At 52.9% G+C, this 57,101-nt stretch carries 55 protein-coding genes (2 of these 55 cut by a window edge); 31 read left to right on the forward strand and 24 right to left on the reverse strand.

Going from position 1 to position 57,101, the window contains the following annotated elements; translation table 11 throughout:
* On the reverse strand, nt 1-1,040 hold the 5' end (the start) of the coding sequence (putA, locus tag AC1RVX_RS02480) for a trifunctional transcriptional regulator/proline dehydrogenase/L-glutamate gamma-semialdehyde dehydrogenase (protein ID WP_493214983.1). It extends 2,605 nt beyond the left edge of the window; the window shows 1,040 of its 3,645 coding nt (coding positions 1-1,040); its start codon is at nt 1,038-1,040; the stop codon falls past the left edge of the window.
* A gap of 166 nt (nt 1,041-1,206) precedes the next feature.
* Here putA and AC1RVX_RS02485 point away from each other — a divergent pair, with 166 nt between their 5' ends.
* Nucleotides 1,207-1,665, forward strand: a complete 459-nt coding sequence (locus AC1RVX_RS02485) for an Lrp/AsnC ligand binding domain-containing protein (protein WP_110254407.1) — start codon at nt 1,207-1,209, stop codon at nt 1,663-1,665.
* 149 nt (nt 1,666-1,814) lie between these two features.
* Here AC1RVX_RS02485 and AC1RVX_RS02490 read toward each other — a convergent pair whose 3' ends face one another.
* Nucleotides 1,815-2,456 (reverse strand): LysE family translocator, encoded by a 642-nt coding sequence (locus AC1RVX_RS02490; RefSeq protein ID WP_493214984.1) that lies wholly within the window; start codon nt 2,454-2,456, stop codon nt 1,815-1,817.
* A 209-nt stretch (nt 2,457-2,665) separates the two neighbouring features.
* Between AC1RVX_RS02490 and AC1RVX_RS02495 the strand changes: the two genes are divergently transcribed.
* From AC1RVX_RS02495 to AC1RVX_RS02505, 3 genes are all read left to right on the forward strand, one after another.
* Entirely contained in the window at nt 2,666-3,610 is a 945-nt protein-coding gene (locus tag AC1RVX_RS02495; RefSeq protein WP_493214985.1) for a hypothetical protein, read from the forward strand.
* 100 nt (nt 3,611-3,710) lie between these two features.
* Nucleotides 3,711-3,962 (forward strand): hypothetical protein, encoded by a 252-nt coding sequence (locus AC1RVX_RS02500; RefSeq protein ID WP_493214986.1) that lies wholly within the window; start codon nt 3,711-3,713, stop codon nt 3,960-3,962.
* Between the two features lie 167 nt (nt 3,963-4,129).
* Nucleotides 4,130-5,959 carry an AMP-dependent synthetase/ligase gene (locus AC1RVX_RS02505; RefSeq protein ID WP_493214987.1) on the forward strand — a complete coding sequence of 610 codons (1,830 nt, stop codon included), beginning with the start codon at nt 4,130-4,132 and terminating at the stop codon, nt 5,957-5,959.
* 92 nt (nt 5,960-6,051) lie between these two features.
* On the opposite strand, the gene AC1RVX_RS02510 is transcribed toward AC1RVX_RS02505, so the two are convergent.
* The 5 genes from AC1RVX_RS02510 to AC1RVX_RS02530 all read right to left on the reverse strand — a co-directional run bounded on the left by AC1RVX_RS02510 (nt 6,052) and on the right by AC1RVX_RS02530 (nt 10,301).
* Complete coding sequence (locus tag AC1RVX_RS02510) at nt 6,052-7,305, reverse strand: DUF4214 domain-containing protein (protein ID WP_493214988.1); 1,254 nt, start codon at nt 7,303-7,305, stop codon at nt 6,052-6,054.
* Nucleotides 7,306-7,328: 23 nt separating this feature from the next.
* Complete coding sequence (locus tag AC1RVX_RS02515; protein WP_493214989.1) at nt 7,329-8,255, reverse strand: FAD:protein FMN transferase; 927 nt, start codon at nt 8,253-8,255, stop codon at nt 7,329-7,331.
* Between the two features lie 65 nt (nt 8,256-8,320).
* The gene (locus tag AC1RVX_RS02520) at nt 8,321-9,460 is read right to left on the reverse strand and encodes a DUF3570 domain-containing protein (RefSeq protein ID WP_493214990.1); all 1,140 of its coding nucleotides are present in this window, start codon (nt 9,458-9,460) and stop codon (nt 8,321-8,323) included.
* A 38-nt stretch (nt 9,461-9,498) separates the two neighbouring features.
* On the reverse strand, nt 9,499-9,750 hold the full coding sequence (locus tag AC1RVX_RS02525) for a DUF4266 domain-containing protein (protein WP_493214991.1): 252 nt from the start codon (nt 9,748-9,750) through the stop codon (nt 9,499-9,501).
* The gene (locus tag AC1RVX_RS02530) at nt 9,750-10,301 is read right to left on the reverse strand and encodes a TlpA family protein disulfide reductase (protein ID WP_493214992.1); all 552 of its coding nucleotides are present in this window, start codon (nt 10,299-10,301) and stop codon (nt 9,750-9,752) included. The genes AC1RVX_RS02525 and AC1RVX_RS02530 overlap by 1 nt, the downstream gene beginning before the upstream one ends.
* 375 nt (nt 10,302-10,676) lie before the next feature.
* Here AC1RVX_RS02530 and AC1RVX_RS02535 point away from each other — a divergent pair, with 375 nt between their 5' ends.
* Nucleotides 10,677-11,063: a carboxymuconolactone decarboxylase family protein gene (locus AC1RVX_RS02535; protein WP_493214993.1), complete on the forward strand. Its 387-nt coding sequence runs from the start codon at nt 10,677-10,679 to the stop codon at nt 11,061-11,063.
* A gap of 92 nt (nt 11,064-11,155) precedes the next feature.
* Here AC1RVX_RS02535 and AC1RVX_RS02540 read toward each other — a convergent pair whose 3' ends face one another.
* The 4 genes from AC1RVX_RS02540 to AC1RVX_RS02555 all read right to left on the reverse strand — a co-directional run bounded on the left by AC1RVX_RS02540 (nt 11,156) and on the right by AC1RVX_RS02555 (nt 15,045).
* Nucleotides 11,156-11,857 carry a helix-turn-helix transcriptional regulator gene (locus AC1RVX_RS02540; protein WP_493214994.1) on the reverse strand — a complete coding sequence of 234 codons (702 nt, stop codon included), beginning with the start codon at nt 11,855-11,857 and terminating at the stop codon, nt 11,156-11,158.
* A 2-nt stretch (nt 11,858-11,859) separates the two neighbouring features.
* On the reverse strand, nt 11,860-12,792 hold the full coding sequence (locus AC1RVX_RS02545; RefSeq protein WP_493214995.1) for an NAD(P)-dependent alcohol dehydrogenase: 933 nt from the start codon (nt 12,790-12,792) through the stop codon (nt 11,860-11,862).
* 332 nt (nt 12,793-13,124) lie between these two features.
* Nucleotides 13,125-13,862, reverse strand: a complete 738-nt coding sequence (locus tag AC1RVX_RS02550) for an SDR family oxidoreductase (protein WP_493214996.1) — start codon at nt 13,860-13,862, stop codon at nt 13,125-13,127.
* A 214-nt stretch (nt 13,863-14,076) separates the two neighbouring features.
* The gene (locus AC1RVX_RS02555) at nt 14,077-15,045 is read right to left on the reverse strand and encodes a LysR family transcriptional regulator (protein WP_493214997.1); all 969 of its coding nucleotides are present in this window, start codon (nt 15,043-15,045) and stop codon (nt 14,077-14,079) included.
* Between the two features lie 176 nt (nt 15,046-15,221).
* Here AC1RVX_RS02555 and AC1RVX_RS02560 point away from each other — a divergent pair, with 176 nt between their 5' ends.
* From AC1RVX_RS02560 to AC1RVX_RS02615, 12 genes are all read left to right on the forward strand, one after another.
* Complete coding sequence (locus tag AC1RVX_RS02560) at nt 15,222-15,791, forward strand: flavodoxin family protein (RefSeq protein WP_493214998.1); 570 nt, start codon at nt 15,222-15,224, stop codon at nt 15,789-15,791.
* 45 nt (nt 15,792-15,836) lie between these two features.
* A complete protein-coding gene (locus AC1RVX_RS02565) occupies nt 15,837-16,136 on the forward strand; it encodes a YciI family protein (RefSeq protein ID WP_493214999.1) in 300 nt (99 codons plus the stop codon).
* A gap of 84 nt (nt 16,137-16,220) precedes the next feature.
* The gene (locus AC1RVX_RS02570; protein ID WP_493215000.1) at nt 16,221-17,132 is read left to right on the forward strand and encodes an alpha/beta hydrolase; all 912 of its coding nucleotides are present in this window, start codon (nt 16,221-16,223) and stop codon (nt 17,130-17,132) included.
* Between the two features lie 45 nt (nt 17,133-17,177).
* Nucleotides 17,178-17,873: a type 1 glutamine amidotransferase domain-containing protein gene (locus tag AC1RVX_RS02575; protein ID WP_493215001.1), complete on the forward strand. Its 696-nt coding sequence runs from the start codon at nt 17,178-17,180 to the stop codon at nt 17,871-17,873.
* 45 nt (nt 17,874-17,918) lie between these two features.
* Complete coding sequence (locus AC1RVX_RS02580) at nt 17,919-18,950, forward strand: amidohydrolase family protein (RefSeq protein WP_493215002.1); 1,032 nt, start codon at nt 17,919-17,921, stop codon at nt 18,948-18,950.
* Between the two features lie 32 nt (nt 18,951-18,982).
* A complete protein-coding gene (locus AC1RVX_RS02585) occupies nt 18,983-19,723 on the forward strand; it encodes an SDR family oxidoreductase (RefSeq protein ID WP_493215003.1) in 741 nt (246 codons plus the stop codon).
* Nucleotides 19,724-19,734: 11 nt separating this feature from the next.
* Nucleotides 19,735-19,914: a hypothetical protein gene (locus AC1RVX_RS02590; RefSeq protein WP_493215004.1), complete on the forward strand. Its 180-nt coding sequence runs from the start codon at nt 19,735-19,737 to the stop codon at nt 19,912-19,914.
* Entirely contained in the window at nt 19,911-21,767 is a 1,857-nt protein-coding gene (locus AC1RVX_RS02595; protein ID WP_493215005.1) for a monovalent cation:proton antiporter-2 (CPA2) family protein, read from the forward strand. The genes AC1RVX_RS02590 and AC1RVX_RS02595 overlap by 4 nt, the downstream gene beginning before the upstream one ends.
* An 86-nt stretch (nt 21,768-21,853) precedes the next feature.
* The gene (locus tag AC1RVX_RS02600) at nt 21,854-22,627 is read left to right on the forward strand and encodes a putative quinol monooxygenase (RefSeq protein WP_493215006.1); all 774 of its coding nucleotides are present in this window, start codon (nt 21,854-21,856) and stop codon (nt 22,625-22,627) included.
* A gap of 181 nt (nt 22,628-22,808) precedes the next feature.
* Nucleotides 22,809-23,309, forward strand: coding sequence for a cupin domain-containing protein (locus tag AC1RVX_RS02605; protein WP_493215007.1), 501 nt, complete (start codon nt 22,809-22,811; stop codon nt 23,307-23,309).
* Between the two features lie 179 nt (nt 23,310-23,488).
* A complete protein-coding gene (locus AC1RVX_RS02610) occupies nt 23,489-24,553 on the forward strand; it encodes a sensor histidine kinase (protein WP_493215008.1) in 1,065 nt (354 codons plus the stop codon).
* A 33-nt stretch (nt 24,554-24,586) separates the two neighbouring features.
* Complete coding sequence (locus AC1RVX_RS02615; RefSeq protein WP_493215009.1) at nt 24,587-25,327, forward strand: LytR/AlgR family response regulator transcription factor; 741 nt, start codon at nt 24,587-24,589, stop codon at nt 25,325-25,327.
* A gap of 111 nt (nt 25,328-25,438) precedes the next feature.
* On the opposite strand, the gene AC1RVX_RS02620 is transcribed toward AC1RVX_RS02615, so the two are convergent.
* Nucleotides 25,439-25,801, reverse strand: a complete 363-nt coding sequence (locus AC1RVX_RS02620) for a YXWGXW repeat-containing protein (RefSeq protein WP_493215010.1) — start codon at nt 25,799-25,801, stop codon at nt 25,439-25,441.
* 280 nt (nt 25,802-26,081) lie between these two features.
* On the opposite strand from AC1RVX_RS02620, the gene AC1RVX_RS02625 reads away from it, so the two are divergent.
* Both AC1RVX_RS02625 and AC1RVX_RS02630 read left to right on the forward strand, forming a co-directional pair.
* On the forward strand, nt 26,082-27,128 hold the full coding sequence (locus AC1RVX_RS02625; RefSeq protein WP_493215011.1) for a serine hydrolase domain-containing protein: 1,047 nt from the start codon (nt 26,082-26,084) through the stop codon (nt 27,126-27,128).
* Nucleotides 27,125-27,589, forward strand: coding sequence for a GNAT family N-acetyltransferase (locus AC1RVX_RS02630; RefSeq protein WP_493215012.1), 465 nt, complete (start codon nt 27,125-27,127; stop codon nt 27,587-27,589). The genes AC1RVX_RS02625 and AC1RVX_RS02630 overlap by 4 nt, the downstream gene beginning before the upstream one ends.
* 23 nt (nt 27,590-27,612) lie before the next feature.
* On the opposite strand, the gene AC1RVX_RS02635 is transcribed toward AC1RVX_RS02630, so the two are convergent.
* The 6 genes from AC1RVX_RS02635 to AC1RVX_RS02660 form a co-directional block, all read right to left on the reverse strand.
* Nucleotides 27,613-27,954, reverse strand: a complete 342-nt coding sequence (locus AC1RVX_RS02635) for a hypothetical protein (protein WP_493215013.1) — start codon at nt 27,952-27,954, stop codon at nt 27,613-27,615.
* Between the two features lie 121 nt (nt 27,955-28,075).
* Nucleotides 28,076-30,481, reverse strand: coding sequence for a penicillin-binding protein 1C (gene pbpC, locus AC1RVX_RS02640; RefSeq protein ID WP_493215014.1), 2,406 nt, complete (start codon nt 30,479-30,481; stop codon nt 28,076-28,078).
* Nucleotides 30,482-30,538: 57 nt separating this feature from the next.
* Entirely contained in the window at nt 30,539-35,653 is a 5,115-nt protein-coding gene (locus AC1RVX_RS02645; RefSeq protein ID WP_493215015.1) for an alpha-2-macroglobulin family protein, read from the reverse strand.
* 306 nt (nt 35,654-35,959) lie between these two features.
* On the reverse strand, nt 35,960-36,505 hold the full coding sequence (locus tag AC1RVX_RS02650) for a protein tyrosine phosphatase family protein (RefSeq protein WP_493215016.1): 546 nt from the start codon (nt 36,503-36,505) through the stop codon (nt 35,960-35,962).
* A gap of 142 nt (nt 36,506-36,647) precedes the next feature.
* Nucleotides 36,648-37,355 (reverse strand): riboflavin synthase subunit alpha, encoded by a 708-nt coding sequence (locus AC1RVX_RS02655; protein WP_493215017.1) that lies wholly within the window; start codon nt 37,353-37,355, stop codon nt 36,648-36,650.
* A 74-nt stretch (nt 37,356-37,429) separates the two neighbouring features.
* Nucleotides 37,430-38,404, reverse strand: a complete 975-nt coding sequence (locus AC1RVX_RS02660; RefSeq protein ID WP_493215018.1) for a LysR family transcriptional regulator — start codon at nt 38,402-38,404, stop codon at nt 37,430-37,432.
* Between the two features lie 136 nt (nt 38,405-38,540).
* Here AC1RVX_RS02660 and AC1RVX_RS02665 point away from each other — a divergent pair, with 136 nt between their 5' ends.
* A complete protein-coding gene (locus AC1RVX_RS02665; RefSeq protein WP_493215019.1) occupies nt 38,541-38,858 on the forward strand; it encodes a hypothetical protein in 318 nt (105 codons plus the stop codon).
* Between the two features lie 39 nt (nt 38,859-38,897).
* Nucleotides 38,898-39,326: a DUF2798 domain-containing protein gene (locus AC1RVX_RS02670; protein WP_493215020.1), complete on the forward strand. Its 429-nt coding sequence runs from the start codon at nt 38,898-38,900 to the stop codon at nt 39,324-39,326.
* 165 nt (nt 39,327-39,491) lie between these two features.
* Here AC1RVX_RS02670 and AC1RVX_RS02675 read toward each other — a convergent pair whose 3' ends face one another.
* Nucleotides 39,492-41,342 (reverse strand): phosphoenolpyruvate carboxykinase (GTP), encoded by a 1,851-nt coding sequence (locus AC1RVX_RS02675; RefSeq protein ID WP_493215021.1) that lies wholly within the window; start codon nt 41,340-41,342, stop codon nt 39,492-39,494.
* 425 nt (nt 41,343-41,767) lie between these two features.
* Here AC1RVX_RS02675 and AC1RVX_RS02680 point away from each other — a divergent pair, with 425 nt between their 5' ends.
* From AC1RVX_RS02680 to AC1RVX_RS02690, 3 genes are all read left to right on the forward strand, one after another.
* Entirely contained in the window at nt 41,768-42,745 is a 978-nt protein-coding gene (locus tag AC1RVX_RS02680) for a D-2-hydroxyacid dehydrogenase family protein (protein ID WP_493215022.1), read from the forward strand.
* A 268-nt stretch (nt 42,746-43,013) separates the two neighbouring features.
* Complete coding sequence (locus tag AC1RVX_RS02685; protein ID WP_493215023.1) at nt 43,014-44,966, forward strand: putative bifunctional diguanylate cyclase/phosphodiesterase; 1,953 nt, start codon at nt 43,014-43,016, stop codon at nt 44,964-44,966.
* 121 nt (nt 44,967-45,087) lie between these two features.
* Nucleotides 45,088-45,672 carry a SanA/YdcF family protein gene (locus tag AC1RVX_RS02690; RefSeq protein WP_493215024.1) on the forward strand — a complete coding sequence of 195 codons (585 nt, stop codon included), beginning with the start codon at nt 45,088-45,090 and terminating at the stop codon, nt 45,670-45,672.
* Nucleotides 45,673-45,703: 31 nt separating this feature from the next.
* Here the strand turns inward: AC1RVX_RS02690 and AC1RVX_RS02695 are convergent, their stop codons facing one another.
* The gene (locus tag AC1RVX_RS02695) at nt 45,704-46,477 is read right to left on the reverse strand and encodes an L-asparaginase (RefSeq protein ID WP_493215025.1); all 774 of its coding nucleotides are present in this window, start codon (nt 46,475-46,477) and stop codon (nt 45,704-45,706) included.
* A 162-nt stretch (nt 46,478-46,639) separates the two neighbouring features.
* Here AC1RVX_RS02695 and AC1RVX_RS02700 point away from each other — a divergent pair, with 162 nt between their 5' ends.
* Nucleotides 46,640-47,125 carry an asparaginase domain-containing protein gene (locus AC1RVX_RS02700; RefSeq protein WP_493215026.1) on the forward strand — a complete coding sequence of 162 codons (486 nt, stop codon included), beginning with the start codon at nt 46,640-46,642 and terminating at the stop codon, nt 47,123-47,125.
* A 7-nt stretch (nt 47,126-47,132) separates the two neighbouring features.
* The gene (locus AC1RVX_RS02705) at nt 47,133-47,627 is read left to right on the forward strand and encodes a hypothetical protein (protein WP_493215027.1); all 495 of its coding nucleotides are present in this window, start codon (nt 47,133-47,135) and stop codon (nt 47,625-47,627) included.
* Between the two features lie 15 nt (nt 47,628-47,642).
* Here the strand turns inward: AC1RVX_RS02705 and hisC are convergent, their stop codons facing one another.
* Both hisC and AC1RVX_RS02715 read right to left on the reverse strand, forming a co-directional pair.
* A complete protein-coding gene (hisC, locus tag AC1RVX_RS02710; protein WP_493215028.1) occupies nt 47,643-48,704 on the reverse strand; it encodes a histidinol-phosphate transaminase in 1,062 nt (353 codons plus the stop codon).
* Between the two features lie 41 nt (nt 48,705-48,745).
* Nucleotides 48,746-49,162: a MarR family winged helix-turn-helix transcriptional regulator gene (locus tag AC1RVX_RS02715; RefSeq protein ID WP_493215029.1), complete on the reverse strand. Its 417-nt coding sequence runs from the start codon at nt 49,160-49,162 to the stop codon at nt 48,746-48,748.
* A 92-nt stretch (nt 49,163-49,254) separates the two neighbouring features.
* Here AC1RVX_RS02715 and AC1RVX_RS02720 point away from each other — a divergent pair, with 92 nt between their 5' ends.
* Nucleotides 49,255-49,992, forward strand: a complete 738-nt coding sequence (locus AC1RVX_RS02720; protein ID WP_493215030.1) for a siderophore-interacting protein — start codon at nt 49,255-49,257, stop codon at nt 49,990-49,992.
* A gap of 105 nt (nt 49,993-50,097) precedes the next feature.
* Here the strand turns inward: AC1RVX_RS02720 and alaC are convergent, their stop codons facing one another.
* Nucleotides 50,098-51,351 carry an alanine transaminase gene (gene alaC, locus AC1RVX_RS02725; protein WP_493215031.1) on the reverse strand — a complete coding sequence of 418 codons (1,254 nt, stop codon included), beginning with the start codon at nt 51,349-51,351 and terminating at the stop codon, nt 50,098-50,100.
* Between the two features lie 191 nt (nt 51,352-51,542).
* Here alaC and AC1RVX_RS02730 point away from each other — a divergent pair, with 191 nt between their 5' ends.
* Nucleotides 51,543-52,436, forward strand: coding sequence for a Dyp-type peroxidase (locus AC1RVX_RS02730; protein ID WP_493215032.1), 894 nt, complete (start codon nt 51,543-51,545; stop codon nt 52,434-52,436).
* Here AC1RVX_RS02730 and AC1RVX_RS02735 read toward each other — a convergent pair.
* Nucleotides 52,413-55,403 (reverse strand): bifunctional diguanylate cyclase/phosphodiesterase, encoded by a 2,991-nt coding sequence (locus tag AC1RVX_RS02735; protein WP_493215033.1) that lies wholly within the window; start codon nt 55,401-55,403, stop codon nt 52,413-52,415. The genes AC1RVX_RS02730 and AC1RVX_RS02735 overlap by 24 nt on opposite strands.
* 59 nt (nt 55,404-55,462) lie before the next feature.
* Here AC1RVX_RS02735 and AC1RVX_RS02740 point away from each other — a divergent pair, with 59 nt between their 5' ends.
* The 3 genes in view from AC1RVX_RS02740 to kdpA are tightly spaced (each overlapping or abutting the next) and all read left to right on the forward strand, a layout consistent with a single transcriptional unit that may run on beyond the window.
* Nucleotides 55,463-55,819 carry a hypothetical protein gene (locus tag AC1RVX_RS02740; RefSeq protein WP_493215034.1) on the forward strand — a complete coding sequence of 119 codons (357 nt, stop codon included), beginning with the start codon at nt 55,463-55,465 and terminating at the stop codon, nt 55,817-55,819.
* A complete protein-coding gene (gene kdpF, locus AC1RVX_RS02745) occupies nt 55,816-55,905 on the forward strand; it encodes a K(+)-transporting ATPase subunit F (RefSeq protein ID WP_186950609.1) in 90 nt (29 codons plus the stop codon). Before AC1RVX_RS02740 ends, kdpF begins: the two co-directional genes overlap by 4 nt.
* Nucleotides 55,905-57,101, forward strand: the 5' portion of a protein-coding gene (kdpA, locus tag AC1RVX_RS02750; RefSeq protein ID WP_493215035.1) for a potassium-transporting ATPase subunit KdpA. Its footprint extends 624 nt past the window's final position; the window shows 1,197 of its 1,821 coding nt (coding positions 1-1,197); the start codon lies at nt 55,905-55,907; the stop codon falls past the right edge of the window. Before kdpF ends, kdpA begins: the two co-directional genes overlap by 1 nt.

A 57,101-nucleotide genomic window follows, 5' to 3' on the forward strand; every position in this document is an offset into this window, starting at 1 on the left:
TCCACCAGGTAATCGATCACAAACGGGCAACGTTTTTGATAAGCCTGCACGACGAAACCTATGCCTTCAAAGCCTTTGAGATCGGCATCAAAAGCCAGTGCTTCCATCAGGTCCAGTGACAATTCCAGCCTGTCGGTTTCTTCGGCATCAATATTCAGGCCGATGTTGTATTGCTTGGCTAGCAACAGCAATTTTTTCAAGAGCGGCAACAATTCAGTCATCGTGCGTTCACGCTGGGCGCGTGAATAACGCGGGTGCAGGGCTGATAATTTGACTGAAATACCAGGGCCATTTTTTATGCCACGTCCATTAGAAGCCTTGCCTATGGCGTGAATGGCAGTCTCATAAGCCTGGTAATAAAAGCCCGCATCCTTGGCTGTCAACGCGGCTTCACCCAGCATGTCATAAGAATAGCGATAGCCGCGTTTCTCATTGTCCTGGCTGTTTTTCAGGGCTTCTTCTATAGTCTGGCCAGTGACAAACTGGTTGCCCAGCATGCGCATGGCCAAGTCCACACCCTTGCGTATCAAGGGTTCGCCACCCTTGGCGATCAGGCGTGTCAGGGCCGATCCCAGGCCTTGCTCGCTATTTGTGCCGACCAGTTTGCCAGTCACCAGCAAGCCCCAGGTGGCGGCATTGACGAACAGCGATGGTGATTCACCGAGGTGCTTGCGCCAGTCACCCTTGCTGATCTTGTCGGCAATCAGGCGGTCAGCTGTCTGGTGATCAGGGATGCGCAACAGGGCCTCGGCCAGGCACATCAATGCCACACCCTCTTCGGAAGACAAAGAAAATTCATGCATCAAGGCATCGACGCCGGAAGCACGGGTACGTTGTTGGCGCACATTGCTGACCAGGCGGTGTGCCAGTTCTGCAACACTCTTTTGCTGATCTACATGGGGATTGACCTGTCCCAGCAACCATTGCACTGCTTCTGTCTCAGATCGGCGGTATGCTTGTGTAACGGCAGTTCTCAAAGGCGTAGCAGAGCTAAGGAGTTCAGCCTGCAAGGCAGAAAAAGGAAGGTTGTTAGTTGGCACGATAGTTGCAATCCTGAAGAAATTATCAAAACAAAATTAGATTTCATTGTATAGATGCTCTTCGAGGATTAATTCTGGAAATCAGAACATATATCGAAATTTTCTATTTTGTGAGAAAATTATGCCGAATATTATTAACCACCACATTGACGATTTCTGACTTCTTATGCTCGACAAAATCAGTAAAAGAATTCTGGCCGAATTGCAAAACGACGGCCGTATCAGTAATGTAGAATTGGCAACAAGGGTCAACCTGTCCCCTGCTGCCTGCCTGGAGCGCGTGCGTAAGTTGCAAGAGTCCGGCTACATACTAGGATATACAGCCCAGCTTAATCCCCATCTACTGGATGTGGCCTTGCTGGTGTTCATTGAGGTTGTGCTTGACCGCACCACGCCTGATGTCTTTGATGCCTTCCGGCGTGGCGTACAAGCCATTCCTGAAGTGCTTGAATGCCATATGGTCGCCGGTGGTTTTGATTACCTCGTCAAGGCGCGCGTCAAGGACATGAATGCCTACCGTGATTTCCTTGGCAAATCGCTGCTGCAATTGAATGGCGTGCGTGAAACGCATACCTATGCAGTGATGGAAGAAGTCAAAAATACCAGCTGTTTGCCGATCAAATAAAAGCGAGTAATCGCTTATAGATGGCACAGGGACCTGGCACTGGCTTCAAGCCAGTGCCTTGCTTTTTGTCGGCTGTGGATAATTTGCCGGGCCTTGCAAGATTACTGGAACTACAAGGCAACTGGAGCGGTTTCGCGCAAGTCCTCTTCTTAATGCCTGTTGGCCAGCGCCAGCTTGATTCCAAAAGAAATAAACATTGCGCCGATAAAGCGATTCAGCCATAGCGTGACCGCCTGGTTGATGCGTACCCGCTGTCTGGCAAATGCAGTCGACACCGCCAGAAAATTGCACCACAGCATACCGTTGAAATTGAAGATGCAACCAAGGACGATCAGGGCCAGCGGTTTATTGCTGGCGTCAGCCGCAATGAACTGCGGCACAAAGGCCAGAAAAAATATTGCGACCTTGGGGTTCAATACATTCGTCAAAAATCCCTGAGCAAAAATTTTCCCATGGCTAAGCGCAGGCAAGGCAGGGCTTGGTTCTTTGCTGGTGTTACCCTTCGCCTTGCTCAGTAATAACGACACACCCACATATAACAAATAAGCCGCACCCGCCAGCTTGACGATGGTAAACGCCGTGGCAGATGTCGCCAGCAAGGCCGACAAACCCAGTGCCGCCGCCATGATATGCACCAGCGTGCCAGTACCTACCCCCAGCGCTGCCGCCGACCCGGCACGCCATCCCTGTGTCGCGCTACGCGTCATGATCAATAAGGAATCAGGACCGGGGGCGATATTCAGTAATATTCCGGCGATAATGAATTGGGCGAGATCTTGTGTGCCAAACATGGCGAGACTCCTGAGTTGAGAAATCGGGCGAACAAGGGTTTGATTATAATGGGCATTCGGGATACACGCCGACTCGTAGAGTGTGCTTCGCGCACCGGTTTCTGAAATAGGACTTACGCAAAACAGCCCAGCTGCGTTGCAGCTCCTTGTCGTACTAAAGTACTGCCTTCGTCGCTGTCGCCCTGCTGGGACAATTTTGCGTAAGTCCTATGAAAAAGGAAATTTTCCTGCAATTTGCCAATGCTGTATTCTGCAATCACTCTTCACACACCATCATTAAAAAACCGGCACCTATGCTCATCGACACCCTCTCCACTGCTGCCGGCACGAACAAAAACGAAGACCTGGTGACCAGCTTCAACCACCAGGATGGCACGCTGGACCTGCTGGTGTTTGACGGTGCCAGCTCGGTGTCGGATAAGTATTATTTGGATACCGGTCTCGGCGACCCAGCCTGGTTTGTCCGACAATTTGCCGCAACATTGAAACAAGTTGCCACACCGGCACTCAGCCAGGCCGGCAGCATGCAGTTCGCTTTGCAAGCCTTGCGTGAACAGCACGGTGCCCTCTTGCAAGCTGCTGCCATGCCCAGCTACGCCTGGCCCATAGCGGCGCTGACCTGGTTGCGGCTTGATGCCAATGGTGAAGAGGCCAGCATTTATGCTCTGGGGGATTGCAAAACTTTTTTGCTGGATGCCAGTGCCAAGGTCAGCGATCTTGATCCCTACGACAATCCGCAGGAAGGCATACTCAAATCCGCGATTGCAGCATTGCAGCAAGAAGGTCTGAATGAACAGGCACGCTGGACCAGGCTCTTGCCCATGTTGAGAGAGCGCCGTGTGTCGCAAAACATGAACCCAAAGCCGTCCATACTCTGCCTTTATCCACAGGGCCCTTTCGCTGCACGTGAACACAGCATCAAGCTTGCTCAATCAGACCGTGTGCTGATCATGACAGATGGTTTTTATCGGCTTGTTGATAACTACCACCTGTATGACACAACGGGCTTGATGCAAGCCTGTGCAACACGCGGGCTGCAAGCCATGATGCAGGAATTGCGTGAATATGAAGCGGGAAAATCAGGGGGAACGTCAGTGAAGAAGGCGGATGATGCGACAGTCGCGATGCTGGGATTTATAGCGATAGATGATTAATCTATTCAGCAGGCCTGTGCACATTTAAAACAAACGGTGCACATGGTGCACCCTACGGGCCAGTGGTAGTATGAAAGACACTGCTTATAAAAATACCGTAATGACCAGCAAACACCAAGCCATCACCTACGACTGGGTTTGCCATGCCTGTATGGCAGAAAACAGCAAACAGCTACGGCAATGTCGTGCGTGTGGATGTTCTGCTTTTGCTGATGTACATGAAATGGAAAGTCATGCCAATGCTGCGCGCAAGCCAGTATTCGGCCTGGCACGTGAACAGGCTATACGGGTTTTATTCTGGTCTGCGTTGACAGGCATTGCTGCATTCCTGAAATTCATAGCCAGAGCCTGATGCTGGCAGTTTGTCTTCACGCAATAGAGCCAGCTCTAATTTGTTGCATAATGATACTTTCAGCCTGTATTTTCTGGTAAGTATGAAAATCCCGCGACTTCTCTTCCTGCAAGACAAGGGTGTGAAGTTTGGCGACTGGCTATTGATCCTTTTTTTCCCGGCATTTCATGTCTACATCTGCGCATACAGCAACATCTCCTGACTTATCCACAGTCCAGACCCTGGCAGAATTATTTGCCTGGCGGGTAGCACAAACGCCTGATGCAGAAGCATATCGTCAATTTGATGAGGTGGCTGGGCTGTGGATATCTTATTCATGGCAACAGACGCAAGAGCGGGTCACAGGCTTTGTCAAAGCCCTTTCACCGCTGGCGCTGGAACATGGTTCACGTATCGCCATCCTGCTGCCAAACGGCTTGCACGCCGTGTGCATGGACCAGGCTACCCAGGCTTGCGGTTTTGTACCAGTACCTATGCATGCGCTGGATAATCCTGCCAGTATTGCCTACATCCTGTGCGACAGCGATGCCTCGTTTTTAATTGCAGCGACCGATCAGCAATGGAAAGAAATTGCTGATGTCGGCCTCAATTTGCCAGCCTTACGCCAGGTCGTTGTCCTGCAAAAAACACTGGATGCGGCAGCATTGCCAGCCAGTTGTCCGGTAGTGCAAATTGAAGACTGGCTGTCCAGCGCCGCCCATTTGCAGGCGCATGTAAAAGGGCCACAGGCAGACGATTTGGCAGCATTGGTGTATACCTCGGGCACTACTGGTAAGCCCAAGGGTGTCATGCTCACGCATACCAATGTGATGTCGAATGTGAAGGCCGTAGTGTCGCGCGTGTCGCCGGTGATCACGGATGTATTCCTGTCCTTCCTGCCGCTGTCACATACATTTGAGCGAACCGCCGGTTATTACCTGCCGATTGCTGCCGGTGCCTGCGTGGCGTTTTCGCGCTCGGTGAAGCAATTGCCACAAGATTTGCTGGAAGTGCGGCCAACCATTCTGATTTCCGTACCGCGTATTTATGAACGTGTGTACAGCGTGATACAGACCAAACTGTCTGCATCGGCATTCCAGGCGAGCTTGTTCAATCTCGCCATTGCTACAGGCTGGCGTCGGTTCAGCCGCAGCCAGGGTTTGCTGAAAGGGGATGGCCTGACAGCATTCATGGATAGCTTGCGCTGGCTGGTGTTGGAACCGCTGATTGCGGCTAAATTGAAAAACCAGTTTGGTGGCCGCCTGCGGGTGGCCGTCAGTGGTGGTGCTGCCTTGTCGCAGGCTATTTCCCAATGTTTCCTTGGCCTGGGTATTCCTATCGTCCAGGGTTATGGCATGACGGAAACGGCACCCGTGGTTTCCTTCAATGCACCCGATGATAATGACCCGGCCACCGTAGGCAGGGCAGTGGATGGGGTTGAGGTTCGTATCGGTGAAAATTCAGAATTACAGGTGCGCGGTCCGAATGTCATGCGCGGTTACTGGAAGCGTGATGAAGATACCGCCAAGACTTTTATCGATGGCTGGTTGCGTACTGGTGATCAGGCTTCAATTGTGGGGGGGCGTGTGCGTATTTTAGGGAGGGTGAAGGAAATTATTGTCACTTCGACCGGTGAAAAAATTGCCCCTGTCGACCTGGAACTGGCCATCTCCAATGACACCGCATTTGAACAGGTGTATGCCTTTGGTGAAAACTCACCCTTCATCGCCTGTGCGGTAGTGTTGAGCCGGGCTTACTGGCTGGAACTGGCAGGTTCGCTGGGTCTCAATCCAGATGACAAGGCCAGTTTGAAATCAGCGGAGGCGGTGGCCGCCGTGGTGAAACGCATACATGGGCTGACCAGCAATTTCCCTTACTATGCGCAGCCACGCGCCGCGATTTTGACGCTGGAAGCATGGACTGTGGAAAACACTTTGATTACACCAACTCTGAAGCTAAAGCGTAATAATCTGCTGGCATATTTTGCTGAGGATATGAAGGCAGTGTACAAACGTTGAAAACAAGCGTTAAAAACAAGCGTTGAAAATACGTGTTGATAAATTCCGACTTGTGCACATGCTGACATATCATCAGCATGTGCTTGCTGAATTTAACCAAACGGTATGAAGTCTATGCCATTCTGGATTTTGGCAATCACCTGCGCCTGGTTTTCTGTGCTTTCACTGAAGCCGGCCAGCGCGGTTGCCTGGGTATCTTTGCCACTTGACAGTTGCCCCAGCCAGTAATCCATGCCGGCCTGGTCTGGTGCCCGGTGCAAGACGTTTTGATAGTAGGCGGTAATCACTTGCTGATCGGTCGGGCTGGCACCATACAGAGTGTGAAATTCAGCTGAAGCGACGAAGCTCCTGGCGACATCACCCAGGGTCTGGCCTTTGTCCATCTGTCCTATCCAGTAACCTAGGCCAGCCAAATCCGGCGTACGGTTAAACGCCGCCTGGTAAATACGATAGGCAATGCCTGCAGTACCGTTGACATCCAGTGCCACCGACATGTCGGAAAACTGCAGACGTTCAACTTGAATGACCGTGTCCGTACCTTCTGCGCCAGTCTTATCCTGCACAGTAAAATTAGAGCCTGAGGCGGTAACCGTAAAGTCAGCGCGTTTACCGGCATATACCGCGGTATCCAGGCCCGCACCGCCATTGATGGTGTCATTCCCGGCCAGGCCTGTAAATACATCATTGCCGCCGGTGCCAACCAGATTGTCATTGCCTGTCGTACCGGTGATGCCACCTGTTTTGGCAACCGTGGTGAAGGAATAACTGCTGGTACCGGCGAAACTGTTCCCGGCGATGTCCTTGATGGCTCCTGACGGTATTGACAGTTTATATGTGGTGCCGTTGCTCAGGTCATTAGTCGGGTTGATGGTGACCGTACTGCCGGATATGGTGACATTGCTGCTTTTGCTGATGTCATAGCTGGCAACGGTGGTGCCATCGGCGCTCTGCAAATTGATGATGCCGGTACCGGCGGCCACAGCTTCGCTGAATGTCAGTACGATGTCACTGCCGGTGGCTACGCTGGTGGCCAGTGTTGCCGGGCTGAAGCTGACGACCGTTGGCGGTGTCGTGTCGCCAAAATAACTCAGCAGATCCAATGTATCCCTGCCATTGTTGAATACCAGTTTTTCCATATTCAACAGAGTGGCATGCAAGGCACCACTGGCGCTGGAAACACTATCAACATGGATGGAACCATCTGCGTCTTTGGTAATGAGGTAGTCTGAACGCAGTGAGGTACCCAGGTTCAGCGTATCTGTGCCGCCTTTCCCGTCCAGTGTGAAGGTCGAAGGGTTGACGACGGTCCAGGTATCATTGCCGTCGGTGCCGGATATAGTTGCCATGATGTGTTCTCCAGATAAATCACTTAATTCATTGTCTTGTGGATAGCGTCCACGACCCGCGGCGGTGCATGCATATGCATTTCACCCTGCTGGTCTATTGCCAGGTAAGCCACACCCGCTGCCTTCAGGTAAGCCAGGCCCTGTTCCTCTTTCAGCATGGCGATGGTGGTGCAACTGCCCGCCAGTGAAGCCAGTGGTGCGCGTACACTGATACTGCGCCAGTACTGCACCGGCATGCCGGTATGCGGGTTAAGGATATGGCAGTACCGCTGACCCGCTACTTCTATATATCTTTCATAATCGCCACTGGTGGCCAGTGCCCCTTCGGGTACCGGGATACTGGCGACGATTTTTTCCTGCTGCCTGGGGTCCTGTATGCCCATGATCCAGGCTTGTCCGTCTGGTTTGGGGCCAAGCACGCGGATATCCCCACCCAGGTTCACATAGCCATGCGTGGCACCGCGTTCCTGTAATAGCGCGGCAGCACGGTCGGCGGCATATTCCTTGCCAAAGCCACCGAAATCAATTTCCATGCCTGCTTGCGGCAGACGTATGCTGCCTGACTCGCGTTCCACTTTATCCCAACCTATCAAGGCGCACAGTGCTGCCAGGTCTGCTGGTGCTGGCACTTGCGCGCGTTTGAAATCCCATGCCCGCCGCAAGATGCCGGCAGTAATATCAAACAGGCCATCACTGGCTGCATGCAGGGCCTGCGCATAGTCTAACAAGGAACTGGTTTCTTCATCACAAACGACCGCTTCTCCACCAGCTTGCTCATTGATCCTTGATACGATGCTGTCAGCCCGGTAACGTGAATAGGTGCTCTCTATCCTTTTGACTTCAGCAATCGCCTCTTGGGCGATGGCAAACATGGCCTGTTCTTCCTCTGCTGCGATAACGACTTCACAGGCACAGGCCATGGCTTGAAAAGGGACTCGGAAAATCTGCATGTCTGCTCAAATCTTTACTTACCCGGCAATGAAAACGCATGAATTCAATATCGACATTGCCATCCTCAAAACTGACGCGAGATACCCAATTGTATGCTACGTGCACGGAAAGGCAGCAAACCCGGGCTGCCACTGCCAAACAGCCTCCACGATGCCCTTTGTTCATATTCTTCCAGCTTGATATCAGCCTGCCAGTCTGCCCCTATCTGCTTTTCCAGTTTGACGCCTATGGTGTGCGCGCCATAGGCAGATACCCGCTGATCTTCAGAATAGTTCAAGGCACCTGTTGGCGGATTGGGGGCAAACGGATAAATGGAAGGATCGGCATCCACATAAAAACTTGCAGCACTTTGCGTGTACAGCCGCAGCAGGGGCGTAATGCTCCAACCTTCTGCAAACGGTTGCGTATATTCCGCGCTGAAGGTATGGGCATGAATCTTCCAGGAATCAGAAAAATACCGGTAGCTCATGCGGCTGCTACCACCTGTGGCATCGTAATGATGGTTCCAGCGTGCCAGTAGGGTATAACTGTTGCGTTCATCGGGGCGCCTTTCATTCACTTTGTATGGGTCAGACAGGTAACCGTGTCCGTGTGACAGGCCAACATTCAGTTGCACGATATCATTCATCGTCAGCACCTGAGTCACGCCCAGCAAGGCATCAACTACCTGTTTGTTTTCACCTTTTACCCTGCCGGTGGATGCACTCACGGTGTCATTGGCGAAGCCCATGCCTGCGGTCCAGGTGGTGTTTTTGTCTTCACTGAACTGACTGCCCTGTAATGACAGGCCGCGCGAGATATAGTCGGATTCGGTAGAGTAACTGGCACCCAGGGTCAGCGTGTTATGCGGTAAATAACGTGTCACTTCAACATCCATGGCACGACGGAAATCCCTGAGCTTGGTCAAGGCATAGCTATGAAAGGCTGGCGACGCACCAGATATGCTGTCGGTAATAAACGTACCACCCACTGACCATTCGTCACCTATCGGTGTCATGACTGTTAATGCATTGGCCTTGACCTTGACGCGGTCTTCGCCGGGCTGGCTATCCTGGTAATCAAGCACTTTCAGGCTGATCGACCCCTTGTCCGGGGCCGATTCGGCATGGGCCACGCCAGCGACTGGCAAGGCCAGGGCGGCGGCCAGCAGGGCTGAGCCAAGGTGATCGTTATTGCGTGCCGGACGGGTGCTGGCTGGTTTCATTCTGCGGTCCTCATTCAGTTACAACGTCAGTTACAATTTCAGTTGCAGCCACAGCCACCACCACCCACACCGGTGCCACCAAAAGCGGATTCTTTGCTGGAGTAGATATGTTCTCTATATTTGTTTTCCAGCGGATCGCCATCAAAGGTCATTTCTTTTTTCGCCAGCTTGCCTTTTTCCCAGGCTTGCACCGGCTGTATCACGTTCACTACGCTACATGCCGAACAGGCTGACGTCAGCAGTATCAGGCTCAGCAGGCGGGCAGATGCTCGTAGATTGAGATGCTTCATTATTTTCCTCCCAGCGCCGCCACGATGGCTTGCTCAATTTTTGCCTTGCTGCCTTCATTGAAGCCTGCATGCAGTGACAGGATTTTCCCATCCTTGTCTATCAATACACTGCTGGGCATACCCTTGATGTCATATTGACGTGGCATGACCCCCTTGGGGTCATAAGCAATCTGGAAACTCGCTGGTACCGATTTGAGAAACATGGCAGCATCTTCAGCCTTGCTGTCCAGATTGATGGCAAGCACTTGCAGTCCTTGTGCGCCATATTTTGATTGCAGCGCATTCATCCATGGGAATGATTGCTTGCAGGGGCCACACCAGGACGCCCAAAAATCCAGATACACCAGCTTGCCCTTGTAATCAGCGAGCTGGATATGGCTGCTGCCACCACCCTGTACCGAGAATTCCGGTGCGGGTTTGCCTGCATCCAATGCATGTGCGGCCTGGTGCCAGCAACCAAGGGCGATAGCCACCACGATAGTGGAAGACATTGCAAGCCGCGCTGGCGTCGATGCTTTGCGGTAGTGTCGTACCATACTTGCAGAAATCATGAAATCAGTCCTAATAAAACCTTGATAACAACCTGATGGAGTTCTACATCACTCTTGAGTTTTACCCTGTATTGCAGGGCAATTCATATTCATCATAAGCGCTTCGTCCTTCAAATCAACGCTAACCATAGTAAATAAACCGGTTATTTCTGTAATTGAATGTAACCTGATGGATTGTCTATAGTAGTCTGTTTGCAGACTTGTTGCTTGTAAGATATTTTAAAAACAAAGTTGATGTCGTACAAAAAACAACATCGTCCATGGATTCACGTCACCATGATCTGCTTGAATGCCTGTTCGTTTGTATCAGCCATGCATTGACCCCGGACTGTTATCTGGCTAGCATGCTTTTTCACATACACAGGGAGCAGGTATATGGACCAGCAATTTGAAGATGGATTGAAAATACGCAAACAAGTCATGGGAGAGGCTTTTGTTGAAAAAGCGTTCAGCAATACAGATGCCTTTACCGCCCCCTTGCAGGAATTTGTGACGCGCAATGCCTGGGGTACCACCTGGTGCCGTCCAGGGCTGGATTTGAAAACCCGCAGCTTGATTACTCTGTCCATGCTGACCGCCATGGGCAGATCACATGAAATCCGTGGTCATGTGCGCGGCGCAGTCAACAACGGTGCCAGCATGCAGGAAATCCAGGAAGTTTTGCTGCACGCCAGCGTGTATTGCGGCATGCCGCTGGCGATTGATGCATTTCGCTCGGCCCATGAAGTCTTGCAGGAAATGGGCAAGATAGACGCAGCCTGATTGGTTGGAGAGCGCACAAAATGTAGCTGTCCAAAATTTGGATGGTGGCCTGATGCGAAAATTTTATACACGTAACAACGTACCATCTTTGTTTAGCTGCCATCTTGTCGCTTGCATGGGAGATCTTCCTGGGCGTGCCATTCCCTGACTAATCGCTGGCGGGTGCCCAGGTAGTGTTCGTCCAGGAAATCGACCTTCACAATGTGATCGGCACGAAAACGGCCAAAGTCGTCACGCAATTCGCACCATGCTGCAATGAACCGTTGCGATTCGAAGAAACCGAGCATGATTGGCCAAATGGTCCGCTCCGACGTTGCCCCGTTTTGATCCCTGTATGTGATGTGCATTTTGCGCTGCTCGCGTATTGCTTGCCGGACCCGCGCCAAATCAAGGCCGGAAATGTCTTCCCTTTTACGACTGATATAGAGCGTATTATCGTCCAAAGCTCGTCTCATCTCGGGAGCAAGCACGCCGTCGATTTTTGCGAGTGCATTCTGAACAGCGCGTGCCAGAGCATCGTCAGTCTGGTGGCTGACCCACTGGGCTCCAGCTACCAGTGCTTGAATCTCTTCTTCTGAAAACGATAGCGGCGGCAAAAGAAATCCCGGTCGCAAAATGTAACCGACACCAGCCTCGCCATCGATATCTGCTCCCATGGTTTGTAGCGTGGCGATGTCACGACGGATGGTGCGCAGTGACACACCAGCTTCGCGTGCGAGGTCCTTGCCGGACACTGTTCCACGGTGTCGGCGAAGGATCTGCATGAGTTCGAATAAGCGGTTGCTTCGTGACATGTTCAATCCATTGCAACGAGGCCTTTTCCACCTAGCTTCCGACCCGCCTCCAGAGTAGTAAGCAGTTGAATTGCTTCGTTCAGGGGTACGATCTCGGCAACCTGAAGTCGAAATTCTCCTTCCCGGGCAGCGACGGCAAGCCTGTCCAGAATGTCAGGCTTTGGCGTGCAGACTATCGGCTTCAGACGTCGGTTGAAGATAGCGCGAATGAACTTGCCAGGGCTAGGGTTAAGGTCCAGGAACACACCTTCCTTGCGTAGCAAGCCCAGACCCGCCGTGGTCGTCATTGTGGCAGCCGTGTCGTAGACCACATCGTAACGGTCACTGATCATCGACAGATCGGTTGTCCGATAGTCGAAGATGGTTTGGACGCCGAGTGAGCGTGCCCGTTCCATTGCTTCTGCACTGCAGCTGCCCGAGACCGTCGCCCCCAGCATCCGCGCAATTTGTACTGTGGCTTCGCCCACCGCGCCGCCGCAGCCATTGACAAAGACACGCATGCCAGCCTTCAGCTTCGCTTTGTCTACCAGTCCATTCCAGGCTGTGACGCCTGGCGTTCCAAGACAGGCAGCATCCTCGAAAGAAACCTTATCAGGTTTTTTGGCCAGCGACGTTTCGTTGGTGACCACAGCCTGCCCCAGCGCGCCGGTTTCCTTGAAGGGAGCGAGACCGAACACGGCATCACCAACTTTGAAGCGGGTCACGCCTGGCCCAACGGAGATGACTGTGCCGGAAAAATCCATGCCCATAGCACGTGGGAATTTATTGCCCGTAACGATTTTCATCTGACCGTTGCGCAGTTTCCAGTCGATAGGGTTGATCGCCGCAAACCTGACCTTCACCGCCACCTGGCCTTTGCCAGGCGTGCTCAATTCGAAGTCGTCAAGCCGCATCAGCTCTGGGCCGCCGTACTGGTTATATTGTATGCGTTTCATAATAAATCGATACCTGTGGTTTGCCCGACAGGCGATGTGCCGGCGGTTTCCATAGACGTGTCCTTCATTTTGCTCATGATGGTTTCCTTCTGTTGTATAAGGAAACACAGTCTAAATCACCATAGTGACAGATTCTGGCACCATTGTTTTTGCTTTGGGTCGTTCGCTTGGGCAACTGCATGATCATGTCAGATTCCGGTTTCTAAATGGCCCGTGGCAACGGCGACTACTCAATGTCAAGTTGTTCCACAGCACGAGCATTGAATTCTTCAACAGAGGCTACACATCCGGGAACGATGCGAACCTGTATGCCTCTGTCTGAGTAAGCGCAATCAAGCGCCGTTCATTCGATCGAACAAGGCTTCACCCATTTTTCGTGCACCAGCAGCCAGGCCGACCAGCACTTCATCCTGATCATTTTCCAACTGTGCAAGTGCTTCGGTAGCGAAGTCTTCAGGGGACATCATGCGTTGCCCCGTTGTTCCTCCACTTCGGTCTCCTCCGCCCAGGCCGGTGTCAACGATAGGCGGGGCCATTTCTACCACCCTGACCCCTGTCGCCTTGAGCTGATGACGCAGGGTAAGCGTAAAGGAATGAATGGCGGCCTTGGTCGCACAGTAAACAGGAATATCCGCCATCGGCGCGAATGCAAGCGCTGAGCTGACATTGATGATCGCCGCCTTTTGCTGGTGCATTAGCAAAGGCAACAACTCGCCAATGAGCTGGACCGGTGCGGTGAAATTAGTTGCCACCTCCTGTTCGAGATTTTTCAGTGCATCAGCTTCTTTGAGCATCCGTCGGTATTGCACACCCGCGTTGTTGATCACCATATTGAGTTCGGGATAGGCGGTGTTCAACCAGCTCACCATGGCCTGGCGGCTGGTGTGATCAGTGATGTTGCAAACGCGGGTGATCAGGGCCGGCACTTGCGTTTGTGCTTTCAGCAGTGCCTCTTCGTTGCGGCCGCAAATGATGACGCGATTGCCGCGCGCGGAAAGTTGCCGTGCCAGTTCAAAGCCAATGCCAGCGGCCCCGCCGGTAATAAGTATGGTGTTTGATGTCAAGTTCATATCGACTATCCTTCTTGGTTGAGAATAAGAAGGTGTGCCGACGAAGACTTCGGGTTCACGCGGGCACACCTAACGACCGGCAAGCTGCCGGTGCAGGTGTCGCGGATACCCTATGAGGGAAAGCTGCCACCCTATTTGGGGTGGTGACCGGGCTACCATCTGGTCTGCGCTCTTTCGACGGAAACGTTATAGCATAAATTTTTGTAAGCGGCAATTAATCGGGGATCCCTTCCACCACCTTCGGCAGTTGCTCTACCAGCGCATCTACCGCCAGCCGCAGGCGCAAGGGCATGTGCGGTGCGCTGGGCCAGACCGCATGACATTGCCTGGTCGCGCCAGGGTGGTCATCCAGTATGCTGATCAATTTCCCCGTGCGCAGGCGTTCTCTTACCAGCCATTCAGGCAGCCACGCAAGGCCCAGACCAGCAGTGGCCGCGTCTGCAATGGCTTCCAGGTCGTCAAGCTGCAGGCGTGAGCTCAGTTGCATGTCCACGATACGACCGGTGGCATCGGGTAACTGCCAGACGTTGATACGGTCGCCGCGCCGGTACAGCAGGATGCTGTGCGTCGCCAGTTCGGCGCTGTTCTGCGGTTGTCCATATGTTGTCAGGTAGTCTGGTGAAGCGCATACGCGCTTACGCTGCACTACCAGCTTGCGCGCGCGCAGGCCTTCACTCTCGGCCCCCAGTACGCCGCTGCGAATGGCGAGATCAAAGCCTTCGGCCAGCACGTCCACAGGGTGGTCGCTGAAACTTAAATTCAGTTCCAGCGAGGGATGTTGCCGCGCCAGATCCAGCAAGATGGGGGCGACGCAGTGGCGACCAAACAGCACTGGCATGGAAACCCGCAGCCGCCCGGCCACTTTGTGCCGGCCAGATTCCATCTGTGCGTCCGCTGCCTGCAATTCGGCCAGCGCCCGCTGGCAGTGCTCGTAATAAATAAGGCCATCATCAGTCAGGCTTTGGACGCGTGTGGTGCGATGAAACAGTCGCGTGGCCAAACGTGCCTCCAGCCGTGCCATCGCCTTGCCCACAGCCGAGCGCGTAAGGCTCAGGTGCTCGGCAGCACTCGCGAAGCTCCCCAGGCGCACGACTTCCACAAATACGGTGATGCCATCCAGCCGTTCTTGCCGTTCAGGGGCAGGGCTTATCTGGATCATTGGTGAATTTGAATCTCGTTCCATGGGAATATCTTTCTACATTAGATCATATTTTTCTACTTTAACATACCAACTTGCTTTGTAGCGGGAATCGCAGGCGACAAAACACAGGAATGTTTGTCTTTAGTCCAGATTTGTCTGTCCTTCGCACGGTTACGCCGCAATGCCGGAAAACACCGGAATTTTGAAATGGAAAATAAATGCTGATATCCATCATCTATGACAGCACCTGGGGCCACACCGCCAAACAGGCACTAAGCGTGGCAGAAGGTGTGCACCGGGTAACGGGTGCCGAGGCACGGCTGATCGCCGTGTCCGAAAGCACTATTCCTTGGGACGTACTCGAAGTGAGTGACGCCATCATCTTTGGTTCACCTACATACAACGGTTCTCCCAGCGCGCGCTTCAAGCAGTTTTGTGAAGACTCGACCAAACCCGCCTGGGCCGGGATGAAATGGCGCGACAAAGTGGCCGCTGGCTTTACCAACTCGGGTGCGCAAAACGGCGACAAGTTGCATTCATTGATCTCGATGGCATTGTTTGCCGCCCAACACGGCATGTTGTGGGTTGGGCTTGACCTGAAGCCGGGTAACGACAACAGCCACGGCAGTGTGCACGACCTTAATCGCCTTGGGAGCTGGTTGGGCGCGATGGCGCAGTCCAACGGTGACCAGGGGCCGGATGACGCCCCCATCAAGAGCGACCTCGATACTGCCGCCTATCTGGGCCAAAGGGTAGCAGAGACCGTGCGCCGACTTCGAGCTGTTTGATTCAATCCATCTATCTGATCTATTTTTTTAACAAGGAGCCTCACCATGAAATTTCTTTGCCTCGACATCCCTCAGCCCGGTGCCACCATGGAGCAATACCAACCGCATATGCTGGACGAAGCCCGTCACGCCTGGCAGCTCTATAAAAGCGGTACCGTGCGCGACATCTATTTCCGTCAGGACCGCCCTGGCGTCGCCATCATCGCCGAGGCCGAGTCGGTAGAAGCCGCCAGGACAGCCCTGCGTGAATTTCCGCTGGCAAAGGCCGGACTTCTCGACTGGGACGTCATCCCGCTTGGTCCTTTCCTGAACTGGGAAACACTTTTCGCGTCCGGTAACGCCTGATATATCAGATATGTCCGAGCGATGCCTGGCAGAACTTCATTGCCCTGGCATCCGACACCATCTTGCAATTAAGGGAAAATCGCCATGGTCAAGACCGTTTCATTCACGAACAAAGCCATACAGATTTCGGCGCATCTGCATCTTCCGGACGATTTCCGCGAAGACAAAAAATATCCCGCTCTCGTTGGGATTCATCCCATGGGAGGCGTGAAGGAACAGACCATCGGCGTCTATGCCAAAAGACTGACGGCCTACGGCTTCGTGGTCGTGGTGTATGACTCGTCCCATCAGGGGGAAAGCGGCGGCGAGCCGCGCCTGCTTGAAGACCCCACGATCAGGGTGGAAGACGCGCGCTGTGCAGCAGACTTTCTCACGACGCTGCCGTATGTGGATGACACCCGCATGGGTGTTTTCGGTATCTGTGCCGGCGGTGGATATGCACTTTCCGTAGCGCAGACCGAGCGCCGCTTCAAGGCCGTGGCCGGGGTCAGTGCGACGCCAATGGGTGAGGCAGCCAGGACTATGTTCGGTCAGCCAATTCCAACAGCCGAGCTGATCAAGACGCTGGAAGCGGCAGCCAGTCAGCGCACGGCCGAAGCGCGTGGAGAAAGCACCGTTTTTCTCCCGACAGTTCCAGAACGCCTCGAAGACATCAACGAGAACACGCCAACCATGATGCGCGAAGGCTACGACTACTATCACACATCGCGTGGCCAGCACATGAACGCGCCGGGCTTGTTCCCGCTGACCAGCATGGACAAGATGCTGGCTTTTTCGGTCTTCCCACTGATCCCCGATCTGCTGACTCAGCCTTTGCTCCTCATCGCAGGCAGCATTGCCGACACGAAGATTTTCAGCGATCAGGCCTACGCGCTATCCAACGGGCCAAAAGAGTTGTTCGTAATTGACGGTGCCACTCACATTGCTCTGTACGACGTGCCTGAATATGTGGATCAAGCGGTTACCAAGCTCGCGTCTTTCTTCAGCAGTCTCTAACTTTAATCTTGAGCTTTTTTTGCTTCAAAACAGGAATCTACAATCATGACCAAACTGGCTTCAGAACTCAAACCCATCCTTTTTGTTGTTACCAGCAACGCGGTGAAAGGTGCAACAGGTATCCCGACCGGTTTTAACCTCGCCGAAGTCACTCATCCACTGGAAAAATTGCAGGCGGCGGGCATTCGCGTGGAATTTGCTTCTCCTCTGGGTGGTGCCGCGCCACTGGACGGGCTGGAGGATATGAAAGACCCGGTCATTGCCCATTACTGGGCCGATGCCGATTTTCGCCACGCCATCGCACACACGCTGAATCTGGATGACGTGGACCCTGCACGTTACTCCGCCATCTTCTTTGCCGGTGGCCACGGCACGATGTGGGACTTCCCTGATAGCGCTGCTGCGCAAAAGGCTATCCGCGAGATTGATGCAGCAGGCGGCATCGTCTCTGCGGTGTGTCACGGCCCGGCCGCGCTGGTCAATGCACGCCGTGCCGACGGTAGCCTGCTGGTGGCCGGCAAGCGGCTGGCAGCGTTCACTAATGGTGAGGAAGAAGAAGTGCAATCCACCCATGTGGTGCCTTTCCTGCTGGAGTCTACGCTGATTGAACGCGGCGCGCACCATCAGACCGCCGCCAACTGGGCCAATAACGTGGTTGTTGACGGTCGACTGATCACTGGTCAGAACCCGCAGTCCGCCGCCAGTCTGGGCGAAGCGCTACGTGACGCCCTGTTGGCATGAGCAATTGCTGACGTAGGCCTGGACGCCATACAAAGGGGGAAAAGCATGAAACTGATTTGTGTCGAAGAGCATGTACTCGATCCCGCCATTGGTGGTGCCACGCAGAGCATGGTCCGTGCTCAGGCTCCCTACCTGCCAGACTGGGGCAGCCGCGTGGTGGATGGTCAACAGGTGTCTGATGCCACTCGCCCACACGTCATTGCACCCAGCGAATCGGCCCGCAAGGGACTGGAGATGGGGGCATCGCGTCTGGCCGACATGGACGCCGCGCATATCGATATGCAGGTGCTTTCCTATGGTGGCTTTCCCCAGTTATTGCCGGCAGCGCAAGCCATTGATCTGAACCGTGCAGCCAACGACAGGCTGGCCCTGGCTGCGCAGGCCCACCCAACGCGTTTCGCAGGCTTTGCCACGCTTCCCTGGCAAGCACCTGAAGCAGCGGCGCGGGAGCTCGAGCGGGCGGTCAAAGAGCTGGGTCTCAAGGGGGCACTGATCAATGGCCGTCCCGGTGACACTTTCCTGGACGATGCGCGCTATGCACCCATCCTCGCTGCCTTCGACGAACTGCAGGTACCACTCTATGTGCATCCGGGCCTGCCTTTGGCCGCTGTGCAAGGGCCGTACTACGGCGGCTTCGAGCGTGAACTCGGTGCGCGACTGGCCATGTTCGCCTGGGGCTGGCATAACGAGGCAGGTATACAAGTCGTGCGCATGCTGCTCGCTGGTGTGTTCGACCGCTATCCCCGGCTGCAAGTCATCAGTGGTCATTGGGGCGAGATGGTACCCTTCTTTCTACAACGACTAGAGGACTCCATTCCGCAGGAAGCCTCCGGCCTCCGTCGACCCATCGTGCAGACCTACCGCGAGCATGTGTACGTCTCACCCAGCGGCATGCTCACACTGCCGCATTTTCAGTTTATCCACTCGCTGATGGGGGCAGAGCGCATCCTTTACTCCATCGATTACCCCTACCAGAGTCTGGATGGCGCACGCGCTTTCATTGAGCTTCTCCCGGTCAGTGACGCAGACAAGGCCCTCATTGCCCACGGCAACGCCGAGCGGCTGCTGGGTTTGTGATTGCCTGCAAAAGTAAAATAAAGGAAAAAAACATGAAACAAGAAATTGAAAACAAGGTTGTTGTTATTACCGGTGCCAGCAGTGGACTGGGTGCAGAGACAGCGCGCCATCTGGTGCGCGCCGGTGCCAAGGTGATACTGGGCGCACGGCGATTGGATCGCCTGCAGGAACTAGCGCAAGAACTCAGTCTGAGTGCCGGGAGCGTCGTGCAAACCGATGTCACTGATCACGCACAGGTGCAGGCGCTGGTAGCACGCGCCATCGGGATGTATGGACGCATCGACGTCATGCTCAACAATGCTGGCGTCATGCCGCTTTCACCTCTGGAGATGTTGCGGATAGAGGAGTGGCACCAGACCATAGACGTGAACATCAATGGCGTACTCCACGGCATTGCTGCTGCGTTGCCGCCTATGAAGGCGCAGAAGAGTGGGCAGATTATCAATGTGTCCTCAGTCGCCGGTCATCTCGTGAGTGGTGGTGGTGTGGTCTACAGCGCCAGCAAATTCGCCGTGCGCGCGATTTCCGAAGGACTGCGTAAGGAAGTCAAGCCCTACAACATCCGCTCTACCATCCTCTCGCCAGGTGCCGTGGACACTGAATTGCCTGCTACCACCAAGGCTGAGGGCATGGCGCAGGCCATGCAGGCTTTCTACGAGCGCAACGCCATTCCCGCAAGCAGCTTCGCACGCTGCGTGTTGTTTGCCATCGGCCAACCGGAAGAGGTTGATATCAACGAGATTCTCTTCCGTCCGACACGGCAGGAATTTTGAGATGAAGGTGCATGGCAACGCGGCTTACTTCGAAACTGATCTGCTTTCGCCTTTCCGATTCGAGTGGCCCGAACTGCCTCATGGCGATGTTGTCGTTGATATTTTCTATTCCTGTATTTGCCACACCGATATTCACTTCGCCTGCAACCACGGTAGAGTTACGACCTACCCTGTCGAAGGCTGAACCGTGAACAGTACACTCTTTTACGCCTTCGTTTTTCTCGCTGCCGGCGTCATTTCGGTGCCATTGGCCAAGCGTTTCGGCTTGGGTTCCGTACTTGGTTATCTCATCGCTGGCATCTGCATCGCTCCGGTCATTTCCCTGCTAGGCATCGAAACTCATAGACTTCAGGAGTTTGCGGAGTTTGGTGTGGTAATGATGCTGTTCCTGGTCGGTTTGGAACTGGAACCGCAGAAGCTATGGGAAATGCGGCACAGGCTGGTCGGGTTCGGTGGCCTACAGCTACTTTTGACTGCGCTGGCCGTCGGCCTTGGTGCGAGTCTTGTCGGTCTGAACTGGCAAATGAGTCTGGCTATCGGGATGATAGCAACGGGATCTTCGACGGCTATCGTGTTGCAAACGCTAGGTGAAAAGGGATTGTTGAAAAGTGATGGTGGCGAAGCCAGCTTTGTTGTCTTGTTGTTCCAGGATATCTCGGTCATTCCGGTCCTGGCCCTTTTGCCGCTTCTGGCGAGTCATGAAATTGCTCCCGCTGTGCACGGAGCAACGCCACAGGGTGCTGCCCTCCTGGCTGGGCTGCCTGGTTGGATGAGTGCGCTCGCCACCGTCCTGGCCGTATTATTTATCGTCGTCGGCGGTAATTATTTTTCCAGGCCCATTTTCCGCTTCATTGCCTCGGCACGATTGCGTGAGGTATTCACCGGTGCTGCCTTGCTTTTGGTGATCGGTATCGCGCTGCTGATGACGATGGTCGGTCTGTCTCCGGCGCTCGGAACTTTTCTTGCCGGAGTGGTGCTTGCCAACAGCGAATATCGCCACGAACTCGAAAGCGACATAGAGCCATTTAAGGGTTTGCTGCTAGGATTGTTCTTCATGACTGTTGGCGCTGGTATTGATTTTTCCTACCTGTTCACCAATTGGCCCACAGTCGTTGGCACTACCCTTGCTGTCGTTAGCGTGAAAATCGCCGTGCTATGGACCATTGCTACAATATTCCGTCTTCGCGGTTCTGATCGATGGTTGTTCTCACTAGGTTTGGCACAGATTGGCGAGTTCGCTTTCGTGTTGCTTGGTTTTGCGACTCAGAATGCAGTCATGCCCCAGTCGCTTGCCAAACCACTGCTTCTGGCTGTGGCACTTTCAATGCTCCTGACCCCGATTCTCTTCATTCTGTTCGATAAAATCATCCTTGCGAGAATGATTCGATCGCAAGCCAGAAAAGCGGATGAAATCGATGTTCAAGGCGTCGCCATCATCGTCGGTATCGGTAGGTTCGGACAAATCGTCAATCGGATTCTGCGCATCAAAGGTTATGAAACTGTTGTACTCGATGTGAACGCAGAGATAATAGACACCATGACGACGATAGGCGTGAAGGCGTTCTATGGCGACGGTGCACGACCGGATTTACTGGATGCGGCTGGATTGGCACATGCCCATTTGCTCGTCGTTGCCATCGACGATCGTGAAAGAGTGCTGTCAATCGTCAAGCACGCTAAGCGGTTGCGCCCCGATCTGCATGTCATTGCTCGCGCTTACGACCGGATTCATGTCTATGACCTGTTCAGTGCAGGGTGCAACGACATTGTAAGAGAAACGTTTGACAGCGCGGTACGCGCTGGTCGCTATTCCCTGGAATCCCTGGGAACTGCGTCAGACGACGCTGAATCACTGATAAAAGCCTTTGTTGATGCGGACCGGAAGTCCATGCGCTTGCTTGCTGAACTTCACGACCCGGATATCCCGCCAAACAAGAATTCAGCTTACATAGCCAAGCTGAAGCAGATACGCAGCCAGGAGGCTCAGATGACAAACTCCATTAATTCTACGGATCTTGATCACGATGCTCCAGGTCGGAGATAAGCGGGTTTGGGAATCCAAAAAAAGAGTATTCTCGGCCATTAATTCGCGATGAATCGTCTCTTTAAACATAGGATGTATTTATTTTTATGAAAATTTCATTTGGAAATTTGAATCGATACAAACTTGCCTTCGCATTATTTTTTGTTTGTGGTCTGGCACATGCAAATGATCAATCAGTTACCGGGGATACTATGAAACCAGCGAAAACATCCGAAAACCCCCAATCTGCAAATACATCGTTGTCAGCATATGTACGGTGGTCAGAACTGGAAGTCGATCCCGCACACGTGGAGAGATTCTGGGCTATAGGGAAAGCGAATGTCCGGGAGACCCGCCGCAATGATCCCGGTGTGCTCGCGTTTTACTGGGCAGGAGAGAAGGATCACCCGAACCGCATCCGCGTGCTTGAAGTCTATGCAGACCAGAACGCCTACAAGGCACACCTGGCGTCAGCGCATTATCAACAATTTCGCGATGACTCCAGACCGTTGCTGAAGGGACATGCACTATTTGAAGCAGTGCCTGTGATGCTCGGCACCAAACCGCAATTACCGCCAACTACGGCCGTTGTCCGCATGGCCGAAATTGTAATTGATCCCGCCCGGCTCGACGCCTTCAGAGGGCTCGTCACGGAAGAAATCGAGGCGTCGATCCGATTGGAGCCCAGTGTGTTTGCCATCTATGCGGTTGCACTTAAGGATCACCCGAATCAACTGCGCTTCTTCGAGATATACGCTGATGAAAGCGCATATTTGCAACACCGCAACACGCCCCATTTCCAGAAGTACCTGAATGAAACGAAGGGCATGATTGTGGCCCGCAGACTCATTGAGACTGCGCCCCCTGTTTCATCACCTTGATAGTTCTTTCCGCCAATCTGCGGGAAGCTTGCTGAGCAGGCCCAGCGCAGGTCATTCTATTCCGTAATCACGGGATAAAAAAACACAGATAACAAAGCTGTGTGACAATCATGCTTGTCACCGTGACATTTATCCACAAAAGAACGTATGCAATGTTGTCCTGCACAAGTGAAAGCCCGCCATGACTGAAGCCAGCAAAGCCGTTGCCTTGACTGAAGAAGGCATCACCAAACCATTTATGATCAAGGACGTACCTTGGGATGAATATTCCCACGGCAAGAGTTTTGCCACCCGTTACCAGCAACTGGGGGAATATGGTGGTTGCAAACGGGTTGGTGTGTGCATAGAAGAACTGGCACCCGGCAAGCAAGCCTGCCCCAACCATTATCATCATCTGGAAGAAGAACAAATGATGCTGCTGGAAGGCAGCCTGACTCTGCGTCTGGGCGAACAGACCTATATCATGACGGCGGGTAGTTATGTGGTGTTTCCAGCCGGGCAAAAAGCTGGGCACAGCTTATACAACCATACCGATGCCCCTTGCCGTTACCTGCTCATCGGGGAACGCAATCCGCATGATGTCATCGTTTATCCTGACGGCAACCGCGTCAGCGTGCGGCTGACCGGCGAAGGCTATAACAAGTCAGCCACCATGGAATACTGGGAAGCTGAAAAGGACTGATTTGTTGCCTGGCTGTTGCCAGCTTACCCTCAGCTTACCCTTTTACGACGATATGATGGGTGGGCCATCAATTTGGCAATCCGGGTTCGTATTTCCTCAATTGGTGACATATCCACCCCTGGCACGCCTGAATTATCGGATACTTCAGGCATTGCATCAGTCACAGGAAAGGATAGTTGATGCGTCGCATGTGGCTTTTTTATACGCTGGCCTGGCTTGCCTATTCCATACTCATCGGTTTCGCTATACAGATCGATGGGCTATCAAAAGCACAGTTCGATTTCAAACTGGCACTGACATCAGAAATCAGTACGGTACCAGCTGCCCTGATGCTGGCTTTTATCTGGCCACTGACCGGTTTGATAGAACGCAAGGGATACAAGCCTTTCACCGTCGCCTCCATTCACATCTTGTTGTCTCTGGTATTCGGGATATTTTGGCATTTGCTGGTGAGCTTGTTTATGTGGACCATAGAACATGCTGACTATATCATTCCCGACCGGCCTTTAAGTGCTTTTATCTGGCCTTTCCTGTACAGTCTGATGATGTATGGCGTCGTTGCCAGTATTTTTCATACGGTGCGCTCCAGCGAGGCCAGGCGTTTGCAGGCATTGGCCACCAGCCAGGCACAGGGCCTGCTGGTGCAGGCTGAACTGGCCAGCCTGCGCAACAAGCTCAATCCGCATTTTCTGTTCAATACCCTGCATTCCATCATCGCCCTGATGCGTAAGGACGGCAAGGCTGCCGAAGCAGCTTTGTTCCGCTTTTCCGACATGCTACGCTATGTGCTGGATACAGAAAAAACTGGCAGCACCCATGTGACGCTGGAGGAAGAATTGAATTTTGTGCGCGACTACCTGAATCTGGAAGCCCTGCGCCTGGGACCAAGACTGCATGTGGACTGGTCACTGGATGAGGCAGCTGCAGGCTATGGCGTACCCGCCCTGAGCATACAGCCGCTGGTGGAAAACAGTATCAAGCATGCTTTTAATCCGCGCAGCCAGCCCGGCCATTTGTTGATACGTACCAAACTCAGAGCGCTGCAAAGCGAAGTGGATATCACTATCAGGGACGATGGCCCGGGCGCTGAACTGGCAAAGGTACTGACATCCAGCGGCATTGGTGTTAAAACGGTGGAAAGACGCCTGCAGCTGGAATATGGCAAACGTGCCAGTTTCAAGATTCAAACCGCACCAGGGCAGGGTTTTGAGATATGCGTGACCATACCGCTTGCTCCGATTTAAGTTATATCATTTACCCAATTTTCTGAACACACCATGAAACAGAAAACCGCCTTTATTGCTGAAGATGAGCCACTGGCAAGGGAAGTCTTGCGTGATGCCATTTGCAACCGTCAGGAACTGAGTCTTATTGGTGAAGCCGCTGATGGTGTCAGTGCCCTGACCCAAATCAATCTGCTCAAGCCTGACGTGGTATTTATGGACATACAAATGCCGGAAATGACAGGTCTGGAAGTCTTGCGTCGTCTCAGTCATTTACCCGACATTATTTTCACCACGGCGTATGATCAGTTTGCAGTAACAGCCTTTGAACTGCATGCCGTTGATTACCTGCTCAAGCCCTTTTCACATGAACGTTTTGAAGCGGCCGTGGACAGGTTGCTGGAAGCACCACCTTCGCTGCAAGCCATGGAACATGCACTGAACCTGGCCGCAGGTCGTGAGACGGGTCGCCTGGAAAGAATACTGGTGCGTGACCGCGGCCATATCTTCCCGGTGAATGTGAACGATATCGCCTACCTGAAGGCAGACGCCAAATACACCGCCATCATCGTCGGTGACAAGACCTACCTGGTCAGACTGGGTATTTCAGAGCTGGAAACCCGGCTCGATCCGGCACGCTTCATACGCATACACCGTTCGCTGCTGGTGAACCTGGATTTTGTAGAATCGATGAAAGCCGATGAACAATCGCAATTGCGCCTGCATATGCGTGACGGCAGTATCTTGCTGGCCAACCGGGAAGCGTCGAGGATGCTGCGGGATATGTCGATTTAAATGCGGTCGATTTAAATGCGGTCGATTTAAATGCGGTCGATTTAACTGCAGTCGATTTGATATTTGGTCCGCAGGTAATGCACCCAGCGGACACACAATACGCTTATCCAATTAACGGCGATGCGGTTCCCAGTGACCTTCCCTGAAATGCCAGCCATTGCCAACGCGTTCCCAGTGATGCCCTACCCAGTAATGGCCGGGCCGTGGGGCTGACCAGTAACCACCGTGCCAGACGTGGCGGCCACCTTCCCAGAACCAGGCACCACCTATCCAGACATAGCCAGCAGTAGGTGGAACACCTACCACTTCTGCGTAAGGCGCAGGCGGTTCGTTCTGCACTATGATCGTTTCGACCGGATAAGGCTGCGGTGTATACACAGGTTGTGCATGATAAACCGGCCGCGGTGCCACCACGCAAGCCGACATCAATGTTGCTACGGCGACAGCCGTTAGACAGAGAGGAATGGTTTTCATTATATTTACTCTTTACAAATCTGCCGCAAGCCGCGGCTAGCATGATTGCCCTGTGTTGATAATAACGGTAAAAATAAACAGGCTGTTGACCGCTCTTTGTAAAGAATTGAAACAGGGTTTAGCAGATATTATTTGAGGCCCGGTTTTGTAACAAACTAAGGCAGATAATTGCAACAGATACAGATGAACCAAATTGCTGTCAGATAGTCATGTATAAAGTGTCATCAGACATCAGGAGCAGGAATTGATATTCAAAAGAAATTTATTCAGCAATGCAGGCATGGCGCTGTCTCTACTGATGGCAGTTGCCGCGGCCAGTGCCCAGACGGTATTCCCAGGATCTGTCTGGGAAGAACTTCCTTCGGCCACTCAAACGGCAACCTGCCGTCAGGCTCAGACTGAAGCGCAACATTTGCTGGAACAGCAAGCCAGTACGGCTTTGCTGTTTATCCGCGATGGTCGCGTGTTGTTCAGTTATGGCCGTACTGATGTACCTGGCATCATCGAATCGGCACGTAAAAGCATCTTGTCCATGTTGTATGGCAAGTATGTGGAAAATGGCACGATAGACTTGGACAAGACCCTGGCGCAACTGGGCATTGATGATGTCGGTGGTTTGCTGGACAGTGAAAAACAGGCACGCGTTCGTGATTTGCTGACTGCGCGCTCTGGCGTATTCCATGCGGCAGCCAATACTGGCGATGACCTGTCCAGCGCACCCGCACGTGGTTCACAAGTACCAGGCAGCTACTTTTTATATAACAACTGGGATTTCAATGTGGCAGGTACGGCACTCGAAAATGCCACACATAAAAGTGTGTACCAATTGTTTGATGAAGATATCGCCAAGGCTCTGCAATTGCAGGACTTTCAACTGAGCGCGCAAAAAAAGTTTGGCGACACCAGCAAGTCCCGGCACTTGCCATACCATTTTTTATTGTCTACCCGTGACATGGCCCGCCTGGGCTACTTGGCCCTGCATCAGGGTAACTGGAACGGCAGGCAATTGATACCGGCAGTCTGGATGCAAAAAACCACCAGCATGTTCACACCATCATCTGCCATGCATCCCGCCACGACTGCCGCCCGTCATGTCGGGTATGGTTATATGTGGTGGGTACTGGAAGAACCGGCGACCTCACCCTTATACCAGGCGTATATGGCCTGGGGTTTGCATGGACAATATGTACTGGTCATCCCGCGCCTGCAAATGGTGATTGCCCATCAGCGCAAAGTGCCGCTGGATGGTAAATGGGATGTCCCCAAAGTCGGCAAGCAGGCTTTTCTGCATATTGCCACCACATTAGCAGGAGCCTGTCAGCAGTGAAACTTGACCTTGAATTTGCAAAAGCGGAAGACGCGGTGGAACTGGCGGAATTGCGCGTGCTGGCCATGCGCCCCAGCCTGGAAAAAATTGGACGTTTTGACGCCACGCGTGCACGACAGCGGTTGCTGGCGAATTTTTCCCCTGAATATACCCGGCATATTCTGGTGGATGAGGAACGTGTAGGTTTTATGGTGCTAAGACCGCAGGGAGATGATTTTCTGCTCGATCATCTATACCTGCATCCAAAGCATCAGGGACGTGGGATAGGCGCAGCGACACTGGCCTTGCTTATGGCAGAAATGGATGCACAGGCCAGGACCTTGCATGTAGGCGCTTTAAATGGCAGTGACGCTAACCGCTTTTACCAGCGACACGGCTTTGTTTTGCGGGAAAGCACAGAATTAGACAATTATTATGTGCGCCAACCCATGAACAATTCTGCGGCCAACCCGAAGACCTGATTGCTTCGGGCGGCGAGGGCCAATTAATTTTTCGGTGGTGGAGGCGGTGGTGCACTTGCCTGCCCTTCACGTGGGCCAGGCGGGCGCTCAGGACGGGCGAACAGACCTTTGGGCGATGTTGTACAGGTCGCCGACATCTTGTCTCCGCGTGGTGTGGTGATCTGCACTACCGCACCTTCCTTCTTGTCCTTGCAGGCTTCAAAGGCTTGCGGCGGCGGTTCACGCCGGGGAGGTCCGTCTTTGCCTGCCTCAGGTGGTTTTTTCTGGTCACCATAAGGTGGTTGAGGTTGAGCGTGCCCGGTATTGCTCAGTGCCAGTATCATCAGCAAGATACTGGCGCGTGACAGGGATAGCAGCGGTTTCATATTTTTCCTTTGCATCAGTCGGTTACAGGAACATCAGTTAATTCCAGAACTGATGGTGCCGCAGAAATATGGAGAAAAAATGAAGCTGTATCTGTTTTTTTTGCATCTTCACAAATCCGCCTTACGGGCTGGCCTGCATACTGACACTGATTCTGTCATACCTGCCAAAATTGTCAAAGGCGGTAATATCGTAACGCCCTGCCTGCGGGAATTCGATCAACTGCGACTGGCTGGCAGCCTTGTTGGCAACGATGCGGCCATTCACCATCCAGCTGATGTCTGCCTGCGAGCCGCGAATTTCCAGACGTGCCCTGGGTAAGTCCTTGCTGCTTGCCCGGTGCAATATCTCGCCGTCACTGAGGCCGACGATTTGTATATTGTCATCGGCCTTGTAGATGGCGGCGCATTCCGGTGCCCACGCCGGTGGCAACGCGGTTTTGCGCAGACCAGCATCCAGCCAGGGGCCCAACGATGATGGCCAGCGTGCAGCCTGCCGGGTTTCACTGGCATGTCTGGTGCATTCAGAGGTGACCCGCAGGCCAGTCTGGGTATCCACCAAATAACTGAAGACCGGCGTTGTGGCTTTCAGTCTGTCGGCAAAGCTGGGTGGTGCTGTGGCATTCAACAGCCACGCTGTGCGTTGTACCGGACACAGGCTGGCGTCGGCCAGGTCACTGGCACGGGTGCCCAGTGGCCAGCAGATTTTTTCCTGGCTGACTGAGGCTGGCGGTGAATTGGGAGCAGGGTTGCGGCCATCTGGCAGCGCGGTAAAAATATCGACCAGCAAAGGGGCCGCAACATTGGCGCCAAAGAAGCCGGGATTGGGTGTACCGTCGGGCCGGCCTACCCATACACCTATGCTGTAGCGATTGCTGACACCAATCGCCCAGGCATCACGGAAACCAAAGCTGGTGCCGGTTTTATAGGCGATGCCACGGTAACTGCCATTGCCTTCCACCGCCCGGGCTACAGGGCCACCAGTTTCCAGAATGTCGCGCACGATGAAGGCGGCTCCTTCGCTCATCATCCTTTGTTCTTTGCGTGGGGCATTTGGTGTAAGACGTGGCACGCCAGCCATGCCTTTGCGTGCCAGTGAGGAATAGGCCCCTACCAAGTCTTCCAGCCTGGTGCCAGCACCACCCAGAATGACGCTCAGATTCGGTGCGGCACCACGCGGGAAATCAAGTTTCAATCCACCACGTCTGAGCATGGAAACAAAATTGTCTGACCCCAGTTGTTCCAGAACTTCCACCGCCGGTACATTCAGGGATTTCACCAGGGCTTCGGACACACTGACCGGGCCATTGAAGTTCTGGAAAAAATTCGCTGGCTGGTAACCGGAAAAAGATTGCGGCGTATCCGACAGCAGCGATTCTGAATGAATCAGACCTTCATCCATGGCAAACCCATACAGGAAGGGTTTCAGTGTTGATCCCGGTGAACGCGAGGCCCGTACCATATCCACATCACTGAAGCGCTTGCGGTCGCTGAAGTCGGCTGAACCGGCATAGGCCAGCACTTCAAAAGTCTGGTTGTCCATCACCATCGCTGCCATTGATACATGCGGTGGCAGCAGGCGTATGCGGTCAGCCAGCAGGGTTTCTACAGTTTGCTGGCTTGCCGGGTCGACCGTGGTCCGGATCACGTTTTGCTGACCTGCATCCATCGTGTTACCAGCCGATTTACGCTCGCGTCTGGCCTGCTGTTTCATACGCAGCGCCAACAAAGGAGCCAGCAGGGGTTCGCGCACGGTCTGGGCGACCACAGGCTCGCTCAACGCATCGGCAACGATGTCCTTGCTCCAGCGGTCTGCCATGCGATTGATGAGCTTGTCGCGTGCCTGTTGCGCACGCTGTGGATAACGGTCTGGTCTTAATACCGAAGGCATTTGTGGCAAGACGGCCAGCAGGGCCGCTTCGGCATGCGTGAGATGACTGGAAGGCTTGCCCAGATAGGCACGGCTGGCTGCTTCCACCCCTTCCAGCACGCCACCCATGGGGGCGTAGTTCAGGTAGAGCGTGAGGATTTCTTTTTTTGAATAATGCGCCTCCAGTTGCAGGGCGCGCGCTACCTGTTTCAGTTTCCCGGCCACGGTATGTGGTGTCGGATCAATGATGCGAGCCACTTGCATGGTGATGGTCGAACCGCCCGAGATGATGCGGCCATTGTGCAGCCATTGCCAGCCTGCGCGCAGCATGGACAGCGGGTTGACGCCAGGGTGCCACCAGAAAGCACGGTCTTCATAGCCGGTCAATGCCTGTACATAATAAGGCGAGACTTCGTCCAGGCTGATCGCATGCCGCCAGATATGGTCTTTGTCGGGAAAGGCGCGCAGGGGCGAGCCATCGCGCGCCAGCACTACCATCGCATACGGTGAATCACGACCTGGTGGCGGTAGTGGAAAAGCAAGATCCAGCAACACCAGGCTGACGAGTAAGAAAGCAGTAGCTGCCCAGATTTTTTTACAGAAAATCAGAGTCTTACCCAAGCCCAACAAGACAGCTTTTATTTCTGGATAGCGTTTCATGGTTGACATATCCGAAGACTCGGAACTATCCGTGGTAGTGCTACCACGGATAGTTCATTACTTGCCGTTTTCTACGATAGTGATGACATCCTGGCCACCGCTTAGCCCATACAGTTCTGGCCGGTACATGTTTTCCGCATACAGTGGTGGTATCACGAACCTGCCTGGTGTGACCGCACGGGCGACATAGAACAGTTCCAGCACTGCGGTGTCCAGATTCATGGCGGCGACAAACCGGTCTTCGCGGAACTCCACCCGCTTGATACGTTCGTCACGCATGGCATCTTGCGGCGACAAGTCATCGATCTTCAGTGTGTTCAATTGTTCTCCGTTGACGATATTCAGGTTTTCGATTTCCAGTCCGGCTGGCACGCGGTCGATGATCATGCCGTAGCCAAACGGGCTGCTGGCACGTGCCGTTACACGCACGATGACGACTTCACCCACATTCAGCGGACGACCACTGATTTCCTTGCCATCGGGTGTGTACATCTTGCGTCCCAGTTCGATGACATCTTTTTTCTCGGCTGGCATCTGGACTGGATTACCGCTCAGTGACAGTTCCACATACAGCGGGTCTTTGCCCTTGTTGGTCAATTTCATGCCACTCGCCAGCTCAGTTGCATTCACTTCGCGGAACAGCATGCCCTTGTCAGACATATCTTCGGTTTTGCCGTTGACATTCAGGCTGCCACTCCAGGCTGTATTGGCGGTGTTGGCGTAGGACCGGCCAACCAGGAACAGTGCCAGTTTTTCCTGTGTGCTGTGATACCGGTGTTTTTGCATTTCATTGGCAATCACAGGTATTAGCTTGTCGCGGCCAGGGATGCTGATCTGGTGCTTGTCCAGCAGTGCATATGACATGGCGACATCACGCAGCTCGCTGCCATAGTCATACCACCAGTAACCACCATTGCGTTCTTTCTTCAAGCCTTCAGCCAGGGCGATATCACTCCTGCCCTTGTCACCCATTTGCTTGAGAGCGATACCCAGGTGTACCAGTGACAATGCTGAAGGTGCCTGTGCACGGTATTCATGCAACTGGCGCAGGGTGGCCAATGGGGCCTTGTTCTGCCGTGACAACACATAGGCACCATGGGCCAACACATCAAAATGGCCATTGTCGTCGCGACGGTTTTCCCATGAACGGTAGCTGCTGGTGACGGCTGCAGTATCAGCGGCGATGGTGGCAGGCATGCGTGCCACACCTTCCTGCAAGCCACGCAACAGGTAGTCGAGCGCCTTGTTATACATGGCATCCGGCACATTGAATCCCTGTTCACGCGCATCCATCAAAAAGCCGGTGACATAGGCAGACAGCCAGTAATCCGCATCATAGCGACCGCCCCACAGACTGAAACTGCCATTCGTAGCCTGCATGCCAGACAAACGCGCTACCGCCTTGCCCACGACTTCAGTCCTTTGTTCAAGACTGAAGGGTTTCAGTCCAAAACGTTTCGCGTTTGCCTCATCAATGAACAGATAAGGATAAGCGGTACTGGCTGTCTGTTCCGCACAGCCATATGGATACGTCAACAGACCCTGTATCGCCGCTTTGACGTCAATCGGTGGCTTGTTGGATACCGTCAGGTGAGCCAGCAGTGAAGAACGATGCAGACCACCGAGTTCGGCATCGCGGATATCCAGGCTTTCACCTGGTTTGACACTCAGTCTGCGGGTGATTTCTGCCTGCGGTGTGCCAGCCTGTACCGCCAGAGTAAAGTTCCTGGCGATTTTCAGCTTGCTGCCATTGATATTCAGGCTGATATTTTGCAGGCCAGTCTGGGCTCTGGCTTCAACCGGGAAGCGCAAAGTACGCTTTTCCTGGTCTTTCAGGCTCAGGCTGCGTTCTGCTTCACCCAGCTTGAGCGCAGCACCACCATTCAGGCTGACTTTCAGGTTCTGTACCGCACCGGACAGATTATGCAGATCAAGTGCCAGCACAGCGGTATCACCCACGGTCATAAAGCGCGGTGTAATCAGTTCCGCCACCAGCGGTGCTGCTACCGTCATCTCGGCATCTTTGGCACCAAAGCGTTCTGCGCCAGCCACCACTGCCATCAGACGCAGCGTGCCATTGAAATCCGGTATCGCCACCGGTATTTCGGCTTCACCCTGCTCATTCAGTTGCACGGGGCCGCTGAAGATATCGACCAGCCTGACCCTTTTCGGCAGGTTACTACTTGGTTTGCTGGCAGTGGCATCACCACCAAATTTGAGCTTGCCTTTCTGGCCCTGCATTTTTTCTATCAGGCGACCATACACGTCATGCTGGTCAGGGCCATAACGCAGCTTCCCGAAAAAGAAGGCCAGCGGATCAGGCGAAGCAAACTTGGTGATATTCAAAATACCGGTATCCACTGCAGACAAGGTAACGATGGTTTTCTGGCCTTTGGCTTCTGGCACTTTGACTTTGACCTTGACCGTGGTTTCTGGCAGCACCTTGACCGGTGCTTCCAGGTTGACCACGTATTTACGGTCGCTTCTTTCCAGTGGAATATGGGCCAGACCCAGTGCACGCGCCGGTGTCACCTTGTCACCTTCATTACCGGGACGCAGGACCACCACCGAGACATACAGGTCATGACGCTTCCATTCCTTGTTGAGCGGAATATCGATGCTGGTGCTGTCGGCACCAACAGTCATGCGTTTCATCCACAGCGTGCTATCGCCTTCCAGCGTGATCAGGGCTTCGCCCTTGTGCGGTGGCGTGAAACTCAGGTGCACTGTGTCACCATCCTTGTAGCTGGGCTTGTCGAGCTTCATGCTGACTTTGTCTGGCCGGCTACCCTGGGTTTCATCATCCTGTGCATGCCAGCCAGCATAAAAGCGGTAGACGGTTTGCAGCCTGGTGTCCGGGTCCAGCACTTCCACCCGATAATGGCCATACCCTACTGGCAGGCGCAATTTGCCCCTGCTGTTGGCTGGGACAGTGACGCTGGAAGTGTCCACTAGTTCATCCGTCTGGGTAAAGCCGGATTGCCAGCCATGCTGGTTTTCATAACGCCAGTAATAATTGCGGTCTTCACGGAACAGGCGTACCGGCAGCGCAGGTGCTGCCAGCAGCTTGCCCTCTCTGTTGGTGCGGATAACTTCAAATTCTACCGGACTGTTTTCCGGCGCATATTCGCCATTGAACAGAGGACGCAAACCCACCAGATTGGATGCTGGCCAGATCACATTTTCCAGGCTACGAACGACAGGACGGCCACCGGTTTCCAGCAGGCTGAGCGTGGTGCGTATGGTGAAAGGCGAACGGCGTTTGGCTGCTGCTGACAGATCCAGTTTGACATTGGCCTTGCCCTGGTTATCGAGCTGGCTGGCTTCCAGCTCAGTACGTACCTTGACTTCATTTTCGGTGACATCACCAAATTCAAAACCGGGGAATTGCTTGACCAATGGATTCTGGTTACGCTCCAGTTGGGTCACGCCCAGCAGACGGTTGCCGGCAGCTGGTGCACCATATAAATAATTGCCGACTACATCGACGCTATAGTTGCTGTCGGCTGTGAGCACCGTCTGTTTGCTGCTGAGGTCGAGCTTCATGCGTTCTGGCAAAAATTCTTCGACGCCGAAACGGAATACAGTCGCCGGTATTTTGTCAGCCGGATCAGCACGCAATTCCAGCGTCCAGAAACCGGTCGGAGCATCCGCAGGTATTTCCAGGTGTTTTACCATATAACCAGCAAAGCGCTGGTCAGGACGCCAGGTGGTGGTCAACTGGTCCTTGCCATCCGGACGTTTCAGCCTTGCCTGTATGGCCTGTACTGGCACACTGCGACCATCGGCATCGCGTGCCAGTACCGACAGGTCAAACTGTTCACCCGGACGATACAGGTCACGGCCAGCATAGGCGAACAGGCGCATCGCCTTGTAGGGCGCGCCGGTAATATCATATTCAGACAAATCCAGTGCCGGTTCTTTCAGTGGCAGTACGGAAATCTGCTCGCCTTTACGTGCCAGCACGACCTGGGCATTCTTTGGCTGATCAGCAAAACGGGCATGGCCGTCAGCATCTGTTTCTGCGCGCGCAATCGCCTTGCCCTTTTCATCCAGCCATGAAATCTCAACGCCGCTGACTGCCTTGCCATCCGTCAGCGAGCTGACAAAGGCATCGGCAGATTTTTCATACAGGCGGGTTTGCAGACCGAGGTCGGTGACATAGAAATAGGTCGTCTGGAATTCCGTCAAAAAGCGGCCAGGCACGCTCATGACGGCGATATACACACCAGGCTCGCGCACTTCCTTGATATCTTCTACCGGGATATAGGTGACACTGCGTTTATTCGGTTTTTGCTCAGTCAGAAAACGACCCTGATACACGCTATCGCTATGCGCCTTCATATCGTCGAGCAGATAGCTGGATACAGCGCCATGCAGGCTGGTACGCATGTAGCCATAATTGTCATCTGGCGTATCCTCAGACGCCATGGATTTGCCATTGATGACCTTATCCAGAAAACGTGGCAGCTGTTCATTTTTCACACGCATGAACTGCACATCCACTTCAGGGATGTTGACCGTCACCACAGGCAGACCACCATTCTGTTTGGCTGGCAATACCATGCCATTGCTGGCGAAATAATAGGACGGTGCAACCGGCGAAGTCAGTACGGAATAACGCATTTCCGTAGCCAGCGTCTTGCCATTGCGTGCAGGCAGACCGGGTTGCACCCGTATCACATAACGGTTTTGTGGCTTGATGTGCGGGAAGTACAGCAGGCGTGGATTGTCGCCTCTGACCCAGGCACCGCTCACCAGTTTGCCACCCTTGCTGTCGGTATCTTCAGCCTTGGTACTGACGTTGCTGACGGTGCTGAAGGTGCTGACTTTCGGCTTTTGGCTATGGTCATCGAGATCATCGTTGGCGTCGGCATCGCCTGCTGGCTTTTCTTCTTTTTTCAGATCGGCAGCCGACAGCGGCATTTCAAATACCTGCAGGTATTGCTCGTAATTTTTACCGGGGTCGAGCGGCAGGCTGAAAGTCAGTGCCAGAGCAGGTGCACCATCCAGGTTGCGGTCATTGGCATCCACCAGGACAAAAGCTGCGTTCGGATCATCATGCGTTTCCACACTGGGTACAGTGCGGCTGGTTTTGAACCAGTAGGCACCACCGATGAATACGAGAATAACGGCGAACAGCATCGCCATTTTGAACGATTTGTTTTGCATTTTGCTTCCCTGGCAGAATCGGCGATACAAGATGAACAGCTAAAATTTTGTACGTCGATTATGGCACTGACATTGCCAGGATTTCTATTTGTTACGATACCTTCCGGTGTTACGATTTCTTCCGGGGTGGGGGATATAGCGGACTTTTGCGTGGGACGTTCAGGAAGGATGGCGGGACAGATTTAGCGTGGCAAGAAAGCGCCTCAACGCAGCGTGATTACCGACGAAATTTGTGATGAGATTTGCGACCGGCGATGCCGGTCGCGTCCCTGTTTATTGAGGATGATTCAATGAGGGCGAACGATCTCAGTAAGGCTCAAAACTGATCTGATACTTTTTCAAGACATCCAGCATCAAATGCTTCCATGGTCCGTTAGGTGACCAGACCTTGCTGACAGCTTCATAGGCCAGGGCAGGGTCTTCCTTGCCAACTACGACGCGGTACAGGAAGACCATGGTGGATGCACGCATATTCACCTGGCAGTGCACCAGCACCTTTTTATCTCCCAGCCCTTGCAGGATGGCGGCAAAAGTCTCGTAGTCTTTGACGGTAGGTTTGTTGAAAACGATGGGGATGTTCACAAAGACCATGTTCTGGCGGCCAACGATCAGGTGTTCTTCACGCACGGCGTCAGATACATTCGGCGGGGCCAGGTAGATGACGGCTTCGTAGCCTTGTGCAGCCAGGCCTTCCAGCGCTTTGGCCGTGGGCTGGCCAGAGCTGGTCAGTTGTGCGGTGATGGGGATGACATTCGGCGCTTCCAGACTTTGCGCGTGGCCAAGGGGTGAAACACCAGCTAATAATGCGGCGCAGATACCTGTGGATAAGCTTGTTGATAAGCCTGTAGACAAGTATGTGGGTAAGTATGTTGATAAAGCTGTGGATAACAATCTGGATAGTGCGCGCATGTTCAGGTTCCCGGGTTAATTGGCATTTCAAGCGTCGGCATAGTGGCATCGCGGCAGATGCGCCAGATTGCAGGTACAGGGTGTGCTATTTTTTTGGCGGCACCTGTGCTTGCACGATCTGCCCCAGATCCTTGCCTTGCTGCGCCAGCAGGCTTTCCAGCGCAGGCATCAGCGGCCCCAGGGTTTCTGCCAGCATATTGCGTACGGTATCGACCACAACCTGGGTGGTTCGTTCAATTTCTATATTCAGACTGGCACCGGCTTTCTTTTCAGCAAAGACGGTCATGCGCAGGGTTTCGGGTATCAGCCAGACTTCAAACCAGGCTTCTTCGCGGTTCACTTCGGCGATAGTCAGGCTGGCACCGTTGATGGCGATATAGCCTTTGGCGAAGATATAGCGCATCCATTCAGGCGGAACGGCGATACGTATCACATAATTGTTTTCCAGCTCGCGTATCTGGGCGATATGAGCCTTGAAGTCAATATGGCCGGACAAGGGGTGGCCGCCGATTTCTGCTCCATCCTTGGCTGCTCGTTCTACATTCACCCGTCCATCAGGCTGGTATTCACCCAGGGTGGTGATGGCCAGGCTTTGCTGCATGACGTCGAATTCTGCCGCGTTGTCGCCAAGCAGGGCGGTTACCGTCAGGCAGACGCCATCAACCGCAACGCTGGCACCGATTTCCAGGTCTTTGCAAAAACCGGAAGGAAACTCCAGTTGATAAGTCCGCAAACCGGTCTTGTCACTGAGTTGTGCGATGCGGGCGATGCCCTGAACGATGCCTGTAAACATAGATAGATACAAAAATGAGGGAATATGATGATTGTATGCGATGTTGCTGGCGCCGTTGTTCAGTTAACGGTCGTTCAGCTATCAAGTGTTACATCATGTTCCAACTCCGGCACCAGGTTGGAATGCGTCATGTTCACCAGATTCCGGCGCAGCCACTGATGGGCCAGATTGCGACTATCCCTTTCATGCCACAGCATATCGACATGCACATCGGGCATACTGAAAGGTAGCTCTTGCCAGACCAGTGCTTCCGTCATGCCGGTGGCAGAAATCAGATGACGTGGCAAGACGGTCAGCAAGTCGGAATTGGCAACCACCCGGCCGCCGGTAAAAAATTGATTAACAGTCAGCAAGATACGCCGCTCACGTCCCAACTGGCTCAGTGCTTCATCAACCAGGCCATGGGCACGACCAGAAAAACTCACCAGCAGGTGTTTTGCATTGCAATAATCGTCTATGGTCATGATGCGGTTTGCCAGCGGATGGTCTTTCCGCATGACGCAAACATAATGCCCTGAATACAATCTTTCATGACGGATCGCACTATTGGCCGAACCTTGTCCACCAGTTAACTGGGCTACTACGCCGGGGAAAAAGCCGACGGCGATATCAATATCACCACGTGTCAACATGGGACGTGGTTCCCGCGTGGTCAGCGGCACCATGCGCATGGTAACCCCCGGGGCTTCCTTTTCTACGGAGCGTACCAGGGTTGGCATCCACAATGCTGCCGTCGCATCCGCCATTGCCAGGCGGAAAGTTGTTTGTGTTTTTGATACGTCAAAAGTGGTCGGTGCAATGGCGCTTTCCAGGCTGGAAAGCGCCTGGCGTATAGCTGGCCACAGGGTTTCTGCACGCGGTGTTGGTTTCACGCCATAGGCGGTACGTATCAATAGTTCATCACCAAGGGAATGGCGCAGCCGTTTTAAGGCATTTGAAACCGCTGGCTGGGTCATGGCCAGCTTGTCGGCAGCGCGTGTCAGGTTTTGTTCGATCATCACCGCATCGAAAACACGTAAAAGATTCAAATCCAGTGTCAGGAAGTTCATGCTATTTGCTCCCAGCAGGAAATAAAAACAATTATTCACGAAAAGAATAATGGATATGATAAATCAAAATTAGATTTATATGGTGCGCCGCAATATTATGATGTCATTACAAAGTGAAAAAAAAGTGGAGTGAATCATGTCTTTCTTAAATATTGCCTTTCCTGTCGCCAGTGCATTGCCTGTTTCCCAAATGGCTATCAGTACCGTTATTGGTTCCGCCCGTCCTTTGCTGGGCTTGGGTATCCTGGCTACCATGTTGGTCGTTTTCAAACCATTGCTGGTTGGCATGTTACGTGCTGCCCTGTTGGTGATCAACCCTAAAAAAACGCGTGAAGAAAAAACCGCTGGTCGCAATTTGCGCAATATGCTGGCCATCCGCCGCATTGCCAATGACCTCGACGGTGTATCGCCTAATATGGCTGCAGAATTGCGTGCCCTGGCTGCCCGTGGTTAATTAGCAAACATAATTTGCAAACAGATACGGTTTAAATTTATGCAACATTCTTCAACATATTCTGGCATGTCTGTCGCGATGGCTCAGTCAACGGCTGTCAGTCGTCAGCCTCGTGCAGTGGCAGGTTCGAAAAGCCTGGCATCCATGTTGCCGACGATCCTGACGACCGGGGTGGTTACTCTGGTCGCCAGTGCTGCCATGCGTTTGTTGTGGATAGGTTTCAGTAATGACTTTTTTGCTGCGTGGATGGAAGCCTGGCTGACGATTTGGCCTATCGCTTTTCCGGTAGCCTATCTCAGCAAGCCTTTGGTGAACCGGCTGGCGCGTAGTCTAAGCAAGCCTTTGCCAGTAGCAGAGTTGCCGCAGGCAGGTGGCCTGGGTGTAAATGCCATCATGCAGGTATCTGAGCAGGCTACGGCAAAAAGTGGCCTGAAGCGCAAGCCGCTCTTGTTGCCCGTACATCGCTAGGATTTACCTTAGTGACTGATAGAAAGCCGTCCTCGTTGACGGCTTTTTTGTTATTTGCGTGTGTCATTTGCGCGTGCTGTTTCCGGATATTGTCTTTTCTGATGTGCGTGTTGGCAAAAACAAAAAAGCGACCGAAGTCGCTTTTTTTACTTGAGGCGGGAAAAATCAGGCTGCAAGGCGTTTTTCCAGTGCAAGCCGGGTGGCTTCCAGTTCTGCTGGCAGATGGTAAGCCAGTTTTTCAAACAATTCAGTATGCAGTTTCAATTCTGCTTCCCAAGCTGCTTTGTCTATGGAGGTGATGGTATTGAACTGCGCTTCAGTGAAGTTCAGGCCTTCCCAGTTCAGGTCGGTATAGCTAGGTGTAATACCGAAGATATTTTCCACGCCGTGGGCTTCGCCTTCAATACGTTCCAGCATCCACTTTAATACGCGCATATTGTCGCCGAAACCTGGCCAGACAAATTTTCCATTTTCATCTGTACGGAACCAGTTAACACAGAAAACTGCTGGCAGCTTGCCGCCGGTAGCTTCGATTTTCTTGCCCATGTCCAGCCAGTGCTGGAAATAGTCGCTCATGTTGTAGCCCATAAAAGGCAGCATGGCGAATGGGTCGCGGCGAACCACGCCTTGCTGGCCTGCGGCGGCGGCGGTCGTTTCTGAACCCATGGTCGCAGCCATGTACACACCTTCTGTCCAGTTACGTGCTTCTGTTACCAGCGGTACGGTTGTGGAACGACGGCCGCCGAAGATAAAGGCTGAAATGGGCACACCAGACGGATCATCCCAGGCAGGGTCAATCACAGGGTTCTGGATTGCCGCCACGGTAAAGCGGGCGTTTGGATGGGCGGCTTTACGGCCAGTTTCCTTGGCGATTTCCGGTGTCCAATCCTTGCCTTGCCAGTCGATCAGGTGTGCCGGGGCTTCCTTGCTCATGCCTTCCCACCAGACATCGCCGTCATCAGTCAGGCCGACATTGGTGAAGATGGTATTGGCTGTCAATGACGCCATGCAGTTGGAGTTGGTGGCGGTATTGGTGCCAGGTGCGACGCCGAAATAACCAGCTTCAGGGTTGATCGCATACAGACGACCATCCTGGCCAGGTTTGATCCAGGCAATGTCGTCACCAATGGTGGTGACTTTCCAGCCCTTGATAGCAGGAATCAGCATGGCGAAATTGGTCTTGCCGCAAGCTGACGGGAAAGCTGCTGCCACATAATGCTTTTTACCTTCTGGTGATTCCACACCAAGGATCAGCATGTGTTCGGCCAGCCAGCCCTGGTCGCGCCCCATGGTGGACGCGATACGCAGCGCAAAGCATTTTTTGCCCAGCAAGGCATTGCCACCGTAACCTGAACCAAAAGACCAGATTTCGCGGGTTTCAGGGTAATGCACGATGTACTTGGTGCTATTGCATGGCCACGCTACATCGGCCTGACCGGCGGCCAAAGGCGCGCCTACAGTATGTACGCAAGGTACAAAAGGACCATCTGTACCCAATACGTCAAAAACGGCCTTGCCCATGCGCGTCATGATGCGCATGTTGACGGCGACATAAGGCGAATCAGACAATTCGACGCCGATGTGAGCGATAGGCGAACCCAGCGGCCCCATGGAAAACGGTACGACATACATGGTACGACCACGCATGCAGCCATCAAACAGCGGGTTCAGGGTGGCGCGCATTTCTGCCGGTGCCATCCAGTTATTGGTCGGACCTGCATCTTCTTTGTTGGCTGAGCAGATGAAAGTACGATCTTCGACGCGTGCCACGTCAGACGGGTCTGAGCAAGCCAGATAGCTGTTGGGGCGTTTGGCTTCATTGAGTTTCTTCATGGTGCCAGCAGCAACCATTTGCGCGCACATGCGGTCATACTCTTCTTGCGAGCCATCGCACCAGTAAATGCTGTCTGGTTTGGTCAAAGCCGCCATTTCGGCGATCCAATTGATCAATTTCTGATGTTTCACGTAAGCGGGCGCGTTCAATGCAGCCACGCCTTGCATGATGGGTTGATTCACGATACTACCTCCAATGCCATTTCAATAAAAAAACCGGTGTAGCGGCACGGCAGGATCGTCGTTGGAATGTGGCGATGCGATCGCAGGAAGCGTTCAAGCAAGGCGGACACCATAGCGGCGGTTCTGTCGGATAATACGAAGGCAAGAGGGTGTCTTGGCTCCTGGCTTGCGCCCGGCAGGATGGCGCGGGGCGGAAGAATCAAAATGCTACGTAGGCGGACATTGTACACGCGAGTCTGACTTCAGGCGAATTTTGCTTCAATTTTATTATCATTGTTTCACGCTTTATGAAAGTGAAGATTTTTCAGCATCATGACAAGATGTTTTCATGACTGCCCCTATGCCTGAAAAAAATGCTGATCCAGCTTATGCTTTGCCACAGACAAATAGATTGAAAAAAATTATTTCAGTAGTGAGAAAAAACCATGAAAATTGCCATATTGGATGATTATCAAGACGTAGTCCGTCATTTACCCTGCTTTAGCCTGCTACACGAACATGAGGTCAAGGTCTTCAACAATAGCGCAGTTGGCGTGGGGCAACTGGCGATACGGCTGGCGGCGTTTGATGCCGTGGTACTGATACGTGAACGCACACGTCTGAGCAAGCCGCTACTACAGAAATTGCCAAATCTGAAGCTTATTTCTCAAACCGGCAAAGTGGCTGGCAACATCGATATAGCAGCAGCACATGAATGCGGCATCGCCATTGCTGAAGGGGTAGGTGACCCGACTGCGCCGGCAGAATTAACCTGGGCGCTGATCATGGCAGCCTGGCGCCGCGTACCGAATTATGCCCAGCTTTTACAAGAGGGAGCGTGGCAGATTTCTTCGCTCGATCCGGCTCATAACCAATTGGGCAGGGTGCTGAAGAAACGCACGCTGGGTATCTGGGGCTACGGCAAGATAGGTAAAATCATTAGCGGTTATGCCAAAGCCTTTGGCATGCAGGTCATGGTCTGGGGACGTGAACCCAGCCGGGCTCAGGCGGCCCAGGATGGATTGCTGGTAGCAGAATCCAGAGAGGCTTTCTTTGCCGGATGCGACATCATTAGCCTGCACCTGCGCTTGAATGACGCCACCAAAGGCATTGTCACCCCAGCCGACCTGGCCCTGATGAAAAGCGATGCCTTGCTGGTCAACACCAGCCGTGCAGAATTGCTGCAACCAGGCGCGCTGGAAGCGGCGCTGGATGCAGGTCGCCCCGGTTTTGCCGCCATTGATGTGTTTGAAAGCGAGCCAGTAGCAGTGGATCATCCACTGCTACACCGCGAAAACGTGCTTGCCACCCCGCATCTGGGCTATGTGGAACAGGCCAGTTACGAACTTTATTTCCGCGCAGCCTTCCAGAATATCGTAGATTTTGCCGCAGGCAAGCCAGCCAATCTGCTCTTGCCTTCATGAAACTGCCATATAAAACCGCTATTCCCTATTCTCTACTCCCTTTTTTTACCCGGGCATGTGAAAACCATGCCTGGCAGGTCTTCTCTTGTGCAATTGTAAAAAATATTTAAAAAATAACGTTGTAATTACTTTAACTTTATAAAAAATACACTAAACTGCACAGCATTGCCAGCGATTTGCCTGGCCTCTGGTGTCTTGTACGCCATGATTCACAACCAAGAACTTTAGCTGCAGGCACGGTCTGAATAATTGGAAGGAGAACCTGACGATGATGAGATCTCACGTGTTGCATTCCCCCATGCTGAAAGCCATGCTGGGATTGGTTACCAAAGACGTTTCCAGTATGGGTGACCGGCGACGCTATGTCAGAATTGTGATTGCCCTGCTCTTGCCTGTCACCCTTGTTCTGACTTTGGGTAATTATCTGCAATCGGTTTATCCCTTGCTGTGGCTGATAGAGGCGGGGTTGACGCTTTTTTTGTTGGTGCCTGCATTTATTCTGTCTGGTAGTGACGACAAGCTCAGTTATGCCGAATCCTTTATTTTGCTGTACGCCATGGCCACCACCTTGGCGTTGGCTTATTTTGGTGGCAATCAGGGCAGTGGTGTGTTGTGGACATTCAGTTTCCCTTTTCTGGCTTTGTGGCTCAAGGGACAGGCCAAGGGCTTGCAGTGGAGTTTATGCTGGCTGCTCAGCATGATTGTGATTTTCAAGCTGGACAATTATTTGCCCTCCGTATTTCACTATGAAGAGCAGTTTTCTGAGCAGATGGTGGCGGCATTGCTGTTTTATACCTGCATCGCAATGGGCTTAAATTACAGTCGGACGCAATATGAAGAGAAACTGCGTGTTAATGAACAGACCGGGCAAGACAGGACCCAGGAATATCTGGAAAAACTGGAGCAGGTGGCCTATCAGGATGCAGTGACTGGCTTGCCCAACGATTTGCGTCTGTCAGATATCCTGGCACAAGAAATCATCGCTGCGCATGAACGTGGACATAGCCTGCTGGTGGTTAACATTCGCCTTAAAAAGATGTTTGAAACGACCAATATCATCGGTGCTGAAACGGGTGACAAACTAATCCGCTCGATAGTCGCCACCATGATAGCCACAGTAGGTTCGCGCGGAATTTTCGCGCGAACCAGGCGTGATGAATTTGTCTGCATCTATCGCCAGCATTCAGAAGATATCAATGCGACTGAAATCATTCGCGAAATCCTGGCCTTCAGGCTGGAATACAAGATCAACGACTTTGCACTGGAGATAGACCACACGATAGGCATCGCCAGTTATCCCCTGCATGCCAGCGATGCAGAAGGTTTGCTCAAGAAAGCGGCACAAGCTTTGCTGCAGGCTCAATTCGCCAATATGAAGCTGGCTTTTTATGAAGAAAAACTCGCGCAACAATTCTTGCGCCAGCAGTTACTGTTCGGGCAATTGCGGGATGCTTTGCACAAAGCCGAACTGTGCCTGTATTACCAGCCGCAGATTGATATGCAGACCGGCAGCGTGGTTGGTGCCGAGGCGCTGTTACGCTGGACAGATGTCATTGCCGGAGACATCTCACCGAAGGAATTTATTCCCGTGGCAGAAAAAACCGGTCTCATCAAGCCACTTAACCTGTGGGTGATGCGTGCTGCGTTCCGCCAGTGGCTAGTCTGGCGTGATGAAGGATTGGATATCAGTATTGCCATCAACTTGTCAGTACGCAGTATCTGTGACCCCGACCTGATAGCAGATATACGTCATTTGCTGGATGAATTTGCCGTGCCGCCTGAATACGTGGTGCTGGAACTGACAGAAAGCGCGTTTGCTGATACCTCCGACATTGCCATGGCAACTCTGCACAGCCTGCATGTCATGGGTTTTCGCCTGTCGATTGACGATTTTGGCAGTGGCCACTTACCGCTGTCACAACTGAAAAACCTGACTATCAATGAATTGAAGATAGATCATGAACTTATCCACAGCTTATACACAGATGTCGGTAGTTATGCCGTGGTGGATTCCTGCATACAACTGGCACACCAACTACATCTGCGCGTGGTGGCCGAAGGGGTAGAAGCCAGCCCGATTGAACAACAGTTGCAAGCCATGGGTTGTGATATGGCGCAAGGATATTATTTCTGCAAGCCGATACCGGCAGATGCCTTCAGCGTCTGGATGCATTTGCGCGAAAACCAGATGGAATCTGCATTGTCTACATTATCTGACTGAATCTGTGCTTTTGTACTTGAAGGTACAAAGCGGAAGTGTGCGGGTGTGGGTGATGCTACGGGCTTGTCAGCCTGTACAATCAGCGGTTTTGCCAAACTGGCATTTTTCCGTCTGGATACGCATGTCTGTCTCTTTGAAACGTCTGCTCGCCTGGCTGGTATTTATCCTGCTACTGGTCTTTTTGCTGGCTGTATCAGCCATCAGCCTGTATGGCTTGAATGACAGGCTAGCCAAAACTGACCTGGCCATCGTACCTGGCAACACCGTTCAGCCAGATGGCTCCCCCTCAAAACGTCTGCAAGGCAGGCTCGATGCTGCTCTTAAGCTGTTTGTCGATGGCCATTGCAAAGCCATACTAGTTAGTGGTGCAAAAGGTGTGGAAGGCTACGACGAGGCCGGAGTCATGAAAAATTACCTGCTCGCGCATGGTGTACCGGCAGCCGCCATCTATACGGACAGTTATGGCATCAATACACTGGAGACAGCGCGCTTTGCCGCCAGCCTGATGAAACAGAAAGGATGGACTTCTGCCGTGCTGGTCAGCCAGTTCTTCCATCTGGCCCGCTTTCAACTGGCAATGAAAAAATTCGGATTGCCCAGCCAGGCGCATGTGTACGCCAATTATTTTGAGGCACGGGATGTGTATTCGCTGCTGCGGGAAGTGTTTGCCTATGCTGAATATCTGTTGATGTCTTCGCAGACGTAGCGAATATCGGCGCGGGTGATTCCTGCGTTGATCAGAATTCCAGCGGCAGATGCCAGCCTGTCGGTATCACATCATGCCTGACCGTACTTCTTTGCTGATGCCGTCGTTGCAGGCTGTCCGGGCTCCAGGTGTGTTCCCAGCCGGGCGGATATGGCAATTGTTCGTCGCTTTCTGGCAGGCGCTGGCGTACAGCGATCACCGGCAAATACAGCGGCAGCGGATGCTCAGGTGTATCCGCCCCCAGACTATAGGCATAATTGGGTAGCAAGACATCACAGACACTGGCAAACCAGGCTGCGTGATCTTCATCCTTGCCCAGTGCCTGTGCCAGTCCGGCCGGGTCAAAGCGGGCAAATGCCTCAATCAGTTCTGCAGTGCTGGCACCGGGCGCGTCGCCCCAGCCCATCACGGGATTGAAATTGTAATCCGCACCTGAACCATACCAGCCCTCGCGCCATGGTCTTTGCATCCAGTTGCGTGGTCCGGTAAATAATTGCCAGCGCCAATGCAGGCCGGAAGGTTTGGGCCAGCTATACAGATACAGTTTTTGGTAACCTGCTGCATGTAATTCTTTTACCATCGCCATCAGGCGTGCATGAGGCATGCGTTCTGGTGGTGAGCGGCGGAACAGTATGGCTTCCCCATCTGCATGCTGGACTTCATCTGTGGACAGGTTCAAGTCCAGTGTGCGTTTTTCGTCACCAAAGCGGGCAGCTACCCAGCCTGTCAATAAATTGACGGATGTCAGCACCCCATAGCCGCGATGGCGATGAAAAATGACGGTTCCCGGAGCGATGGCTTTCATATATCAACAAAGTATTCACGATGTATCTGCAAGCAATGGCTTGTTGCAGTAGTGTTTCGTTTTGGACGCTTTAGTGTAGCAGCTTAGCATGGAGTTTTCATGCTGGGGTCTGCCGCGTTACAATGTAGAACAAATCAACCACGATTATTCAGAGACAACATCATGACCCTGCGCATTATCGCCACTGGTGGCACTTTCGATAAACATTACGATGAACTGGCAGGCAAGCTGAGCTTTGCCGATAGCCACCTGCCCGAGGTGCTGAAACGCGCCCGCCTGACCATCCCGGTGGAGCTGGAAGTCTGTATGCTCATGGATTCACTGGATATGGATGACAGCCATCGCCAGACGATCTTGCAGGCTTGTCAGAATTCTGCTGAAGATGCCATCGTCATCATCCATGGCACTGACACCATGCGTGAAACTGCAGAAGTGCTGGGTGCCGCCAATCTGGGCAAGACCATCGTTTTCAGCGGCGCCATGATCCCTTACGAAATTGCTAATTCTGATGCCTTCTTCAACCTGGGGTTTGCCTGCTGCGCAGCGCAGTTGTTGCCGCCGGGCGTGCATGTGACCATGAACGGCAAGGTATTCGCATGGGACAATGTGCAAAAAAACCGTAGTGCCGGTGTATTCGTCACGAAATGAGGTAAGTATGAAACTGCTGCTGGCTGCCCTGCTATTCTGTTTTGCCACGCTGACGCAAGCAGCAGAAACCCGTTTTGATTCCATCTATTTTTTCCAGTCGCAACAGCAGCTGGAACAAAAAGGCATCAATGTGGACAGCTTTGGCCGTTATACACGAGCCTTGCAGACGCAAATCTACAAGGCACTCAAAAAAGTCAAAATACCAGCAAGTGCCGGCTATCTCGTGGTGGCCATACGCTCTGACGGTGCCGTCACGTCCTGGCTGGACATGACGCCCGCCGTGCATGAATATTATGACAACCAGATCTATGAAATAGTACAGAAATTGCCGCCGGTAGATGTGACTAGCGGCATCCTGGTGTTTGGCATGAAGATGGCAATAGACACGGCTGTGCATACCAAAAAAACCGTGCCCTCACCACCTGACTGGGCCGCTGCCAAAAAGAAAATCGGTGACCCTGATAATATCGAAGAGCTGGTGTTGTCGATCTGGCCTGAATAGCCAGATCAACACCCCCTATTTCTTCAGCAGTATCTTCAACGCCGAAACCAGCGCCTCGCATTCGACATCGGTACCGATGGAAATGCGTAAAAAATCGCTGATACGTTCCTGCCTGAAGTGGCGCACGACTATGCCCGATGCACGCAAATCCTGCGCCAGTTGTTGCGCATCGCGTTGTGGATGTCGCGCAAAAATAAAATTGGCGGCGGATGGTAATACTTCAAAACCCAGTTCTCTGAGGCTGGTAATAAGCCGGTCCCGGCTGGAGATGATGGCATTGCAGCTTTGTTGAAAATACGCTTCGTCTTCAAATGAGGCTATTGCACCGGCGACCGCCAGCCTGTCCAGTGGATAACAGTTAAAACTGTTTTTGACGCGGTTCAGCCCGGCAATCAGGTCGGGGTGCCCTGCCGCAAAGCCTACCCGCAGTCCAGCCAGTGAACGCGATTTAGACAGCGTGTGTATCACCAGCAGATTGGGGTAGCGATTGATCAGGGCAATAGCTGTTTTGCCGCCAAAATCGACATAAGCTTCATCCACTACCACGACGGAATCGCGATTGTGTTCCAGCAGGAATTCGATTTTATCCAGCCCCAGCAAACAGCCGGTTGGTGCATTTGGATTCGGGAAGATAATCCCGCCATTGGCTTGCAGATAGTCTTCCACATTCAGGCGAAAATCCGCAGCCAGTGGAACACTGTGATAATTGATTTCATACAGGCCGCAATACACAGGGTAAAAACTATAGCTGATATCCGGAAACAATAGCGGCAACTCATGTTTCAGCAAAGCCTGGAAGGTATGCGCCAGGACTTCATCCGAACTGTTGCCGACAAATATCTGGTCTGCCTGCAAGCCGTGATAGGCAGCGATGGTGTCACGCAGTTTATCTGAGCTGACTTCAGGGTACAGGCGCAAATCTCCTGCGTTGGCTGCCTGTATCGCCGCCAGAACCCTGGGTGAAGGCGGGTACGGGTTTTCGTTGGCATTCAGTTTGATCAGCTTGTCTATTTTTGGTTGCTCACCAGGTATATACGGTGTCAGCTTGTGTACAACTTCACTCCAGTATTGACTCATGATAGTGGCTTCGTTTCTATAAATTTTGTTCTGGCAGGCACTTATTCTGCCGCATCCAGATTGCTTTTGACTCGTAGCAAAAACTGCAGCAATTGCTGTTGTTCATCGCTGTCCATGTCGCTGACAGCCTTGCTATTGAGGCGTTTTGCCTGTTGGCGCAGGCCACTCAGCACTGCCTGGCCATCGACGGTCAGTGCCAGATGGACATTGCGGCGATCGGTGGAGTCTGCTTTGGCATCCAACAGCCCACGATCACGCAAGCCCTTGATCAGGCGTGCCAGTTGCGCCTTGTCGCGCCCGCTGTGTTTGGCCAGATCGCTCTGGGTGGCCTGGGGATGATGCCCAAAAAAACTCAAGACCTTGCCTTCCATATGCGTGATGTCATGCGGGCCGTCACGCAAAGCCTGGTATTGCAGCGAACGGTATTGATGCATGACCGTATGAATGAGATCCAGCACGCCATCCTCATTATTTTGGCGAGAATGGTTGACATTGTCATTTGTTTTGCGCATTATAGTAGATATTGTCAACTAATTTGATGGGTGAATAAATGAGTATAGCCTTTGAAACGAGCCGCGTACAACGCATACGCCATGAAATCAAGCGCCGTAACTTGCAAGTTGTCCGCGTCGAAAGCCCGACCCCACATTTCCGCCGTATTACGCTGACAGGTGCTGACCTGCCCGGCTTTATCAGCGCATCCTTTGATGATCATCTTAAATTGATACTGGCCGCAGATAGTGACCATGCCGTCATGCGTGACTACACGCCCAGACATTACGATGCCGTCAAAGGTGAACTGGTGCTGGAATTTTCAATCCATGGCGACGGCCCCGCAGCAGCTTGGGCCAGTCAGGCCGATATCGGTCAGACAGTCACAGTGGCCGGGCCGCGTGGCTCCCTGGTGATCCCTGTCGATTATGAATGGCATTTGCTGGCCGGGGATGAAACCGCCTTGCCGGCGATATCCCGACGCCTGGAAGAACTGCCAGCGGGCGTACGCGCTATTGTCATCCTGCAAGTACCGCCAGCAGAACGCCGTGAACTAAGCAGTGCAGCAGATATCAGCATTCTCTGGGTAGAAACTGCTGAAGAATTCCTGGGTACGCTACGCGCCCTGCCCCTACCTGCGGGTGATGGTTACGTCTGGTGCGCCGGTGAAGCGGTCACCATGGCGGCAACACGCCGCATCCTGGCTGAAGAAAAAGGCCATGCTGGCACAGCCATGCGGGTCGCAGCTTACTGGAAGCGCGGGCTGATCGCGCATCATGAAAATCTGGAAGCCTGAAGCACAGAATGTTTGCGGCGATAAAAACAAAAATGGGGTAACGCCAGGCACGACCCCATCACATATTGTTGCTGACTGCGACTAGCTGCTACTAAGCCAGCCTGATCAACCGTGCACGCCGTCTTGCTTGAACATGGTTTTCAAACCACGCAAGGCCTGGCGTATGCGCGCCTCATTTTCTATCAGGGCAAAGCGCACATATTCATCGCCATATTCACCAAAGCCTATGCCGGGTGACACGCAGAGTTTGGCTTTTTCTAGCACCTGCCTGGCAAATTCCAGTGAACCCAGGTGGCGATAGTGCTCGGGGATATGTGCCCAGATGTACATCGACGCCTTTGGTTTATCCACCATCCAGCCCAGTTCATGCAAGCCTTTGACCAGAACGTCGCGGCGGCGCTGGTACTGGTCTCGTATCTCATTGACGCAAGACTGGTCACCTTCCAGTGCTGCAATCGCCGCAACCTGCACCGGCGTGAAACTGCCATAATCGTGGTAGCTCTTGATACGTGCCAGTGCCGCCACCAATTCTTTATTGCCGACCATGAAGCCTATGCGCCAGCCTGCCATGTTATAGCTTTTCGACAGGGTGAAAAATTCAACAGCCACGTCACGTGCGCCGGGTACCTGCATGATGGACGGCGCTTTCCAGCCGTCATAGGTGATATCGGCATAGGCCAGGTCATGCACCACCAGGATATTGTGTTCTTTCGCCAGCTTGACCACACGCTCGAAAAACTCCAGCTCCACACATTGCGCCGTGGGGTTCGATGGAAAACCAAAAATCATCATCTTCGGTTTGGGATAGGTTTCGCGAATCGCTCTTTCCAGCTCGGCAAAAAAATCCACGCCGGGGCTCATGCGTATCGAGCGTATATCGGCACCGGCAATCACTGCGCCATAGATATGGATGGGGTAACTGGGGTTAGGCACCAGTACCGTGTCACCCTTGTCCAGCGTCGCCAGCATCAGATGCGCCAGACCTTCCTTGGAACCTATGGTGACGATGGCTTCCGAATCCGGGTTCAGGTCCACGTCATAGCGGTCCTTGTACCAGTGTGCAATCGCACGGCGCAGCCGTGGTATGCCTTTGGAGGCAGAATAACCGTGGGTGTCTGGACGTTTCGCTACTTCAACCAGCTTGTCAACGATGTGCGCCGGTGTGGCACCGTCAGGATTACCCATGGACATATCAATGATGTCTTCGCCACGACGGCGCGCTGCCATCTTCAGCTCGGCAGTGATATTGAATACGTAAGGGGGCAGGCGATTGATACGAGCGAAAGAGAACTTTGTTGCAGGCGCAGTCGTGCCTTCAACAACCGAACCCCGGCCCGGCGGAGTAGATGTATTTGTCATGATCAAATTGTACGTAGTTCAAACAGCCAAAACTGACTATCAGAACGGGCGCCCGGAACCGTCCGAGCGACGTTGAGGTGATTACCTCTGCACTGATTGTAGCGAGCAATCCAAAAAATGACAAGCTGCGGTATCCTTGGCAATAAACGTGTGTTTCAATTTCACCCCATTCCAGAATCAAGGAGTTATTCATGCCGCTGTACCAAACAGGCATTTTGCAGCATATACCTGCCCATGCTATTTACCTGACCTTGAATCTCAAGGCTGCTACCGAAGTCGCGACCATACAACAGGTAATGCGCGCCCTGGCTGAGCTGACAGACGGCGACACCCTGGTCATCGGCCTGGGTGCCAGTCTTTTGCAGACACTGGGAAAACGTGTCGAGGGCCTGAAGGAATTTCAGGGTGTGGAAGGCAGTCGCATGCGTCTGCCAGCCACACCGGCAGCCTTGTTCTGCTGGTTGCGTCAGAGTGAACGCGGCGCGCTGGTACATCAGTTACGTCAATTGTTGCCGATGCTGGCTCCGGCGTTTGAATTGCAGCAACAGGTCGATGCCTTCAAATACCAGGAAGGTCGTGATCTTAGTGGTTATGAAGATGGTACAGAAAACCCGGAAGAGGACGCTGCCCTGACTGCGGCATTTGTTGATGGCAGCACGCCAGGTCTGGCTGGTTCCAGCTTTGTCGCAGTCCAGCAATGGTTGCACAGGTTTGAACGTTTTGATGCCATGCCTGGCGATGAGCAGGACAATACCATCGGTCGTCGCAAAAGCGATAATGAAGAGCTTGACGATGCGCCAGAATCTGCCCACGTCAAACGCACTGCGCAAGAAAATTTTACGCCCGAAGCTTTCATGCTTAGGCGCTCCATGCCCTGGTCAGCACAAGACAAGGCTGGCCTTTATTTTGTGGCCTTTGCCAATTCTTTCTACCCTTTTGAAGTGCAATTGCGGCGCATGAGCGGGGCTGAAGATGGCATCGTTGATGCCCTGTTGCAGTTCACCCAGCCACAGACCGGCAGTTATTTCTGGTGCCCGCCGATGGTCGATGGCAAACTGGATTTACGTCTGCTGGATATCGTCTGAAGGGGTGTCGGACAAATTACTCTTAAGCAGTGCCAGAAAGCCTTCCAGTGGCAAGGGTTTGGAAAAGAAGTAACCCTGGAAGGCAAAGCAGTTATGCTCGATCAGGAAGGCCCGCTGAGCACTGGTTTCCACCCCTTCGGCAATCACGTTCAGACCCAGGTTGACACCCAGTGAAATGATGGCACGCACGATGGTGGCGTCGTTTTCATCATGGCTGAGATCGCGTACAAATGACTGGTCTATCTTCAACTGGTTCAAAGGCAGGCGTTGCAGGTAGGCGAGTGAAGAATACCCCGTGCCAAAATCATCCATGGAAAAAGCAATGCCCAGTTTTTTCAGCTGATGCATTTTTTCCGTGGTGGCATCGACATTATCGAGGATGGTACTTTCCGTCAATTCTATCTTCAGACGGGTAGGATCAATTTGATGGCGACCCACGATTTCACTCAGGGTTTCAACAAAATCGCTTTGCTGGAATTGCTTGGCACTGACGTTCACCGCCAGGGTCAGATTCCGGGTTTCAGGATTGTTTTCCCATTGCTTGATCTGGCTGCAGGCTGTTTCAAGCACCCACAGGCCGATAGGGATGATCAGGCCAGTTTCTTCTGCCAGTGGAATAAACTCAGCCGGTGAAATAAATCCACGATCCGGATGTTGCCAGCGCAACAGGGCTTCTGCACCGATGAGCTTGCCATCTGAATTGACCTGCACCTGGTAATACAGCATGAACTGGCGGTTTGCCAAAGCTACCCGCAGGTTTGATTCCAGCATCATGCGTACGACCAGAATCGCCTGCATGGCCGGGTCAAAGAAGCGCACGGCATTGCGGCCTGCCGTCTTGGCTTCGTACATCGCGGTATCGGCACGCTTGAACAAATCCTTGACTGTGACTTCACCGCCATGGAACAGGCAGACACCTATGCTGCTGGAGCCATGGTGTTCAAAGTCGGTGATTTGATAGGGTTCACCTAACAACTGGCGAATCTTTTCTGCGATACGGTCTGCCTGACGCAAGGCTTCATCGCGCGTATTGCTCAATTCTTCCAGCACCACCACGAATTCATCTCCACCCAGTCTGGCCACGGTATCACTGTCACGCACACAGGTCTGCAGGCGGCTGGCGGTTTCTATCAGCAGCAAATCACCGGCATCATGGCCACGGGTATCGTTGAGGGTTTTAAAATTATCGAGATCAATAAACAGAATCGCGCTATGGCTCTCCTTGCGATTGCTGATAGAAATCAGGTGTTGCAACCGGTCCATTAACAGACGCCGGTTTGGTAATTGTGTCAGCGAATCATAGAACGCCAGATTGCGAATCTCTGCCTCGTAACCCTTGTGACGGCTGATATCGGTGAATGAACCTATGTAATTGCTGACTTCGCCGCGATTGTCGGTAATGGCCGTTACCGTAATCATTTGCGGATAAATTTCACCGTTTTTTCGCCTGCTCCATAATTCACCATGCCAGTAGCGATGCTGCTCCAGCGAGACATTGATATTCGCAAAGAATTTTCTATCCTGCTGCCTGGTTTTGTGCAGTGGCGGACGTTGTCCTATCAGGTCTTCCGGGTGATACCCGGTGATGCGGGTGAAGGCCTGGTTTACCTTCAGGATGACCCAGTCAGGATCAGTGACGAAGATGCCTTCCTGTGATTCAAAGGTACAGGCGGCGATACGCAAATCTTGTTCTTCTTGCTTGCGTTCGGTAATGTCGGTGACAAAACAATGCCACAGCATGGCACCATCTGCTTCCGGTTCCGGCAAACCATCCAGGTACAGCCAGCGTACACTGCCATCCCTGCGATGCATGCGGAATTCGCTTTGCCAGGGTGACAGGTTGCGCATGGCATTGCGGATGATTTTGGTTCCTCGTTCTATATCGCGACGGTCTATGCGAGCAAATAAATGCAGCGCATTTTCCCGCACTTCTTCATGCGTGACTTCGAACATCTGCACGATGGCGTCGCTGGCAAAGGGAATGGACGCGCTGTGATCCGGGCGTATGCGGTATTGCAGCACCAGGCCTGGCAGACGTGACGCTACCTTGTTGATGCGCTGATAGGCTTCCTGCATATGGCGTGCGGCGTCTATACTTTCGGTTTGCAAGGCGGTAATGATCAGGGTGATCAACACCATGGTCGTCATGTACGCCCACAGGATCAGCAGGTTGGCCTGACCGCCGTCATAAAACGGCCCCATTCCATGTGAAGTAGCCCACGCCGCAAATAGCGAAGTTGCCAGCACCGCAAATGAAGAGCCAGAAATGCCAAAGCGCATGGCGGCCCATATCATGACACCTACCGTAATAAAGGTCAGGTGCATGTGGCTATAAGGGGATACAAAGATCAGCCAGTTTGCTGTTGCAAACAGAATCAGGAAGCCGATAATTTCCTTGTTCCTTCGCGTCAGTTCCGACACTGCGCGCCAGGAAAAAGACAGCAGCAAGGGGGCCGATAGCAACGCGCCCACAGTATCTCCGGCCCACCAGGTGAGCCAGACCGTTCCGACGTTATTTGTGAGGCCGTGTGACCACAGGCTCAGCACACCACCTGTGGCAGAAATACACATGCCAGCCATGACAGCCAGGCCAAAACCGATCACATCACGACGGCGTGAAAATTCACGGCGAAATGATTGTTTGCGTAATAACCACTTGCTTAACCACGGTCCCAGAGTACTGCCACCGGCAATACTTAGGGACACGACCAGCCCAAACCCAGCCGACAGTTCCAGCAGCACGGCTGCCAGATAGACTGCTGGCAGGGCAGTTTTTCCATACCGTAGAAAACCGGCGATGGCTATGCCGGTTGGCAGCCAGATCAGGCTGACGTTCGGATTGGCATAGGGAATGGCAAGTCCGATGCGGCCAGCGCAAAAATACACCAGCATCAGCAACAGATAATGGCCAATCCTGATTTCTTTTCGGAATTCTGTCGAGTGACTTGCTGGCGGAGACTTAGCCATAACATTTGTATAAGTACTTTGATGAGTTCTCATTATGCTGCAAAGCGCAGAGCACATAAGTGAACTATTGCTACAAATCAGCTATTTGCATCCAGCTATCAGCAGCAACGGAAAGAAAATATTGTCGCAAATATAAAATCTCCTTACTTGCCACCCTTACCTTGTTACGCCTGCTTCCGCCTTCATCACAGCAGGTATTGTGTGTTTTCTCAAATCTTTACACTTTCTTTACGCGACCTCCAGAAGTCTTTATAAATTTTTTACTGTCGACTGGCTATTCTTATATATGTAAAAAATCAATGGGGAAGCGCATGGATTATTTGATGGAAATTTTATATGTCGGCGGGATAGTGGTGTTTTTCCTGCTGGTTTGGGCCTTGGTACAGGCCTGCGACAAATTGGGAGCAAAAGCATGAACACGTTTTATGTCATCGGCACGGTGGTGGCTGCCGCCTTGTTTGTGTATCTGGTAGTAGCTTTGTTGAATGCAGAGGAGCTGTGATGACTACGCAATCCATAGCTTTACTGGTGCTGTTTCTGGGGGTGTTGCTGGCGCTGTCTTACCCGCTGGGCTTGTTTATCGCCAAAATTGCCGATGACAAGGCAGCTGTACCCGGCATGGGCTGGCTGGCCTGGCTGGAAAAAGGTCTGTATCGCCTGGCTGGCGTCAAAGCCGATGCCAAAGCTGACAGCGGCATGGGCTGGAAGCAGTATGTTATCGCCCTGCTCGTCTTTAACACCCTGGGTGCGCTGGCGGTATATGTAGTACAGCGCCTGCAACTCTGGCTGCCATTGAATCCGCAAGGTTTTGCCAACGTCAGTACAGATTCTTCTTTCAATACCGCCGTCAGTTTTGTCAGTAATACCAACTGGCAAGGTTATACCGGCGAATCCACCATGAGTTATCTGACTCAGATGCTGGTGCTGGCCGGACAAAATTTCTTTTCTGCAGCCACCGGTATTGCCGTGGTGTTTGCATTGATACGTGGTTTTACACGTCATTCAGCCACATCCATAGGTAATTTTTGGACAGATATCACACGTTCCACCCTGTATTTGCTGCTGCCTTTGTCCGTTATCTTTACAGTCTTTCTGATGGCACAAGGCGTGATCCAGAATTTTTCCGGATATAAAGACGTGCAGTTGCTCGATCCGGTTACTTATAGCCAACCTAAGGTTGGTGCCGATGGTCAGCCTCTGAAAGATGCCAAGGGGGCTCCTGTCATGGAAACCCTGACGACATCGACACAAACCCTGGCCATGGGCCCGGTTGCCTCGCAAGAAGCAATCAAGATGATTGGTACGAATGGTGGCGGCTTCTTTAATGCTAACTCCGCACATCCGTATGAAAATCCTACACCACTGACGAATTTCATGCAGATGATTTCGATTTTCCTCATCCCTGCGGCGCTCTGTTTTAGCTTTGGTCGTATGGTTGGGGATATGCGTCAGGGCTGGGCGGTGCTGGCTGCGATGACCATCCTGTTTGTCGCCATGACAATCACGGTCATGATATCGGAACAGCAGGCTCATCCTGTACTGGCAAGTATGAATGTCGACCAGGCCAGTTCGGCCTTGCAGGCTGGTGGCAATATGGAAGGCAAGGAAGCCCGTTTCGGTATCAGCGCTTCCAGTTTGTTTGTGGCGATTACCACAGCAGCTTCATGCGGTGCGGTGAATGCCATGCATGATTCCCTC

The organism is Undibacterium sp. GW821-FHT11B02 (genome assembly GCF_058808955.1).

Excerpts from the sequence above, each read along its gene's own strand:
- AC1RVX_RS02505 (WP_493214987.1), top strand. The coding sequence starts at position 4,130 with ATGTCTACATCTGCGCATACAGCAACATCTCCTGACTTATCCACAGTC.
- AC1RVX_RS02670 (WP_493215020.1), top strand. The coding sequence starts at position 38,898 with ATGCAACATTCTTCAACATATTCTGGCATGTCTGTCGCGATGGCTCAG.
- AC1RVX_RS02730 (WP_493215032.1), top strand. The coding sequence starts at position 51,543 with ATGCCGCTGTACCAAACAGGCATTTTGCAGCATATACCTGCCCATGCT.
- AC1RVX_RS02495 (WP_493214985.1), top strand. The coding sequence starts at position 2,666 with ATGAAAAAGGAAATTTTCCTGCAATTTGCCAATGCTGTATTCTGCAAT.
- kdpF (WP_186950609.1), top strand. The coding sequence starts at position 55,816 with ATGAACACGTTTTATGTCATCGGCACGGTGGTGGCTGCCGCCTTGTTT.
- AC1RVX_RS02660 (WP_493215018.1), bottom strand. The coding sequence starts at position 38,404 with ATGAACTTCCTGACACTGGATTTGAATCTTTTACGTGTTTTCGATGCG.
- AC1RVX_RS02515 (WP_493214989.1), bottom strand. The coding sequence starts at position 8,255 with ATGCAGATTTTCCGAGTCCCTTTTCAAGCCATGGCCTGTGCCTGTGAA.
- AC1RVX_RS02590 (WP_493215004.1), top strand. The coding sequence starts at position 19,735 with ATGGCAACGCGGCTTACTTCGAAACTGATCTGCTTTCGCCTTTCCGAT.
- AC1RVX_RS02615 (WP_493215009.1), top strand. The coding sequence starts at position 24,587 with ATGAAACAGAAAACCGCCTTTATTGCTGAAGATGAGCCACTGGCAAGG.
- AC1RVX_RS02500 (WP_493214986.1), top strand. The coding sequence starts at position 3,711 with ATGACCAGCAAACACCAAGCCATCACCTACGACTGGGTTTGCCATGCC.
- AC1RVX_RS02620 (WP_493215010.1), bottom strand. The coding sequence starts at position 25,801 with ATGAAAACCATTCCTCTCTGTCTAACGGCTGTCGCCGTAGCAACATTG.
- AC1RVX_RS02655 (WP_493215017.1), bottom strand. The coding sequence starts at position 37,355 with ATGTTTACAGGCATCGTTCAGGGCATCGCCCGCATCGCACAACTCAGT.
- AC1RVX_RS02550 (WP_493214996.1), bottom strand. The coding sequence starts at position 13,862 with ATGAACTTGACATCAAACACCATACTTATTACCGGCGGGGCCGCTGGC.
- AC1RVX_RS02610 (WP_493215008.1), top strand. The coding sequence starts at position 23,489 with ATGCGTCGCATGTGGCTTTTTTATACGCTGGCCTGGCTTGCCTATTCC.
- AC1RVX_RS02560 (WP_493214998.1), top strand. The coding sequence starts at position 15,222 with ATGCTGATATCCATCATCTATGACAGCACCTGGGGCCACACCGCCAAA.
- AC1RVX_RS02665 (WP_493215019.1), top strand. The coding sequence starts at position 38,541 with ATGTCTTTCTTAAATATTGCCTTTCCTGTCGCCAGTGCATTGCCTGTT.
- AC1RVX_RS02680 (WP_493215022.1), top strand. The coding sequence starts at position 41,768 with ATGAAAATTGCCATATTGGATGATTATCAAGACGTAGTCCGTCATTTA.
- AC1RVX_RS02555 (WP_493214997.1), bottom strand. The coding sequence starts at position 15,045 with ATGGAACGAGATTCAAATTCACCAATGATCCAGATAAGCCCTGCCCCT.
- AC1RVX_RS02565 (WP_493214999.1), top strand. The coding sequence starts at position 15,837 with ATGAAATTTCTTTGCCTCGACATCCCTCAGCCCGGTGCCACCATGGAG.
- alaC (WP_493215031.1), bottom strand. The coding sequence starts at position 51,351 with ATGACAAATACATCTACTCCGCCGGGCCGGGGTTCGGTTGTTGAAGGC.
- AC1RVX_RS02685 (WP_493215023.1), top strand. The coding sequence starts at position 43,014 with ATGATGAGATCTCACGTGTTGCATTCCCCCATGCTGAAAGCCATGCTG.
- AC1RVX_RS02525 (WP_493214991.1), bottom strand. The coding sequence starts at position 9,750 with ATGAAGCATCTCAATCTACGAGCATCTGCCCGCCTGCTGAGCCTGATA.
- AC1RVX_RS02600 (WP_493215006.1), top strand. The coding sequence starts at position 21,854 with ATGAAAATTTCATTTGGAAATTTGAATCGATACAAACTTGCCTTCGCA.
- AC1RVX_RS02705 (WP_493215027.1), top strand. The coding sequence starts at position 47,133 with ATGAAACTGCTGCTGGCTGCCCTGCTATTCTGTTTTGCCACGCTGACG.
- hisC (WP_493215028.1), bottom strand. The coding sequence starts at position 48,704 with ATGAGTCAATACTGGAGTGAAGTTGTACACAAGCTGACACCGTATATA.
- AC1RVX_RS02575 (WP_493215001.1), top strand. The coding sequence starts at position 17,178 with ATGACCAAACTGGCTTCAGAACTCAAACCCATCCTTTTTGTTGTTACC.
- pbpC (WP_493215014.1), bottom strand. The coding sequence starts at position 30,481 with ATGAAACGCTATCCAGAAATAAAAGCTGTCTTGTTGGGCTTGGGTAAG.
- AC1RVX_RS02690 (WP_493215024.1), top strand. The coding sequence starts at position 45,088 with ATGTCTGTCTCTTTGAAACGTCTGCTCGCCTGGCTGGTATTTATCCTG.
- AC1RVX_RS02520 (WP_493214990.1), bottom strand. The coding sequence starts at position 9,460 with ATGAAACCAGCCAGCACCCGTCCGGCACGCAATAACGATCACCTTGGC.
- AC1RVX_RS02585 (WP_493215003.1), top strand. The coding sequence starts at position 18,983 with ATGAAACAAGAAATTGAAAACAAGGTTGTTGTTATTACCGGTGCCAGC.
- AC1RVX_RS02540 (WP_493214994.1), bottom strand. The coding sequence starts at position 11,857 with ATGTCACGAAGCAACCGCTTATTCGAACTCATGCAGATCCTTCGCCGA.
- AC1RVX_RS02605 (WP_493215007.1), top strand. The coding sequence starts at position 22,809 with ATGACTGAAGCCAGCAAAGCCGTTGCCTTGACTGAAGAAGGCATCACC.
- AC1RVX_RS02545 (WP_493214995.1), bottom strand. The coding sequence starts at position 12,792 with ATGAAACGCATACAATATAACCAGTACGGCGGCCCAGAGCTGATGCGG.
- AC1RVX_RS02625 (WP_493215011.1), top strand. The coding sequence starts at position 26,082 with ATGGCGCTGTCTCTACTGATGGCAGTTGCCGCGGCCAGTGCCCAGACG.
- AC1RVX_RS02535 (WP_493214993.1), top strand. The coding sequence starts at position 10,677 with ATGGACCAGCAATTTGAAGATGGATTGAAAATACGCAAACAAGTCATG.
- AC1RVX_RS02490 (WP_493214984.1), bottom strand. The coding sequence starts at position 2,456 with ATGTTTGGCACACAAGATCTCGCCCAATTCATTATCGCCGGAATATTA.
- AC1RVX_RS02580 (WP_493215002.1), top strand. The coding sequence starts at position 17,919 with ATGAAACTGATTTGTGTCGAAGAGCATGTACTCGATCCCGCCATTGGT.
- AC1RVX_RS02570 (WP_493215000.1), top strand. The coding sequence starts at position 16,221 with ATGGTCAAGACCGTTTCATTCACGAACAAAGCCATACAGATTTCGGCG.
- AC1RVX_RS02635 (WP_493215013.1), bottom strand. The coding sequence starts at position 27,954 with ATGAAACCGCTGCTATCCCTGTCACGCGCCAGTATCTTGCTGATGATA.
- AC1RVX_RS02530 (WP_493214992.1), bottom strand. The coding sequence starts at position 10,301 with ATGATTTCTGCAAGTATGGTACGACACTACCGCAAAGCATCGACGCCA.
- AC1RVX_RS02700 (WP_493215026.1), top strand. The coding sequence starts at position 46,640 with ATGACCCTGCGCATTATCGCCACTGGTGGCACTTTCGATAAACATTAC.
- AC1RVX_RS02645 (WP_493215015.1), bottom strand. The coding sequence starts at position 35,653 with ATGCAAAACAAATCGTTCAAAATGGCGATGCTGTTCGCCGTTATTCTC.
- AC1RVX_RS02510 (WP_493214988.1), bottom strand. The coding sequence starts at position 7,305 with ATGGCAACTATATCCGGCACCGACGGCAATGATACCTGGACCGTCGTC.
- AC1RVX_RS02735 (WP_493215033.1), bottom strand. The coding sequence starts at position 55,403 with ATGGCTAAGTCTCCGCCAGCAAGTCACTCGACAGAATTCCGAAAAGAA.
- AC1RVX_RS02720 (WP_493215030.1), top strand. The coding sequence starts at position 49,255 with ATGAGTATAGCCTTTGAAACGAGCCGCGTACAACGCATACGCCATGAA.
- AC1RVX_RS02485 (WP_110254407.1), top strand. The coding sequence starts at position 1,207 with ATGCTCGACAAAATCAGTAAAAGAATTCTGGCCGAATTGCAAAACGAC.
- AC1RVX_RS02695 (WP_493215025.1), bottom strand. The coding sequence starts at position 46,477 with ATGAAAGCCATCGCTCCGGGAACCGTCATTTTTCATCGCCATCGCGGC.